Annotated in this window: 53 protein-coding genes (1 of these 53 running past the window's edge); 34 read left to right on the top strand and 19 right to left on the bottom strand. The window is 67.7% G+C overall.

Annotated features, from left to right (window positions below; all coding sequences use genetic code 11):
* Positions 1-813: the end of an acyl-CoA dehydrogenase family protein gene (locus tag EV652_RS41915; protein ID WP_132216466.1), read on the top strand. The gene continues 1,140 nt to the left of window position 1, outside the view; only the last 813 of its 1,953 coding nucleotides appear in the window; the start codon falls outside the window, past its left edge; the stop codon is at positions 811-813.
* 16 nt (positions 814-829) lie between these two features.
* Here the strand turns inward: EV652_RS41915 and EV652_RS41910 are convergent, their stop codons facing one another.
* On the bottom strand, positions 830-2,518 hold the full coding sequence (locus EV652_RS41910; RefSeq protein ID WP_199238702.1) for a sigma-54-dependent Fis family transcriptional regulator: 1,689 nt from the start codon (positions 2,516-2,518) through the stop codon (positions 830-832).
* A 186-nt stretch (positions 2,519-2,704) separates the two neighbouring features.
* Here EV652_RS41910 and EV652_RS41905 point away from each other — a divergent pair, with 186 nt between their 5' ends.
* The 12 genes from EV652_RS41905 (at position 2,705) to EV652_RS41850 (ending at position 15,305) form a co-directional block, all read left to right on the top strand.
* Entirely contained in the window at positions 2,705-4,351 is a 1,647-nt protein-coding gene (locus EV652_RS41905; protein WP_132216463.1) for a ferritin family protein, read from the top strand.
* 77 nt (positions 4,352-4,428) lie between these two features.
* The gene (locus tag EV652_RS41900) at positions 4,429-5,460 is read left to right on the top strand and encodes a 2Fe-2S iron-sulfur cluster-binding protein (protein ID WP_132216461.1); all 1,032 of its coding nucleotides are present in this window, start codon (positions 4,429-4,431) and stop codon (positions 5,458-5,460) included.
* Positions 5,461-5,487: 27 nt separating this feature from the next.
* Positions 5,488-6,585, top strand: a complete 1,098-nt coding sequence (locus EV652_RS41895; protein ID WP_132216457.1) for an aromatic/alkene monooxygenase hydroxylase subunit beta — start codon at positions 5,488-5,490, stop codon at positions 6,583-6,585.
* A 2-nt stretch (positions 6,586-6,587) separates the two neighbouring features.
* Positions 6,588-6,923, top strand: coding sequence for a propane 2-monooxygenase effector subunit MimD (gene mimD / locus EV652_RS41890; protein ID WP_132216516.1), 336 nt, complete (start codon positions 6,588-6,590; stop codon positions 6,921-6,923).
* A 97-nt stretch (positions 6,924-7,020) separates the two neighbouring features.
* Complete coding sequence (locus EV652_RS41885; RefSeq protein WP_132216455.1) at positions 7,021-8,052, top strand: amidohydrolase family protein; 1,032 nt, start codon at positions 7,021-7,023, stop codon at positions 8,050-8,052.
* Entirely contained in the window at positions 8,049-8,780 is a 732-nt protein-coding gene (locus tag EV652_RS41880) for a metal-sulfur cluster assembly factor (protein WP_132216452.1), read from the top strand. Before EV652_RS41885 ends, EV652_RS41880 begins: the two co-directional genes overlap by 4 nt.
* Complete coding sequence (locus EV652_RS41875; RefSeq protein ID WP_132216431.1) at positions 8,777-9,802, top strand: NAD(P)-dependent alcohol dehydrogenase; 1,026 nt, start codon at positions 8,777-8,779, stop codon at positions 9,800-9,802. The genes EV652_RS41880 and EV652_RS41875 overlap by 4 nt, the downstream gene beginning before the upstream one ends.
* A gap of 19 nt (positions 9,803-9,821) precedes the next feature.
* Positions 9,822-11,471 (top strand): chaperonin GroEL, encoded by a 1,650-nt coding sequence (gene groL, locus EV652_RS41870; protein WP_132216428.1) that lies wholly within the window; start codon positions 9,822-9,824, stop codon positions 11,469-11,471.
* 3 nt (positions 11,472-11,474) lie between these two features.
* Positions 11,475-11,705 carry a FeoA family protein gene (locus EV652_RS41865; RefSeq protein WP_132216425.1) on the top strand — a complete coding sequence of 77 codons (231 nt, stop codon included), beginning with the start codon at positions 11,475-11,477 and terminating at the stop codon, positions 11,703-11,705.
* Positions 11,702-13,633 carry a ferrous iron transporter B gene (gene feoB / locus EV652_RS41860; protein WP_132216422.1) on the top strand — a complete coding sequence of 644 codons (1,932 nt, stop codon included), beginning with the start codon at positions 11,702-11,704 and terminating at the stop codon, positions 13,631-13,633. Before EV652_RS41865 ends, feoB begins: the two co-directional genes overlap by 4 nt.
* On the top strand, positions 13,630-14,043 hold the full coding sequence (locus EV652_RS41855; protein ID WP_242002324.1) for an ArsR/SmtB family transcription factor: 414 nt from the start codon (positions 13,630-13,632) through the stop codon (positions 14,041-14,043). The genes feoB and EV652_RS41855 overlap by 4 nt, the downstream gene beginning before the upstream one ends.
* Positions 14,016-15,305: a hypothetical protein gene (locus tag EV652_RS41850; protein WP_132216416.1), complete on the top strand. Its 1,290-nt coding sequence runs from the start codon at positions 14,016-14,018 to the stop codon at positions 15,303-15,305. Before EV652_RS41855 ends, EV652_RS41850 begins: the two co-directional genes overlap by 28 nt.
* A gap of 231 nt (positions 15,306-15,536) precedes the next feature.
* Here EV652_RS41850 and EV652_RS41845 read toward each other — a convergent pair whose 3' ends face one another.
* The gene (locus tag EV652_RS41845) at positions 15,537-17,096 is read right to left on the bottom strand and encodes a PucR family transcriptional regulator (RefSeq protein WP_132216413.1); all 1,560 of its coding nucleotides are present in this window, start codon (positions 17,094-17,096) and stop codon (positions 15,537-15,539) included.
* Between the two features lie 118 nt (positions 17,097-17,214).
* Here EV652_RS41845 and EV652_RS41840 point away from each other — a divergent pair, with 118 nt between their 5' ends.
* On the top strand, positions 17,215-18,729 hold the full coding sequence (locus EV652_RS41840) for a CoA-acylating methylmalonate-semialdehyde dehydrogenase (RefSeq protein ID WP_132216410.1): 1,515 nt from the start codon (positions 17,215-17,217) through the stop codon (positions 18,727-18,729).
* Entirely contained in the window at positions 18,722-20,047 is a 1,326-nt protein-coding gene (locus EV652_RS41835) for an aspartate aminotransferase family protein (RefSeq protein WP_132216407.1), read from the top strand. Before EV652_RS41840 ends, EV652_RS41835 begins: the two co-directional genes overlap by 8 nt.
* Here EV652_RS41835 and EV652_RS41830 read toward each other — a convergent pair.
* Entirely contained in the window at positions 20,044-21,036 is a 993-nt protein-coding gene (locus tag EV652_RS41830; protein ID WP_199238700.1) for an extracellular catalytic domain type 1 short-chain-length polyhydroxyalkanoate depolymerase, read from the bottom strand. The genes EV652_RS41835 and EV652_RS41830 overlap by 4 nt on opposite strands.
* 224 nt (positions 21,037-21,260) lie before the next feature.
* Here EV652_RS41830 and EV652_RS41825 point away from each other — a divergent pair, with 224 nt between their 5' ends.
* Entirely contained in the window at positions 21,261-22,706 is a 1,446-nt protein-coding gene (locus EV652_RS41825) for a Gfo/Idh/MocA family protein (RefSeq protein ID WP_132216404.1), read from the top strand.
* A gap of 8 nt (positions 22,707-22,714) precedes the next feature.
* Here EV652_RS41825 and lhgD read toward each other — a convergent pair whose 3' ends face one another.
* Complete coding sequence (lhgD, locus tag EV652_RS41820; protein WP_199238699.1) at positions 22,715-23,902, bottom strand: L-2-hydroxyglutarate dehydrogenase; 1,188 nt, start codon at positions 23,900-23,902, stop codon at positions 22,715-22,717.
* Between the two features lie 117 nt (positions 23,903-24,019).
* On the bottom strand, positions 24,020-24,589 hold the full coding sequence (locus EV652_RS41815; protein WP_132216398.1) for a TetR/AcrR family transcriptional regulator: 570 nt from the start codon (positions 24,587-24,589) through the stop codon (positions 24,020-24,022).
* Positions 24,590-24,655: 66 nt separating this feature from the next.
* On the opposite strand from EV652_RS41815, the gene EV652_RS41810 reads away from it, so the two are divergent.
* Positions 24,656-24,982 carry a DMT family transporter gene (locus EV652_RS41810; RefSeq protein WP_132216395.1) on the top strand — a complete coding sequence of 109 codons (327 nt, stop codon included), beginning with the start codon at positions 24,656-24,658 and terminating at the stop codon, positions 24,980-24,982.
* A gap of 67 nt (positions 24,983-25,049) precedes the next feature.
* Complete coding sequence (locus tag EV652_RS41805) at positions 25,050-25,247, top strand: three-helix bundle dimerization domain-containing protein (RefSeq protein ID WP_132216392.1); 198 nt, start codon at positions 25,050-25,052, stop codon at positions 25,245-25,247.
* Here EV652_RS41805 and EV652_RS41800 read toward each other — a convergent pair.
* On the bottom strand, positions 25,244-26,356 hold the full coding sequence (locus EV652_RS41800; protein WP_132216389.1) for a flavin-containing monooxygenase: 1,113 nt from the start codon (positions 26,354-26,356) through the stop codon (positions 25,244-25,246). The genes EV652_RS41805 and EV652_RS41800 overlap by 4 nt on opposite strands.
* Positions 26,357-26,661: 305 nt before the next feature.
* Between EV652_RS41800 and EV652_RS41795 the strand changes: the two genes are divergently transcribed.
* Positions 26,662-27,636, top strand: a complete 975-nt coding sequence (locus EV652_RS41795) for a GNAT family N-acetyltransferase (protein WP_132216386.1) — start codon at positions 26,662-26,664, stop codon at positions 27,634-27,636.
* Between the two features lie 159 nt (positions 27,637-27,795).
* Here the strand turns inward: EV652_RS41795 and EV652_RS41790 are convergent, their stop codons facing one another.
* Positions 27,796-28,707 (bottom strand): pseudouridine-5'-phosphate glycosidase, encoded by a 912-nt coding sequence (locus tag EV652_RS41790; RefSeq protein ID WP_132216383.1) that lies wholly within the window; start codon positions 28,705-28,707, stop codon positions 27,796-27,798.
* Positions 28,700-29,590: a carbohydrate kinase family protein gene (locus EV652_RS41785; RefSeq protein ID WP_132216380.1), complete on the bottom strand. Its 891-nt coding sequence runs from the start codon at positions 29,588-29,590 to the stop codon at positions 28,700-28,702. The genes EV652_RS41790 and EV652_RS41785 overlap by 8 nt, the downstream gene beginning before the upstream one ends.
* A gap of 56 nt (positions 29,591-29,646) precedes the next feature.
* Here EV652_RS41785 and EV652_RS41780 point away from each other — a divergent pair, with 56 nt between their 5' ends.
* From EV652_RS41780 to EV652_RS41745, 8 genes are all read left to right on the top strand, one after another.
* Positions 29,647-30,933, top strand: a complete 1,287-nt coding sequence (locus EV652_RS41780) for an RNA polymerase factor sigma-54 (RefSeq protein ID WP_132216377.1) — start codon at positions 29,647-29,649, stop codon at positions 30,931-30,933.
* A gap of 132 nt (positions 30,934-31,065) precedes the next feature.
* Positions 31,066-31,692, top strand: a complete 627-nt coding sequence (locus tag EV652_RS41775; protein ID WP_132216374.1) for a hypothetical protein — start codon at positions 31,066-31,068, stop codon at positions 31,690-31,692.
* A 27-nt stretch (positions 31,693-31,719) separates the two neighbouring features.
* Entirely contained in the window at positions 31,720-32,562 is an 843-nt protein-coding gene (locus EV652_RS41770) for a hypothetical protein (RefSeq protein ID WP_132216371.1), read from the top strand.
* 9 nt (positions 32,563-32,571) lie between these two features.
* Positions 32,572-33,876 (top strand): hypothetical protein, encoded by a 1,305-nt coding sequence (locus EV652_RS41765; RefSeq protein WP_132216368.1) that lies wholly within the window; start codon positions 32,572-32,574, stop codon positions 33,874-33,876.
* 22 nt (positions 33,877-33,898) lie between these two features.
* Positions 33,899-35,527: a hypothetical protein gene (locus tag EV652_RS41760; RefSeq protein WP_132216365.1), complete on the top strand. Its 1,629-nt coding sequence runs from the start codon at positions 33,899-33,901 to the stop codon at positions 35,525-35,527.
* Positions 35,524-36,594, top strand: coding sequence for an aminotransferase class I/II-fold pyridoxal phosphate-dependent enzyme (locus EV652_RS41755; RefSeq protein ID WP_132216362.1), 1,071 nt, complete (start codon positions 35,524-35,526; stop codon positions 36,592-36,594). The genes EV652_RS41760 and EV652_RS41755 overlap by 4 nt, the downstream gene beginning before the upstream one ends.
* The gene (locus EV652_RS41750) at positions 36,591-37,388 is read left to right on the top strand and encodes an amidohydrolase family protein (RefSeq protein WP_132216359.1); all 798 of its coding nucleotides are present in this window, start codon (positions 36,591-36,593) and stop codon (positions 37,386-37,388) included. The genes EV652_RS41755 and EV652_RS41750 overlap by 4 nt, the downstream gene beginning before the upstream one ends.
* Positions 37,385-38,014, top strand: a complete 630-nt coding sequence (locus tag EV652_RS41745; protein WP_132216356.1) for a hypothetical protein — start codon at positions 37,385-37,387, stop codon at positions 38,012-38,014. The genes EV652_RS41750 and EV652_RS41745 overlap by 4 nt, the downstream gene beginning before the upstream one ends.
* Here the strand turns inward: EV652_RS41745 and EV652_RS41740 are convergent.
* Complete coding sequence (locus tag EV652_RS41740) at positions 38,011-39,342, bottom strand: sigma-54-dependent transcriptional regulator (RefSeq protein WP_158441536.1); 1,332 nt, start codon at positions 39,340-39,342, stop codon at positions 38,011-38,013. The two genes, EV652_RS41745 and EV652_RS41740, sit on opposite strands and share 4 nt — an antisense overlap.
* Before the next feature lie 436 nt (positions 39,343-39,778).
* On the opposite strand from EV652_RS41740, the gene EV652_RS41735 reads away from it, so the two are divergent.
* Complete coding sequence (locus EV652_RS41735; RefSeq protein WP_132216350.1) at positions 39,779-42,304, top strand: X2-like carbohydrate binding domain-containing protein; 2,526 nt, start codon at positions 39,779-39,781, stop codon at positions 42,302-42,304.
* 78 nt (positions 42,305-42,382) lie between these two features.
* Here the strand turns inward: EV652_RS41735 and EV652_RS45020 are convergent, their stop codons facing one another.
* Positions 42,383-42,550, bottom strand: coding sequence for a hypothetical protein (locus EV652_RS45020; RefSeq protein WP_206752115.1), 168 nt, complete (start codon positions 42,548-42,550; stop codon positions 42,383-42,385).
* A 153-nt stretch (positions 42,551-42,703) separates the two neighbouring features.
* Between EV652_RS45020 and EV652_RS41730 the strand changes: the two genes are divergently transcribed.
* A complete protein-coding gene (locus tag EV652_RS41730) occupies positions 42,704-43,024 on the top strand; it encodes a hypothetical protein (RefSeq protein WP_132216348.1) in 321 nt (106 codons plus the stop codon).
* Between the two features lie 39 nt (positions 43,025-43,063).
* On the opposite strand, the gene EV652_RS41725 is transcribed toward EV652_RS41730, so the two are convergent.
* A complete protein-coding gene (locus EV652_RS41725; protein ID WP_132216345.1) occupies positions 43,064-44,527 on the bottom strand; it encodes an SDR family oxidoreductase in 1,464 nt (487 codons plus the stop codon).
* A gap of 71 nt (positions 44,528-44,598) precedes the next feature.
* On the opposite strand from EV652_RS41725, the gene EV652_RS41720 reads away from it, so the two are divergent.
* The 5 genes from EV652_RS41720 to EV652_RS41700 all read left to right on the top strand — a co-directional run bounded on the left by EV652_RS41720 (position 44,599) and on the right by EV652_RS41700 (position 49,157).
* Positions 44,599-44,928: a cupin domain-containing protein gene (locus EV652_RS41720; protein ID WP_132216342.1), complete on the top strand. Its 330-nt coding sequence runs from the start codon at positions 44,599-44,601 to the stop codon at positions 44,926-44,928.
* Between the two features lie 151 nt (positions 44,929-45,079).
* On the top strand, positions 45,080-46,096 hold the full coding sequence (locus EV652_RS41715) for a tetratricopeptide repeat protein (RefSeq protein WP_132216339.1): 1,017 nt from the start codon (positions 45,080-45,082) through the stop codon (positions 46,094-46,096).
* A 38-nt stretch (positions 46,097-46,134) separates the two neighbouring features.
* Entirely contained in the window at positions 46,135-46,947 is an 813-nt protein-coding gene (locus EV652_RS41710) for a pentapeptide repeat-containing protein (RefSeq protein WP_132216336.1), read from the top strand.
* 384 nt (positions 46,948-47,331) lie between these two features.
* On the top strand, positions 47,332-47,904 hold the full coding sequence (locus EV652_RS41705; RefSeq protein WP_132216333.1) for a winged helix-turn-helix domain-containing protein: 573 nt from the start codon (positions 47,332-47,334) through the stop codon (positions 47,902-47,904).
* Positions 47,901-49,157: an MFS transporter gene (locus EV652_RS41700; protein ID WP_132216330.1), complete on the top strand. Its 1,257-nt coding sequence runs from the start codon at positions 47,901-47,903 to the stop codon at positions 49,155-49,157. The genes EV652_RS41705 and EV652_RS41700 overlap by 4 nt, the downstream gene beginning before the upstream one ends.
* 16 nt (positions 49,158-49,173) lie before the next feature.
* On the opposite strand, the gene groL (EV652_RS41695) is transcribed toward EV652_RS41700, so the two are convergent.
* The 8 genes from groL (EV652_RS41695) to EV652_RS41660 all read right to left on the bottom strand — a co-directional run.
* Entirely contained in the window at positions 49,174-50,865 is a 1,692-nt protein-coding gene (gene groL / locus EV652_RS41695) for a chaperonin GroEL (protein WP_132216327.1), read from the bottom strand.
* 54 nt (positions 50,866-50,919) lie between these two features.
* Entirely contained in the window at positions 50,920-51,945 is a 1,026-nt protein-coding gene (locus tag EV652_RS41690; RefSeq protein WP_132216324.1) for an NAD(P)-dependent alcohol dehydrogenase, read from the bottom strand.
* Positions 51,942-52,658: an iron-sulfur cluster assembly protein gene (locus tag EV652_RS41685; protein ID WP_132216321.1), complete on the bottom strand. Its 717-nt coding sequence runs from the start codon at positions 52,656-52,658 to the stop codon at positions 51,942-51,944. Before EV652_RS41685 ends, EV652_RS41690 begins: the two co-directional genes overlap by 4 nt.
* On the bottom strand, positions 52,658-53,701 hold the full coding sequence (locus EV652_RS41680; protein WP_132216318.1) for an amidohydrolase family protein: 1,044 nt from the start codon (positions 53,699-53,701) through the stop codon (positions 52,658-52,660). Before EV652_RS41680 ends, EV652_RS41685 begins: the two co-directional genes overlap by 1 nt.
* A gap of 15 nt (positions 53,702-53,716) precedes the next feature.
* Complete coding sequence (mimD, locus tag EV652_RS41675) at positions 53,717-54,088, bottom strand: propane 2-monooxygenase effector subunit MimD (RefSeq protein ID WP_132216315.1); 372 nt, start codon at positions 54,086-54,088, stop codon at positions 53,717-53,719.
* On the bottom strand, positions 54,085-55,266 hold the full coding sequence (locus EV652_RS41670; RefSeq protein ID WP_132216312.1) for a ferritin family protein: 1,182 nt from the start codon (positions 55,264-55,266) through the stop codon (positions 54,085-54,087). The genes mimD (EV652_RS41675) and EV652_RS41670 overlap by 4 nt, the downstream gene beginning before the upstream one ends.
* Positions 55,263-56,336, bottom strand: a complete 1,074-nt coding sequence (locus tag EV652_RS41665; RefSeq protein WP_132216309.1) for an NADH:ubiquinone reductase (Na(+)-transporting) subunit F — start codon at positions 56,334-56,336, stop codon at positions 55,263-55,265. Before EV652_RS41665 ends, EV652_RS41670 begins: the two co-directional genes overlap by 4 nt.
* 79 nt (positions 56,337-56,415) lie before the next feature.
* On the bottom strand, positions 56,416-57,671 hold a 1,256-nt coding region (locus tag EV652_RS41660; protein WP_500784516.1), incomplete at its 5' end, for a ferritin family protein.

The following is a 57,671-nucleotide window of genomic DNA, read 5'->3' as shown; positions in this document are numbered from 1 at the left end:
TGGGCCAGTGAGATGGCCTGGCAGATCGCCGACGAGTTGGTGCAGATCCGCGGCGGACGCGGGTACGAGACCGCCGACTCGGCGGCCGCCCGGGGTGAACGTGCGGTACCGGCGGAGCAGATTCTGCGCGATCTGCGGATCAACCGGATCTTCGAGGGCTCGACGGAGATCATGCATCTGCTGATCGCCCGGGAGGCGGTCGACGCGCACCTGTCCGCGGCCGGTGACCTTGCCTCGGCGGACGCGGGACTGCAGGCCAAGGCGAGAGCTGCCGTGAATGCGAGCGGCTTCTACGCGAAATGGTTGCCCCAACTGGCCGTCGGCAAAGGAACGGTACCCAGGTCGTACGGCGAGTTCGGACCGCTCGCCAAGCACCTGCGGTACGTCGAGCGATCGTCGCGCAAGCTCGCGCGGCAGACGTTCTACGGCATGGGCCGGTGGCAGGCGAAGCTGGAGTACCGGCAGGGCTTCCTGGCCAGGATCGTGGACATCGGCGCGGAGCTGTTCGCGATGGCGGCCTCCTGCTCCCGGGCCGCGATGCTGCGCGCGGACGATCCGGTTCGCGGCGAGTCGGCGTACGAGTTGGCGGAGGTGTTCTGCGAGCAGGCCCGGCTGCGAGTGGATCACCTGTTCGAGCAGCTGTGGAGCAATACCGACGACAGCGACCGTCAGCTGGCGCAGCAAGTCCTCGACGGCAGCCACACCTGGCTCGAGGCCGGCATCGTCGACCCCTCCGAGGGAACCGGCCCCTGGATCGCCCAGTGGCAGCCCGGCGAATCGGCAGCCGACGACGTCTCCCGCCGCTACCGCTGAAAGCGGCCAGACCGGGCTAGCTGTGGATGGCGTAGTCGCGGATCTTGCGGTAGATCGTGGCGCGGGACATGCCGAGGGCCTCGGCCGCGGCCGTCTTATCGCCGTTGTGCGCGGCCAAGGCGTCGACGATGGCGTCGCGTTCGAGGGCTTCCATCCGGGTCAGGTGCCGGCGGGTGGTCGCGTGGCATTCGGCAGGGAGGTCCTCGAGTTCCACGACGCCGGACCGGCGCCGCCGAGCGACGTCGGTCAGGATCGTGCGCAGATGGGTGACGTTGCCTGACCAGGGGAGTCGCATCAGCTGATTGAGCGCCGCGGTGGACAGCGTCACTCCGGTGACACCGGCCCGGCCCAGCAGATGCCGGACGAGGGCCGGCACGTCCTCGAGGTGATGCCGCAGTGGCGGTACGGCGACCGTCCGCGGGAAGAAGCTGAGCAGTTGGGTCCCGAGCGCGTCGTCGTCGGGCTGTCCCGGAACCATCGTGAGCGCGACCCACGCATCCTGGCCGATCGAGCCGTCCCGGGCTGCCTGCAGAAGGTCCGCCAAGCCGTGGATGACGTCGCCGGACAGCAGGTGCGCATGGCGGATGATCAGGTCCGCATCGGATTCCAGTTCACTGGCGGCGGTGGTCAGGAGATCGTGGTCGTCAGCATCGATGATCGCCAGCCGACGCGTCGGCGAGCTGTAGTCGTGGACGGCGCGGAGCATGGTCAGCTTGCCGACACCCGGCTCACCTTCGGCGACGAGCCACTCCGCCCGGCCGCAGGCATCCAGGACCTCGTGCGTCGTGTGCCGCCACAGCGCACTGGTCCCGGCCATTCCCGGCACGGCGGGCACGCGCGTCCCACTCCGCGGCGCTGATCGCTGCTCCCTGATCTGGACGATGCCGCCGGCCAGGGTGTCGCCGAGGAACGTCGGCTGGTAGGCCAGCCGGGCGCTGATCCCGCTGGGCAGATCGGCGAGGAACGTGAGCGGTTTGGTACCGCCGCGGGCGTCCCGGGTCCGGTCGATGAGCGCGGCCTGGTCGGCGGAGTCGAAATGCTGCTGGGCGTACGCGTTGATCATGAACACCTCGTCGCCGAGGGCGATCACCGAGCCGCCGGTGTGCCGGCAGACCGCGTAGTACTCACTCAGCAAGGCCTGGTCCAGCGCGTTCGCCTCCTCGATGACGCGCTCCTGGATCCGCCGCGCCGCGAGTTTGGCGACGGAGAGCAGTACGGCGTTCGAGTTCCGGGCCTGGGTGGTGATGTCCAGGACGCCGAGCAGACCGCCGGTGACCGGATGGGTGATCGGCGCGCCGGCGCACGCGAAGCTGCGCAGGACACCGGTGTAGTGCTCGTTGCCGAGCACAAGGATGGGTCCGCCGACCTCGAGCGCCGTACCGATGCCGTTGGTTCCGACCTCGGACTCGGCGTACCGGAAACCCGGCGCGAGATCGACCCGGTCGAGGCGCCGGATCAGGGACCGGTCGCCGCCTCGGCGGTCCAGCACGATGCCTTTGGCGTCGGTCAGGATGATGCACACCGGCTCGTCGGTGAGCTCCGACGACAACGCGTCGATGACCGGCCGGGCAGCCCTGGTCAGGGTGGTGTCGAAATCGATCCCGGGAAAGTACGCCGGGGCCGGCTGGTCGGTGTCGACAGACGACTCCTGAGAGCGTTGCCACGACATCCGGATCGAGTTCCGGACCGGCAGGTCGGTGGCCATGGTCGGCTCCCTCCGCTCGGCATTGTGGTCGACAGCGGAACACGATCAAAGGTACTTCGCAAGGTTGTGACCGCCGTCTCACATTGAGACAGCAGCCTCCCACCGGTACGGCTTTCATCTCTCCAACGCAGCCCCGCCGTACCGCTGGAGCCGGCAGTCACCGGCTCCCGACCCTGGAGGCAGACATTGAGCAGGCAGAGTCTCACCAAGGCGCATGCCAAGATCACCGAGCTCTCGTGGGAGCCCACGTTCGCGACACCGGCGACCCGGTTCGGCACCGATTACACCTTTGAGAAGGCGCCGAAGAAGGACCCGCTGAAGCAGATCATGCGGTCGTACTTCCCGATGGAGGAGGAGAAGGACAACCGGGTGTACGGCGCCATGGACGGCGCCATCCGGGGGAACATGTTCCGCCAGGTCCAGCAGCGCTGGCTGGAGTGGCAGAAGCTGTTCCTGTCGATCATCCCGTTCCCGGAGATCTCGGCCGCCCGGGCGATGCCGATGGCGATCGACGCCGTACCGAACCCGGAGATCCACAACGGGCTCGCGGTGCAGATGATCGACGAGGTCCGGCACTCGACGATCCAGATGAACCTCAAGCGGCTGTACATGAACAACTACATCGACCCGGCCGGTTTCGACATGACCGAGAAGGCGTTCGCGAACAACTACGCGGGCACCATCGGCCGGCAGTTCGGCGAGGGGTTCATCACCGGTGACGCGATCACCGCGGCGAACATCTACCTGACCGTAGTGGCCGAGACAGCCTTCACCAACACGCTGTTCGTGGCGATGCCGGACGAGGCCGCGGCCAACGGCGACTACCTGCTGCCGACGGTCTTCCACTCGGTGCAGTCCGACGAGTCGCGGCACATCAGCAACGGCTACTCGATCCTGCTGATGGCGCTGGCCGACGAACGCAACCGGCCGCTGCTCGAGCGCGACCTGCGCTACGCGTGGTGGAACAACCACTGTGTCGTGGACGCGGCGATCGGCACGTTCATCGAGTACGGCACCAAGGACCGTCGCAAGGACCGTGAGAGCTATGCGGAGATGTGGCGCCGCTGGATCTACGACGACTACTACCGCAGCTACCTGCTGCCGCTGGAGAAGTACGGCCTCACCATCCCGCACGACCTGGTCGAGGAAGCCTGGAAGCGGATCGTGGACAAGGGCTACGTGCACGAGGTCGCGCGGTTCTTCGCCACCGGATGGCCGGTCAACTACTGGCGGATCGACGCCATGACCGACAAGGACTTCGAGTGGTTCGAGGACAAGTACCCCGGCTGGTACTCGAAGTATGGCAAGTGGTGGGAGAACTACAACCGGCTGGCCTACCCCGGCCGGAACAAGCCGATCGCCTTCGAGGACGTCGGCTACCAGTACCCGCACCGCTGCTGGACCTGCATGGTGCCGGCCCTGATCCGCGAGGACATGGTGGTCGAGAAGGTCGATGACCAGTGGCGGACGTACTGCTCCGAGACCTGCTACTGGACCGACGCCGTCGCGTTCCGTGGTGAGTACGACGGACGCCCGACCCCGAACATGGGCCGGCTGACCGGGTTCCGCGAGTGGGAGACCCTGCACCACGGCAAGGACCTGGCCGACATCGTCCAGGACCTCGGGTACGTCCGGGACGACGGCAAGACCCTGATCGGTCAGCCGCACCTCGACCTCGACGACCCGAAGAAGATGTGGACCCTCGACGACGTCCGCGGCAACACCTTCAACAGCCCGAACGTGCTGCTGAACGAGATGTCCGACGCCGAGCGCGAGGACCACGTCGCGGCGTACCGGGCGAACGGTACTGCGGCCGGTCATTCGGCCGCCTGACCAGACCGGCTGGTGGCGCCGCGGGGATGAGCGTCGCCACCAGCCGCCACCACCGATCGCAGCCTGAGGAGGGCCTGGTGGCCGACATTCACCGCATTCAGTTCGAGCCGGTCGGCATCGAGATGGAGGTCGGCGAGGACGAGAAGATCCTCGACGCGGCCTTCCGGCAGGGCATCCACCTGATGCACGGCTGCCGGGAAGGGCAGTGCTCGGCGTGCAAGTCGTACGTACTCGACGGCGAGATCCAGATGGAGCGCTACTCGACGTTCGCCTGCAACGACGCCGAGGTCGCCGAGGGGTACGTCCTGCTCTGTAAGTCGCACGCATACAGCGACTGCACCATCGAGTTGCTGAACTTCGACGAGGACGAACTGCTCGGCGGCGTGCCGATCCGCACCGTCACCACCCGGGTGGCGGCGGTCGACCCGGTCACCCGGGACATCGTGTCGCTGCGGCTGACGCCTGCCGAGCCGTTCGAGTTCAAGCCGGGACAGTACGCCGATCTCACCATCCCCGGGACCGACGAGCACCGGTCGTTCTCGATGGCAACGACCCCGGCGACGCCGGACGAGATCGAGTTCCTGATCAAGAAGTACCCGGGCGGCCGGTTCTCCGGTCTGCTCGACGACGGTCTGTCCGTCGGCGACGAGTTGGCGCTCACCGGTCCGTACGGGTCCTTCACGATCAAGGACGGACACGTGCTCCCGGTGGTGTGCATCGGCGGGGGAGCGGGGATGGCGCCCATCCTCTCGCTCCTGCGGCAGCTCAGCGAGACCGGCAGCACCCGGCCGGTCCGGTTCTACTACGGCGCCCGGACGGCGGCCGACCTCTTCTACCTCGACACCATCCGGGAACTCGGCGCGGCCCTCACCGACTTCGAGTTCATCGCCTGCCTGTCGGAGTCGCTGGAAGGTGCCGACGGCATCGAGGTGGAGGCGGGCAACGTCACCGAGGTGGTCGACCGCCGGGAGGCGCAGCTCGGCAGATGCGAGGCGTACCTGTGCGGACCACCCCCGATGGTCGACGCCGCACTGGCCTTGCTCGAGGCGCACGCCGTACCGAAGGACCAGGTCTTCTACGACAAGTTCACCAGCCCCGCGGCCGGGTGACATCACAATGAACGGGAGTTGACCGACATGGCGGAGACGAAGCAACGCAGTTTCCCGAGGATCGAGTTCACCGACTCGGAGGCCGGGGCGCTGGAGTTCCCCAGCTCGAAGAGCCGGACCTACAACTACTACCGGCCGGCCAGGCTGCGGGCGACGATGTACGAGGACGTCACCGTCGACGTACAGCCGGATCCGGAGCGGCATCTGAGCCAGGGCTGGATCTACGGCTTCGGCGACGGACCCGGCGGCTATCCGAAGGAGTGGACGGCGGCGAAGTCGTCCAACTGGCACGCGTTCCTCGACCCGAACGAGGAATGGGACCAGACCATCTACCGGAACAACTCTGCGGTCGTCCGCCAGGTGGATCTGTGCCTGCAGAACGCCAAGCGAGCCCGGGCGTACGACGGCTGGAACGCCGCCTGGCTGAAGTTCATCGAGCGCAACCTCGGTGCCTGGATGCACGCCGAGAACGGCCTCGGCCTGCACGTGTTCACCGCGGTCCAGCGGTCCGGCCCGACGAACATGATCAACACCGCGGTCGCGGTGAACGCGGCGCACAAGATGCGGTTCGCCCAGGACCTCGCGCTGTTCAACCTCGATCTGTCCGAGGCCGACGTACAGTTCGACGGCTCGGCGCACAAGGAGGTCTGGAAGGACGCGCCCGAGTGGCAGCCGACCCGCGAGGTGGTCGAGCGGCTGACCGCGGTCGGTGACTGGTGCGAGCTGCTGTTCGCCACCAACGTCGTCTTCGAGCAGCTCGTCGGTTCGCTGTTCCGCAGCGAGCTGGTGATGCAGATCGCCGCCCGCAACGGCGACTACATCACGCCGACCATCGTCGGCACCGGCGAGCACGACTACGACCGCGATCTCGCCTACACCCGCAACCTGTTCCGGCTGCTGACCCGGGACGAGCAGTACGGCGAGATCAACAAGGTGCTGTTCGGCGAGTGGCTCACGACCTGGGTACCGCGCTGCCTCGCCGCCGCGCAGGCGCTGCAGCCGATCTGGTCGCAGCCGGCCGACAAGGCCGTCACGTTCGCGGACAGCTTCGACGCGGCCAAGCAGAAGTTCCGTTCGCTGCTCGAGGAGCTCGGGCTCGACACCCCGAAGGAGCTGGACCAGTGACGATGCAGTTCGGATCCGAGACCGCGTTCTCGAACAAGTGCGGCGTGACCCTGATGAACACGCCGATCGGCCGGGTGGTCGCGGACGTGATGGGCGCCAAGGACGGCGTCGAGCTGACCGAGTACCCGTCGATGATCCGGGTCGACGGCGTCGGCCTGCTCGACTTCGACTACGCCGAACTGACCGACGCGCTCGGCTCGGAGTTCGACGGGTCGGTGTTCGAGGAGATCAGCTCCACCCACTACGGCCGGATGGTCCACCTCGACGACAAGACGATCCTGTTCGCCAGCCCTGAAGATGCCGCCGAGTACATCGGCTTCGACCTGACCGCGCATTGATCACGCACTAGTTCCACCCACGCCGCTCCGGTCCGGGGGCACGGCGGCACCCGGACCGGAGCTCATCCCGATCAGCCCGAACCCAAGCGAGGACGTCATGTACGAGAAGAACGGTGAGAAGTACTACGTGGTCGACGCACACGTGCACATCTGGGACGGCCGTGCGTCGAACCTGAAGAACGTGCACGGCAAGCAGTTCATCGACTGCTTCTACGACTACCACAAGAACCTCAGCCCGGAAGAGGTCGTCTGGGACTACGACACCTACACGTACTACGGCGGCCAGCGGCTGATGAAGGACCTCTTCGAGGAGGGGTACGTCGACCACGCGATCTTCCAGGCGACGCTGCTGAGCGACTTCTACAAGAACGGGTTCGGCCAGACCGAGGAGGCGTTCGGGCTGGCGTCCGAGCATCCGGACAAGCTGACTTACAACCACGCCTACGACCCGCGCCACGGCGAGGCCGGCCTGGAACAGCTGCGCCGGGACGCCGAGCGGATGCACCTCAAGGGCGTGAAGCTCTACACCGCCGAGTGGCACGGCGACTCGCGCGGCTACAAGCTCGACGACCCGTGGTCGCGTCGCTATCTGGAAGAGTGCCTGGAGCTCGGTATCAAGAACATCCATGTGCACAAGGGCCCCACGATCCGGCCGCTCGACCGCGACGCCTTCGACGTCGCCGACATCGACAAGGTCGCCACCGACTACCTCGACCTGAACTTCATCGTCGAACACGTCGGACTGCCCAGGCTCGAGGACTTCTGCTGGATCGCGACCCAGGAGTCCAACGTGTACGGCGGTCTCGCGGTGGCGATGCCGTTCATCCACACCCGGCCGAAGTACTTCGCCCAGATCATCGGCGAGCTGCTGTACTGGCTCGGCGAGGACAAGATCTTCTTCGCCAGCGACTACGCGCTCTGGACGCCGAAGTGGCTGATCGAACAGTTCGTCGACTTCCAGATCCCGGCGGATCTGACCGAGTACGCGCCGATCACGACCGAGCAGAAGAAGAAGATCCTCGGTCTCAACGCGGCCGCCATGTACGACCTCGACGTACCGAGCGAACTGCGGCTGCCAACCGAAGCCGGCGACACCTCCGTCGAGGTCGCGGCCGGCGCCCGCTCATGACCACCACAGTCACGTCATTAGTGGACGAGGTGCTGGCCGCCCTGGCGACGGTCATGGACCCCGAACTGGACGAATCGATCACCGAGCTCGGCTTCGTCCGGTCGGTGCGGATCGACGACATCGGGGTGACCGTGCATCTCAGGTTGCCGACGTCGTTCTGCTCGCCCAACTTCGCGTATCTGATGGCGTCCGACGCCCAGGACGCGTTGCGACGGGTGGAAGGCCTCGGGCAGATCGTGGTTCAGCTCGACGACCACCACGACTCGGCGAAGATCAACGCCGGTCTGGCCGCGGACGCCGGTTACGTGGGCACGTTCGGCTCCGAGGCTGAGGACAGCTTGGAGGAGCTCCGCCGTACTTTCCTGCGGAAGGCACACACCGCCGCGATGGAACGTTGTGCTGCGGCACTTGTCAGGCAAACCGACATGCCTGTCGAGGATCTCTGTCTGATCACGCTCGCTGACATACCGGAAGGACCGCAGAAGGAGGCGTTGCTGCGCCGACGGGTCGCCATCGGTCTGGGGGTCCGGCCGGGTGACCCGGTGATGGTCGACGAGGACGGCGGGCCGCTCGCCGCCGAGGCGGTCCCGCTCCGGTTGCGCTTCGCGAAATCCGTGCGGATCTCGATCGAGGGGAACTCGCACTTCTGCCGCGGCCTGCTCGCGACCCGGTACGCCGACGCCGATGGCATGTCCACCCACGTCACGAATCTGAGGAGTACGCGATGAGAGCGGTCCAAGTCGTCGGGTATCACACCAAGTTGCAGCTGACCGACGTACCAGAGCCCGCTGTTCAGGGCCCGCTCGACGTGATCGTCAGGATCGGTGGAGCCGGAGTCTGCCGGACCGACCTGCACATCCTCGAAGGACAGTGGGCGGAGAAGACCGGCGTCGCGCTGCCGTACACGATCGGCCACGAGAACGCCGGCTGGGTCCACGCGATCGGCGACGCGGTCACCAACGTGAAGGTGGGCGACAAGGTCATCCTGCATCCGCTGATCACCTGTGGCCTGTGCCGGGCCTGTCGCTTCGGCGATGACGTGCACTGCGAGAACAGCCAGTTCCCGGGCATCGACACCGATGGCGGGTACGCCGAGTACCTGCGGACCACCGCCCGCAGCGTGGTCCGGATCGACGACAACCTCGAACCCGCTGATGTCGCCGCCCTGGCCGATGCGGGACTCACGGCGTACCACGCGGCCGCCAAGGCAGCCCGCACCACCCGGCCGGGGGACATCTGCGTGATGATCGGGGCCGGCGGCCTCGGTCACATCGGGATCCAGGTGCTGAAGGCGATCTCGGCCGCGACCGTCGTCGTGGTCGACCGCAACCCGGCCGCCGTCCGGCTCGCTGTCGAGATCGGCGCCGACCACGGCATCGTTGCTGATGGCACCCAAGTCGAGGACGTCCTGGAGCTGACCGACGGCAAGGGCGCCGAGGCCGTGATCGACTTCGTCGGCGAGGGCGGTGCCACCGCCGAGGGCGTCGCGATGCTGCGCCGGGCCGGCAACTACTACGTGGTCGGGTACGGCGAGAACATCGACGTCCCGACCATCGACATCATCTCGACCGAGATCAACTTCATCGGCAATCTCGTCGGCTCCTACAACGATCTGCAGGAGCTGATGGTGCTCGCCGCGCAGGGCAAGGTCTCCCTGCACACCTCCAAGTACCCGCTCGCTGACTTCCAGCAGGCGATCGATGACCTCGACGCGGGCAGGGTCCGCGGCCGGGCGATTCTCATCCCGTGACCCGAAAGGCAGTCTGATCATGGCCAAGGAACTGAGGTTCAACGAAGAAGCACGACGGTTGCTCGAGTCCGGGGTGAACGCCCTGGCGGACGCGATCAAGGTGACACTAGGGCCGAAGGGGCGTAACGCCGTCCTGGAGAAGCTGACCGGCCCGCCGACCATCACCAACGACGGGGTCACGATCGCCCGGGAGATCCAGCTGCGCGAGCCGTTCGCCAACATGGGCGCCCAGCTGGTCAAGGAAGTCGCGATGAAGACCAACGGCGTCGTCGGCGACGGGACCACGACGGCTACGGTGCTCGCCCAGGCGATGGTGCGCGAAGGATTGCGCGCGGTCGACGCCGGCGCCAATCCGATGCGGGTCCGGCGCGGGATCGAGCAGACCGTCCCGGTAGTGGTCGAAACCCTGCGCTCGTGGACGGCCGAAGTCGGCGGGCGGCAGGACCTGCGGCATATCGCGACCCTGGCGGCGAGTGACGACGAGACGATCGGCGACGTGATCGCCGAGGCGGTCGAACGCGTTGGCCGCAACGGTATCGTCACTACCGAGGAGTGCGATGCGATCGGATTGTCGGTCGAGGTGGTCGACGGGATCGAGTTCGACCACGGCTACATCTCGATGTACATGGTCACCGACAAGGAGCGGATGGAGGCCGTCTACGAGAACCCGGTCATCCTGCTCACCAACAAGAAGATCTCGCAGGTGCAGGACATCATGCCGACCGTCGAGGTGGCCAAGCGTGCGGACCGGCCGCTGGTCGTGCTGGCCGAGGACGTGGACGGGCCCGCTCTGCAGTTGCTTGTCGGCGGCAACATGCACAACACGATGCAGTCGGTCGTCGTACGCGCGCCTGGCTTCGGTCACCGCCGGGTGGCCGAGCTCGAGGATCTCGCGGTGGCTCTGGGCGGCCACGTGATCGCCAAGGACACCGGGCTCGAGCTGAACGAGGTTGCGCTGGAACACCTGGGCTCGTGTGACCGGATCACCATCAGCGAGAACGCCACGACGATCGTCGGCGGTCATGGTGATCCTCGGTTGGTCGAGACCCGGCTGGCCCAGCTGGAGACGCAGTTCGAGCGGGCCAAGATCGACGCCGACCAGGACAACCTGCAGCTTCGGATGGCACGACTGTCCGGTCGGGTAGCCGTGATCCGGGTCGGCGGCGCGACGAGTGTCGAGCTCAAGGAGCGCATGCTGCGGGTCGAGGACTCATTGGCCGCGACCCGAGCTGCTGTCGAGGAAGGCGTTGTGGCAGGCGGAGGTACGGCGCTCGTCCAGGCGCAGGAGGCGGTGTCGCGGGTCGAGCTGACCGGTGACGACGCGGTCGGCCGCGAGGTGGTCCGCAGGGCTCTGCCCGAGCCGCTGCGGTGGATCGCGATCAACGCCGGGTACGACGGCGACGAGGTGGTCGCCAACGTTGCGAGCCTGCCGCTCGGACACGGCTTCAACGCGCTGACCGGGCACTACGCGGACATGTTCGACGAAGGTGTCATGGACCCACTCAAGGTCACCCGCGCGGCACTCGAGAGCGCGGCGTCCATCGCGGCCCTGGTGATCACCACCGAGACCGCCGTGGTGGAGGAAGTGATCGGCCACCCCGGCGCGATCATGGCCCCCGGCTTCGGCGACCTGGCCGAAGGCATGGTTCGTCCCTCCAACATCTACTGAGCCATGACACTCGACCAGCTCCCTCGCGGGTCCGGCGCGGTCATCACCGCGCTGGACAGTCGCGGCGCCGAACGCGGTCGGCTGATGGACCTAGGGTTGCTGCCTGGCAGCGAGGTCCAGGCCGACATGACCAGTCCGCTGGGCGATCCCACGGCGTACCTGGTCTGCGGCAGTCTGATCGTGCTGCGGCGCTCCCAGGCCCGCGGCGTGCATGTCGAACTGGTGAAGACATGACTCACGACTGTGGGAGCTGTGCACTGAACACGCACCGGCTCGAGGTGGTTGCCGGCGGCCACGACTTCGTCGTCGCGATCGCCGGCAACCCGAACACCGGCAAGAGCACGGTGTTCAACGCCCTCACCGGGCTGCGCCAGCGGTCCGGCAACTGGCCCGGTACGACGGTCACGAGGGCGGAAGGTCTATACGCCTACCAGGACCACAGGTACAAGGTGGTCGACCTACCTGGTGTGTACTCACTTCGGTCAGTCGGCGGTGAGGAAGAGGTTGCCCGTGACTACCTCATCCACGGCACGCCGGATGTGACCGTCGTAGTGGTGGATGCCACGCGGCTGGAGCGCAATCTCACTTTGGTGCTCCAGATCCTCCAGGTGACCAATCGGGTGGTGGTCGCGGTCAACCTGATCGACGAGGCGGAGCGGCATGGGATCACGGTGGACACCCGCCACCTCGCGCGGGAGCTCGGCGTCCCGGTGACCGCGATGGCGGCGCGGCGGAGGCGTGGGGTTGCGGAGCTTCAGGAGTCCATCGACCTGGTGGCGCGGGGGAGAGTGGCGCTTCGGGGACGTCGTCTCCGGCTGGACGGCCTGGCCGACGACGACGCCATCGCGGCGTTGTACGCCGAGGCCGGCCGGATCGCCCGAGTCACCGTCGACGGACGGGCGCGGTTGACCTTCGACCGGCTGCTCGACCGGGCGCTGACACACCGGGTCTGGGGATTCGCGGTGATGGGCCTGTTGTTCTTCGGGGTCTTCTGGTTCACCATCACCGGTGCCGCCGTACCCTCTGATCTGCTCTATCGGCTGCTGGTGCAGGACGGGACCGCACTGGTGCGTGAACTGCTCGGCGGTGCGCCGTGGTGGGTCACCGGACTTGTTGCGGACGGCATCTACCTTGGTACGGCGTGGGTGATCGCGGTGATGCTGCCACCGATGGCGATCTTCTTCCCGCTGTTCACGCTGCTGGAGGACTTCGGCTACCTGCCGCGGGTGGCGTTCAACCTGGACCGGTTGTTCGCCGCGGCCGGTGCCCATGGCAAGCAGTCGTTGTCGATGATGATGGGCTACGGCTGCAACGCGGCCGGCGTGACCGCGACCAGAATCATCGACAGCCCGCGGGAACGCATGATCGCGATCGTCACGAACAACTTCAGCATCTGCAACGGACGCTGGCCGACACTGATCCTGATGGGCACGGTCTTCATCGGCACGCTCGTACCACCGGCAGCCGCGGGCCTCGTCGCGGCCGGCAGCGTCGTACTGGTCGCCGTCCTGGGCATCGTCACCACCTTGGTCGTCTCGTGGGGTCTGTCGAAGACCGTCCTGCGCGGTGCGACGTCGGTGTACTCGCTCGAGCTTCCGCCGTACCGGCCGCCGCAGGTACTGCGGACGATCTACACCAGCGTCATTGACCGGACCCTCAAGGTCCTCTGGCGCGCGATCGTGATGGCGGCACCGGCCGGCGCGGTGATCTGGCTGATCGGCAACGTCACCATCGGCGATGCGTCCATCGCCGGGCACCTCGCCCACGGCCTCGACCCGTTGGGCCTCGCCCTCGGCCTGAACGGCATCATCCTGCTCGCGTACGTCGTCGCGATCCCCGCCAACGAGATCATCATCCCCACCATCCTGATGCTGACGATGACGCTAGGCCCGCTCGAGTACGGCGTCTCGAACGGCGTGATGCTGGAACTCACCGACGCCGAGGCCGGATCCGTCCTGGTTCAGGCCGGCGGATGGACCGTGCTGACGGCCGTCAACCTGATGCTGTTCAGCATGCTGCACAACCCTTGCAGTACGACGATCCTGACGATCTGGAGGGAGACCAGAAGCTTCAGGTGGACCACGACCGCGACGCTGCTGCCGTTGGCGTTGGCCTTCCTGGTCACGTTCTCGACCACTCGCTTGGCCGGTTGGTTGCCGTGATCGAGCCGACCAGGCTGCAGCTCGACGGCGCGGCCCGGACCTTTGCACTGCTGGTTGCCCCTGTGCGGCTGCACTTGCTCTGGCTGGCATCGAACGGCGAGTACGACGTCGGCACGCTGGCGGACCGGGTGGGCGTCAGCATCACCACCGCAAGCCAGCACCTGGCCAAGTTGCGCCTCGCCGGCCTGATCACGGCCCACCGCGACGGCCGCCGCCAGATCTACACGGTCGACGACCCGCACGTCCTGACCCTGATCGACCAGATCCTCGACCACATCGCCCCCGACGGCTCCCTGGCTCCCGACCCGCCACCGAGCCCGACAGACCCCCGCGCGCGGATATTGTCCGTCGTGGAGACGGCCGCGAGGCAGGGAGATGGATCGTGGACGGAGTGGCGATCGTCGTCGTGATCGTCCTGCTGCTGGGCGCGGCCGGGATCGTCTGGGGAATCGTCGCGCTGGTACGGCGGCAGCAGTACATCAAGTCACTGCGGGAGCGCGGCTGGACGTTCGTGAACAGCCCGACGTTCGATGCCGTGGCCCGGCTCGGCAATCCGCCGTTCGGGATCGGGTTCCGCCGCCGGCCCGACGATCAGATCATCGGCCGGACCAGCCTCGGCAGGCCGTTCCAGGTGATCGAGTACAAGTCCGAACACTGGTCAGGCTGGGTCGGGATGGTCACTGTCTCCCGCCGGCTTCCTGAGCTGTGGATCACCGGCGGCGAGACGCAGCCGCGGTTCGGTGTCGCGGCGACTGTGGTGCCGTCCCCGCCGCAACTCGGCCCGGGCTGGCAGATCGGTGCGCTGGACCCGGCGTTCGCCGCGGCAGCGTTGACTCCGCAGGTGTGTGAGCGGCTGAACGCGATGGCCGCGGGGCAGCCTGGTGTGAACGTGAGCACCGACGCAGACCAGCTGGTGATGCTCGACCCGCCACGCAAGGATGCCGAGCTCCTCGGCCCGTGGCTGGAGCAGTTCGCCACCGTCGCCGCGGCGATCGACGCCGCGCCGCTGGATCCGTGGATCCAGCCCGAGCAGCCGCCGCGGCTGAGCTTCTACCACCACCCGGACTGGTACTGGATCGGTGTCGACGACAGCCTGCTGCACGTCACCCCGGTGACTCGGTCCGGACACGCTCACAGCACCAGTGAGGTGATCCGTGGCCGTGACGGCGACGGCCCGCCGTTCGTCGCCTTCACGCACCACTGGAAGACGACCCGGACCGAGACCTACACCGACAGCGAAGGCCGGACGCAGACCCGGACGGTGACCGAGAACCACAGCGAGGCGATCCTCGGGTTCCAGTTGCCGGCCCGGATGCCGTGGCTCCAGGTCGGCCGGCGGGGATTCGGTCGCGGGATCAGTTTCGAGAGCGAGGCGTTCAACGACCAGTTCGCCGTCAGTGCGCGGGACACCAAGTTCGCGTACGACGTGATCCATCCACGGCAGATGGAGTACCTGATGGCGAACCCACCGGCGTCGTTCCAGTTCGTCGACGACTGGGCCTGGTTCTCGGCAGGCGTGCACAACCAGCCGACGATCGCGCACTGCTCGCTGTTCCTGCGCGGCTTCCTGGCCCGCATCCCTCGCTTCGTCTGGCGCAACCTCGGTCTGGCGGACACGCCGTACCCAGCGCTCGATCCAGCTCAGCTGGGACGGGCGGCGCTCCAGAGGTAGGTGTCATAGCCCGAGGTGAAGGCCACATGACGGCCGTCGGCGGAGATCTCCGGATGGTGCGCGCCGTTGTCCGCCAGACCGTTGCGGCTGACCGAGACCAGCGTCGTACGCCTGGTGCTGAGATCGCGGACGAAGACGTCGGGGCTGTTGTTCGTGTCGCCGGGGAACAGATTCGAGGCGTTCGAGTTGAAGGCGAGGTTCCGGCCCCTACAGCTGCCGAGCCACGTTAGGTCAGCGGATCTGGGTGTGGAGTTCGTCGGCGAGGAGGGCGACGTGGAGGGAGACGCGGATGTCGGGGTCGTCGAGGTTGACGCCGAGGAGGCGCCCGGCTTTGGCGAGGCGGTCGTAGAAGACGGGGCGGGAGATGTGGAGGCTCGCAGCGGCTTCGGACTTGCTTGCCGGGTGCTGGAGGAGTGCGCGGACCGCGTCGAGAAGTCCGCCGCCGTGTTCCTTCAAAGGATCCAGTTCGCGGGCGACGAACAGGCGGAGGCGGTCGTCGTCGCCGAGCAGGGTGAGCAGGCCGCGCAGGTGAACATCCTCCAGGCGGTGTACGACGCGGTCCGCGGCGTCGGCACGGACCGACTCCACCACCTGCTGCGCTTCTTTGAGGGTGCGGTCGGTGTCGGCCGATGTGGTAGCTGGACGGCCGGCGCCGATCGCGACCGGGTGCCGCCGGGCGACGCGTTCAGCCAGGTTGTCGACAATCCGGTCCGTGCTGGCAGCGCGTGCACAGGAGAGCAGTACGCGGACATCGCGGTCGATCTCGCAGACGATCGCCGGAACCTTCAGGTCGTACGCCGCATGCACCACGGACGCAAGCACTTCCTCCACCTGTGCAACCTGCGCGCGGGGCCGCACCGTCATCCCGACGAGTTGACGCTTGACGAGCGGAACACCGGCGAGGTCGCATCGGCGCAGTACGTCGGGATCCGTGGGGTCGGCGAGTAGGCCCAGGAGTAGTTCGTGGTGGACGCGCCGGACCAGACTGTCGCGGTGCCTGTCGTGCAGCCGGTGCATGGCCAGCGCTGCGGCTGCGCGTTCGGTCAGCGCGATCAGGCGCTGCGACGGCCGCGTGGGTGCTTGGACCACGAGGCGTCCCCAGCCTCGGTCGCGCTTGCCCAGTCGGGTCACCAGCCACCCGGCTCGTTCGTTCCACCCGGTCCGGCCGTCGACCTGGACGCTGCGCGAGCGGGCGCTCCAATCGGCGAGGAACTCGGCGATGTCCGCCGGGCCGGACCGATAGTCGAGGACCTGATGCTGCTCACTCTCCAGTACGACGGCGGCCCCGGCCAACCGTTGGACGGCTTCGAGGATCTCGCGTGGGCCGGCCTCGGCGATGCTCAGCTCGGTGAAGGTGTCATGCACCCGGTGGGTCTCGCGGAGTTCTTCCAGTTGCTCGTCGACGATGCGTTCGCCGACCGCCTGGATGATCGCGGCGAACCGCACCTCGTGGTGCAGTGCGACGAGTGGGAGGGCTACGGCTTCACACGCGTCGACGAGGGCGTCCGGTACGCGATGCCATCGGCGCCCGAGCTCGATCACCAGGCCGGCGACCTCGCTGCTGCCGAGACTGGTGGCGAAGTCGCGGAGTTCGTCCGCGGTCTCGGGTAACGCGACGCCGGTGGTCAGGAGCAGGTCGCCACCGCGCAGCAGCGGTGCGATATCGGCGAGCTCGGCGGCGTGAACCCATCGGACCTCGCGGCCGAGGCCTGCCGCGCCGGCGAGCACCTCGGGGCCTGCCTCGCGCAGAGGCGGCATCTCGAGGACCCGCGCGACGGTCAGGAACGCCATCAATCTCCCCCGGAGTGCCCGACACAGTGTCGGACTTCGAGTCACAATCCTACATTCTGCAGGTCCGAGCCGGAGTCGGTCACAGGGACGATGGAGCCTGATCCCGAAGGAGCGCTCTATGACCACCACGATCACGCACTGGGCCGACGGCGCCGGGTACGACGGCACGTCGCAGCTGTGGGCCGATGTCACCAACCCGGCCACCGGAACCGTCTCCGGTCGCGTCGCCCTCGCGAGCGAGCGCGATGCCCGCCATGTCATCGGCGCCGCCAAGCAGGCTTCCGCGACCTGGGCCGGCACCTCGCTGGCTCGTCGTACCCAGATCCTGTTCGCGTTCCGTGAGTTGCTCAACGCCCGCAAGGACGAGCTCGCGCAACTCATCACCGCCGAGCACGGCAAGGTGCACTCCGATGCGGTCGGCGAGATCTCTCGCGGACAGGAGGTCGTGGAGTTCGCGTGCGGGATCGCGCATCTGCTCAAGGGCGGGCAGTCCGGCAACGCCTCGACCGGCGTCGACGTGCACTCCAGGCGGGATCCGCTCGGTGTGGTGGGCATCATCAGCCCGTTCAACTTCCCGGCGATGGTGCCGATGTGGTTCTTCCCGATCGCGATCGCGGCCGGCAACACCGTCGTACTGAAGCCGAGTGAGAAGGACCCGTCGGCCGCCCTGTGGATCGCGAAGCTGTGGAAGGAGGCCGGTCTGCCGGACGGTGTGTTCAACGTGCTGCAGGGCGACAAGGTCGCCGTCGACGCGTTGCTGCAGAGCCCGGATGTCGCCGCGATCAGCTTCGTCGGCTCGACGCCGATCGCGCAGTACGTGTACGAGGAGGCGAGCCGGTACGGCAAGCGGGTGCAGGCCCTCGGCGGCGCGAAGAACCACATGGTCGTGCTGCCGGATGCCGACCTGGAGCTGGCCGCGGATGCAGCGGTGAACGCCGGATACGGGAGCGCGGGGGAGCGGTGTATGGCGATCAGCGTGCTGGTCGCGGTCGAGCCGATCGCCGACGACCTGGTCGCCCGGATCGCCGAGCGCACCCGAACCTTGCGCACCGGCGACGGCCGCCGCGGCGCCGAGGTCGAGGCGGACATGGGTCCGCTGGTGACCAAGGCCCACCGCGACAAGGTGGCCGGCTTCGTCGACTCGGGTGAGGCGGCCGGCGCGAAACTCGTCATCGACGGGCGCGACGTCGAAGCTGTTGGCGACCAGGACGGCTTCTGGCTCGGGCCGACGCTGTTCGACCACGTGACACCGGAGATGGAGATCTACCGCGAGGAGATCTTCGGGCCGGTGCTGTCGGTCGTCCGGGTCCCGTCGTACGACGAAGCCGTTGCCCTCATCAACGACAATCCCTACGGCAACGGGACGGCGATCTTCACCAACGACGGGGGAGCGGCCCGCCGGTTCGAGAACGACGTCCAGGTCGGGATGATCGGCGTCAACATCCCGATCCCGGTGCCGGTCGCGTACTACTCCTTCGGCGGTTGGAAGCGCTCGCTGTTCGGCGACACCCACGCGCACGGCACCGAGGGCGTCCACTTCTTCACCCGCGCGAAGGTGGTCACCACGCGCTGGATCAACCCGGCCGCCCGCCCCGAGGGTGGCCTCGAGTTGGGGTTCCCGCAGAATGTCTGACCTCAGCGCCGACCGCGCCTACGAGCTGGACCGCAAGCACGTCTTCCACTCCTGGTCCGCCCAGGCGCAGCTGGATCCGATGGTCATCACCAAGGCCGAGGGCTCCTACGTCTGGGATCGGTACGGGAACCGCCTGCTGGACTTCACCTCCCAGCTCGTCTTCACCAACCTCGGCCACCAACATCCCCGGATCGTCAAGGCGATCCAGGAACAGGCTGCCACCTTGTGTACGGTGGCGCCGTCGTACGTCAATGCGGCCCGCTCCGAGGCGGCGCGGCTGATCGCGTCGCACACCCCGGGCGACCTGAACCGGATCTTCTTCACCAACGGCGGCGCGGACGCCAACGAGCATGCGATCCGGATGGCCCGGCTGCACACCGGTCGGCAGAAGGTGCTGTCGACGTACCGCTCCTATCACGGCGGCACCCAACTCGCCGTCAACGTCACCGGCGACCCGCGACGCTGGCCGAACGACAACGGCTCAACCGGCACGGTCCACTTCTTCGGGCCGTTCCTCTACCGCAGCGCGTTCTCGGCCACCACCGAGGCGGAGGAGTGTGACCGCGCGCTCGCGCATCTCGAACAGGTCATCGCACTCGAGGGACCGCCGACGATCGCGGCGATCATCATGGAATCCATCCCCGGTACGGCGGGCATCATGCTGCCGCCACCTGGTTATCTCCAAGGCGTCCGGGAACTGTGCGATCGCCATGGGATCGTCCTGATCGCCGACGAGGTAATGGCCGGGTTCGGCCGGGCCGGCAGGTGGTTCGCCATCGAGCACGCCGACATCGTCCCGGACCTGCTGACCTTCGCGAAGGGCGTGAACTCCGGCTACGCGCCCTTGGGTGGCGTCGCGATCAGCGAGCCGATCTATCGGACCTTCGCCGACCGGCCCTATCCCGGCGGCCTGACCTACTCCGGGCATCCGCTCGCGTGCGCGGCCGCCGTCGCCACCATCGAGACCATGCAGGACGAGCGGATCGTCGAGCACGCAGCAGAACTAGGCGCCGAAGTCTTCGGGCCGGCATTGCGCAAGCTGGCCGCCAAGCACGAATGGATCGGTGAGGTCCGGGGGACGGGCGTGTTCTGGGCACTCGAACTGGTCAGCGACCGCGCGACGCGCGAGCCTCTCGCGCCGTACGGCGGTTCCAGTCCGCAGCTGGCGGCCATCGTCGCGGCGAGCAACCGACGCGGCCTCCTACCCTTCACGAACTTCAACCGCATCCACCTCGTCCCCCCGCTGACCATCACCGCAGACGAGGCGCACGAAGGTCTCGACATCCTCGACCAAGCCCTCACAGAGGCCGCAAGCTAGTCCTCACCGGTGATGGCATTGTCGAGTCCCCAGAAGTGGGCGATGTGGTCGGCGGCGCAGATGTTCACGTCGAGGATGTACGGCGCGGGGGTGCCGCAGTTCTGGGGACCGGTACCGGGGTCGATCGGCTGGCCGTGGTTCATCCCGGTGATCGAGTAGGTCGCCACGACGAGTCGGCCTGCGCTGTCCCGATAGCCCTGGTGTGGATAGCCGTTGACGGTGTCCGACACCTCGGCGGTCTGGTCGGTGCCATGGACGTCTGTCCATTGTTCCATCAGCTCGGTGAGGTTGCTGTAGGCAACAGTCGAGTCGGCGGTGCCGTGCCAGAGTGAGATTGTCGGCCACGGACCCGGGTGGCTCGAGGCGGCGCGGACCTTGTCGCCCCATTGCCGCGGGGTGAGGTTCGTACCGGGCGACATACACGAGAGCGCCTGAATCAGGGTGTCGGCGCATCGGTACGGCAAACCCGCGACGACGGCTCCGGCGGCGAACACCTCCGGGTACGTCGCCAGCATCACCGCCGACATCGCGCCCCCGGCGGACAGGCCGGTCACGAAGATCCTCGCGGCGTCCGATGCGTAGTCGGATCGCATCCGGTCGACCATCTGCTTGATGGACAACGCCTCACCCGAGCCGCGGGCCGTGTCGGTCGGCTGGAACCAGTTGAAGCAGGAGTTCAGATTGTTCGCGCTCTGCTGCTGAGGCAGGAGCAGCGCGAACCCCATCCGCTCGGCCACGTCGATCCAGCCCGGCTCGGCGTCGTACGCGGCTGCCGATTGTGTGCACCCGTGCAGCGCCACCACGAGCGGTCGACCGGCGGCCAGACCCGACGGGACGTAGCGGAACTTTCTCAGGTTGCCAGGATTCGTGCCGAATCCGGTGACCTCCTCCAGCCCGGCGGCGGCCTGGGCGACGGGCGCGGGGACGGCGACCAGGCCGGCGACCACCGCGGCGATCGCGGCCCACCGGCGGATCATGTGCAGACGCATAAGGCACCTCACCTCGTGTTGTCGGACTGTCACTGATAGTTGAGGTCAGCGCCTGCCCGCGCCATGTCCTGGCCGCACACATCCGGGTCCGCCGAGATGCGGGGTCGGCCCAGGTTGGTCGCCGTTCGGTCTTGTCTCCACCGAGCGGGTGATCAATACTGCTCGCTAAAACAAGCAACGAGACAAGTTCAGTCACACCTAACCGCCCAAGGGAAGTGATCACTGTGTCGTCTCCGAGCCGCTACAACCCCTCGCGCCGGGGCCTGCTCAAGACCGGGGCCGTGCTCGGCGCCTCCGCCGGCGTCGGTGCCGTTACCGCCGCACCGGCCGAAGCCGCGACCTCGTCGGAGCCGTCCCGCGACCCGTCCGAGAAGGCGATGGTCGACGTACCGTTCGAAGGATTCGAGAACGTCCGGGTCGGCCTGATCGGCCTGGGCAACCGCGGTGGTGGTCAGGACGTGCGCTTCGGCGCCGTCTCCACGGTCACCGCCGTGTGCGACATCCGGCCGGGTCAGGTGACCCGCACGATCAGCCGGATCATGGCGCAGGGTTTCCAGGACACTCCACCGGTCGGGTACTCGAACGGCGAGGAGGACTACCTCAACCTGGTCAAGCGCGACGACATCGACCTGGTGTACATCGCGACACCATGGGAGTGGCACTACCCGCAGGCCAAGGCCGCGATGGAGCACGGCAAGCACGTCGCGATCGAGCTGCCGATCTCGCCGCATCTGGACGAGATCTGGGATCTGGTGCGTACGTCGGAACGCACCCGCAAGCACTGCATGCTGCTGGAGAACGTCAATTACTTCCGGCCTGAACTGCAAATGTTCAACATGGTGACAGCCGGCCTGTTCGGCGATGTGCAGCACGCATCCGGTGGTTACGTCCACGACTTGCGCTGGCCGTACCTGTTCGGCGGTGCGTACTACCCGGAGTACTGGCGCCGCCGCTGGCAGACCCGGATGAACGCGTTGCACTACCCGATGCACGGCCTCGGTCCGGTCTCGGCCGCTATGGGGATCAATCGGGGGGACCGCTTCGACGAATTGGTCGCGGTGTCCAGTCCGCCGAAAGCCCTTGCGTTGTTCAGGTCCGAGGACTCGCGGGTCGGTCCTGACCACTCCTCGTGGGACGACGCGCCGTACATCTCCGGCGACCGGCACACCGCATTCGTGACCACGGCGTCAGGACGGTTCATCCGGGTCGAGCACGACGTGAACTCGCCGCATCCCTACACCCGCGAGACGACGCTGACCGGGACCAGGGGTTCCATCGAGCTCGACAACGCCCGCCTCTACCTGGAGTCGCTCGGACACGACAACCACACCTGGCGAACCGGGAGCAGCTACAACAGCGTCCTGGCCCAGCACGACCACTGGTTGTGGCCGGCCCTGGAACGCCTGGCCGAGCAGTACGGCGGCCATGGTGGCGGCGACTTCATTGCGATCTTCCGGCTGATCCAGCTGATGCGGCTCGGGATGACTCCGGACATCGACGTGTACGACTCGGCGGCCTGGTGCTCGGTGATCCCGCTCAGCCACGAGTCGATGAAGACGCCACACCTGCGCCCCGTCAAGATCCCGGACTTCACCCGCGGCCACTGGCAGTCAGCCCGCCCCACCTTCGATCGCCCCCGCCCCGACGACCCCTGGCTCGAAGAACGCTGACGTTGCGGTCAGGGAGCGGCGACCAGCGTGGACACCAGGTGTGCCGCGATGGGCAGTGCTGACGTCGCTGCGGGAGACGGCGCGTTGATGACGTGCAGGGTGCGGTCGGTACGGCGGAGGAGGAAGTCATGCACGAAGCTTCCGTCCCGCATCACCGCCTGCGCGCGGATGCCTGCCTCTCGCGGCGTCAGGTCGGACAGCGTCAGCTCCGGGCAGTACTTGCGGCATTCACGCAGGTAGCCGCGTTTCCACCATGAGTTCTTGAGTTCCCGGGATCCGACGCGGACGTTGGCGCGCGCGACCCGCCACATACCGGAGTAGGTGGCGAGGTCGCGCACGTCGCGCCAGTTGACCGAGCCCTTGCGGTAGCCCTCGCGCGCCAGACCGAGCACCGCGTTGGGACCGACGTTGAGGCCGCCGGTCACCGTCGGCGTGAGGTGCACACCGAGGAAGGGCAGCGAAGGATCGGGGATCGGGTAGATCAGCGTCTTGACGAGATCAACCTTGTCCGGAACGACGTCGTAGTACTCGCCACGGAAGGGCACGATGCGTACGTCGGGGGCAAGGCCTGCCAGCCTGGCCAGTCGGTCGGCCTGGAGACCGGCGCAGAACACGACTCGGCGGGCCTGGATGAGGCCTTGGTTGGTCTGCAGTGTCACAGCGTCCGTTGTCTCGCGGACGTCGGTCACGGTGACACCGGTCCGGAGCTCGCCGCCGGCCTCGGTCACCAGGTCCAGCAGTTTCGCGGCGATGGCGGGGAAATCGGTGATCGCGGTCTCGCGAACGAACAGCGCGCCGAGGCCGACGATATGCGGCTCGCGTCGGCGGAGCTCGGCGGCGTCGACGGTCTCGGCGTCGATGGAGTTGACCTCGGCGCGTTTCTGGAGTGCCGCGAGGCGTTCCAACTCGAGAGGGTTCGTTGCGACGAGCAACTTCCCGCAGGTCCGGACCGGGATGCCGTACTGGGCCGCGAAGGCCTTCGTGGCGGCGGCGCCCTCTCGGCACAGTACTGCCTTCAGGCTGCCCGGTTCGTAGTAGATGCCGGCGTGGATGACGCCGCTGTTGTGACCGGTCTGATGGCCGGCGACGGTCTGTTCCTTCTCGATCACCACGACCGGGCCGTAGCCCTTGGACGTCAGCTCCCAGGCTGTCGCGGCGCCGACGATGCCGCTACCGACCACCGCTACCTCGTACATCACGTCACATCCTCGTCGAGAAAGCCGGCCACGACCCGGTCGAACTCCGCGGCATGTTCGATCTCACCTAGTCTCCACATCGGTCCACCAGAAGCAAGCCGGATCGCCTGAGCGGGATCAGCTACCGGCGGCGAGGGCCGCGACAGCTTCGGCCAGGTCGGCCACCGAGCGTTTCCGGGCGGCGCGGCTGACGTCCAGGGGAGCGTCCAACTGGAAACCGACGAACGCCGCGTCGATGACTGTCGCGGCCCGCTTGGCCAGCGGCCGGGTGACTCCTGATCGGACCAGGTGGTTGACGAGGGCATGCATCCAGCGCGCGTTGGCCTCGCGTACGACGGAGGCGTAGGGCTCGCGGCCGAGGAGTCCGAGGGCAGCTGCTTCGACGTACAACCGGGCGCAGGGCTCGATGTCGGGTGAGTTCACCGCCGACCACAGGTCGTGGACGGCCGCTCTCAGGTCGCGCGAGGCGGCTAGTGCCTGGAGGCCGGCGACGCCGCGGTCGTTGGACTCGCGCAACAGGGCCGCGATCAGGTGGTCCTTGGTCTCGAAGTGGTACAGCAGCATCCGGTCGCTGGTGCCGAGTGCGGCTGCCAGGGGACGGAGGCTGAGTCCGATCAACCCGTGCTCGTGCACGTAGTCGGTTGCCGTCCGGGTCCACTCGTCCCGGCGCTGGAGATCCTTGGCCACCGGTCAAATGTAGCACGTGCTACGCTAGTCGTGTAGCGACTGCTACAGCACGAAGGGATGTTGTTCATGTACACCGCGTTCGGCCTGCTCCTGGCCGCGATCGCCGCCGAAGTGGCGGCCACCTCGGCGCTCTCCCGCGCCGATGGGTTCCGCAATCCGTTGTGGAGCGGGCTGGTGGTCTTCGGCTACGCGATCTCGATCTGGCTGCTGGCCATCGTGGTCAAGTGGCTGCCGGTCTCCACGGCGTACGCCGTCTGGTCCGGCCTCGGCACCGCAGCCGTCGCCGTCATCGGCGCCCTGTGGCTCGGCGAGTCCTGGGACCCGATCAAGATCGGCGCCCTCGGGCTGATCGTGGCCGGCGTCGTCCTGCTGAACCTCCAGGGCGCCCACTGAGGGCGCAAAGTTGATCAAATGTTGGAGGAGCCTTGTCTGAGTGGTGAAAGCGGATCATCGTGGGGGTATGGACAGGTCAGATGAGGACCGGGCGATCCATGAGGTCGTCGAGCGATTGACCAAGCAGTTTCCGCAGGTGCCCACCGGTGAGGTGGAGCAGGTCGTGAGTCAGTCCCGCCCAGAGTTCGACGATGTTCCGATCCGGGACTTCGTGCCGTTGTTCGTCGAGCGCGGCGCCAAGCAACGATTGCGAGAGCGCGTCTAGTCACGTGCACGGGTGGACGTCGCACCGGCTTCGGTGCGACGGGCGGTGAGGTGGCGAGCGACGCGTTGTGCGTCTCTGCCGACGCCACCGATGAGTGATGAGGTCCCGGCGGATTGGAAGAACAGGCCGATGAAGTAGAGGCCTGGTTCGGACCGGACGAGGCCGCGGTCGTGTCTTGGCCGGCCGTCCGGGTCGAAGGCGGGGACTTGGATCCAGCTGTAGTCAGGCACGAATCCGGTGCACCAGATCACGGTGGCGACGTCGAGGGATTGGCCGTCTGCCTGCAGCGGCAGACCATCGCGTACGCCGGTGATGCGCGGGACCCGCTCGACTCCCGCACGGGCGAGATCCTTCCGTCGGACTCGAGCGAGCGGGAGCCCCTGGTTGGACAGTTGATGCTCAACCTTTCGGCCTAGTGGCGTCCGCATGGTGAGGACGTGCGAGAGCATGAACCAGAACGGCGGCGTGAGCAGTCGATCCAGGGCTGCACCGGCGCGGATCGGCTCTTGCCCTGTGTCCCGACCGGACAGCCAGGTCTGGTGATCCGATGCGGTTTCGAGGGCGATCTCGGCACCCGAGTTGCCGGCGCCCACCACCAGCACCGCGCCGTCCTTGAGCTGCGATGGGTTGCGGTACTGGCTCGAGTGGAGTTGCACGATGGTCGGATCGAGTTCGGAGGCGAACTCTGGGATCCGAGGTGCCTGGTAGCCGCCCGTCGCCACCACCACGTTGTCCGCGAAGTACTGGCTGAGCCCGGACGTGACGACGTACCCGCCGTTCTCCCGGGACAGACCGTCGACGCGAACGCCGGTGCGGACCGGGAGCCGGAACCGGGCGGCGTACGACTCGAGGTAGTCGGCGACGTCGTCCTTGGTGGGGTACGACCAGCCGGGTGCAGGGAAGGACCAACCGGGCAGCCCGTCATAGCGCGCGGGTGTGAAGACCCGGAGCGAGTCCCAACGGTTGCGCCACGAGTCGCCGACGCGCTCAGCGGCGTCCAGGATCACAAACGATCGCTGTTGGGTCGAAAGGTGGTATCCGACGGCAAGACCGGCCTGACCGGCGCCGATGATCATGGTCTCGAAGTGCTTGGAGGCGGTGCTCGTCATGGCTATCCCTCCACCCCCGGCCCGGGCCGCGGACTGGTTTGTCGCCGAGTGGACTCCTTTCGCATCAGGCTCTTGCACGCCGCGGCCAGCCCGCATCGGAAGAATCACCCATTCACCCCTCCGACAGCTCTGTGTGGTTTTACCCACGACAGAACTGCCCCTGCTGCTGAGCTGGAACCAGAACTTTGACCGACCCTGGTGCATCTAATAGCTGTCCTAAGGGGGACCGTGAACTTCTTTCCCACCGTTCGTGCTGTCCATCTCCGGCTACCGATTCGAAGTGTTCGCAGTTCTGTGAAGGTCTGGTGCCGGTCTTGACGGCCGGCGTCGTACTGCCGGACCACTACACCGTCCGGCCACCTGAGCCAACGGATGCCAAGGCACTGTTCGAGTTGCTGTCGGACTACAACACCTCGGTGATCGGGTTCGCCGACTGCAGGCTGGACGAGGTCGCCGACTGCCTCGTCGAGCCCGGCTTCGATCGCGCGGCCGACGGCTGGCTCGTGCTCGACGCCGGGAACGGCGGACCGGCCGGGTATGGGACAGCGTTCGCCAAGGGCGACTGGCAGGTGATCGAGCTCGAGGTGACAGCGCAGGACCCGGCGGTGGCGGACTGGCTGATCAAGAGGACGCTGCGCCGCGCCGGTGAGATGGGGCGCGAGCGCGGCCATGCCGAGGTCACCGTCGACTGCTGCATCTTCGGCGCCGACGAGCCGATGCGTGCCTTGTTGTCAGACCATGATTTCACTGTTGGTACGACGTACCACCGGATGCGCATCGACCACGCCGGAGACGTCGCCGCTCCGGACGTACCCGAGGGCGTCGTGGTCCGCCGCGGCACCTTCGATGACGCCAGTCGCTGGGCTGCGCATGAGGCCATCATCGACAGTTTCCAGGGCCAGTTCGGTTTCGTCGCCCGTCCGCATGACGAGTGGGTCGAGGCGCTCGATGCCAGGGTGGGCTTCGACTGGTCCGACATCACCGTGCTCGAGGTGGACGGTCGAGCGGTCGCGGTTCGCGTGTGCAGCGACATGTTCGTCGAGGGCGAGGACTGCGGCTACATCGGCACGCTCGGTGTGGTCGAGGAGTTCCGGGGCCGGGGACTGGCGAGGTTCCTGCTGCGCGATGCCTTCGCCCGTGATGCGGCCGCGGGACTGGCCGGCACGATCCTGAACGTGGACACGAACAACCCGACCCCGGCCCTCGGCCTCTACCTGTCGGTCGGGATGAAGCCCACGCTCGTCTTCGAGGGGTGGCGCCGCATCCTCCCGATCGCTTAGGACAGGTTCTGCTGGGGGAAGTGCGGACGGCGCTTGGCGAGGAAGGCTGCGATGCCTACTGGGCGTCAGGCACAGCAGCACGGTCGCGCCGGAGTCTTTGAGCAGGTACGACAACTCGCTCTGCTTGCTCATCGGATTGACCGGTACGACGATTCCGCCTCAGGCCGGGGCGGACGCCAGCGCGACAGCTACCTTGGCCGCGAGGGCGGCGTTGTTGCGCGCCAGGGCGAGGTTGGCCGAGATGCTCTGGCCGTCTGTTTCCTTCTCGATCCGCTCAAGGACGTACGGCGTGACGGCGGGGCCGGTCACTCCTGCGCGAGTACTCGATTCCAAGGCGGCGGTGAGTACGGCGTCGATGCGCGACGCCGGGATCTCGTCGTCGACAGGGATCGGGACGGTCAGTAGAACACCGGTAGTCGGCCGAGTCCGGAAGCGGAGAACGTCACAGACCACTCGCTCGTCCTCGACGCGGTGCGGAACCGGCAGACCACTCGACCGCGTGTAGAACGCCGGGAACCAGTCGTGCTGCCAACCCAGCACCGGGACGCCGACGGTTTCGAGGTACTCGAGGGTGCGCGGCAGGTCGAGGAACGCCTTGGCGCCGGCGCAGACGGTGATGACCGGGTGATTGGCGATGGCGTCGAGGTCGGCCGAGATGTCCCCGCTGAGTTCGGATCCGCGGTGGACCCCACCGATGCCGCCGGTGGCGAAGACCGAGATACCCGCCGCATGAGCCAGAGCGACCGTCGCCGAGACCGTGGTGACGCCGACATCCCATCCCTGTGCCTGCGCCACGGACAGATCCCGCTCGGCGACCTTCCGCGTGCCCTGCAGCACTCGCTTCTCCTCGTCCGCCGACAGACCGACATGTGGCCGGCCATCGAGGATCGCGGTCACCGCCGGAGTGGCACCCTGGTCGAGGACTGCTTGTTTGCAGAGTTCGAGTGCCTCGGCGTTCGCAGGGGCAGGCAGCCCGAGATTCGAGAAGATCGTCGACTCCAGCGCGACGACCGCATGGCCTTCGGCCAGGGCTTGCGCCACATCGTCGGACAAGATGGCTCGGTCAGTCACGAACAGCTCCCGTTTCGTCTGCGGTCATGGTCAGAGCGGCGCCAGGTTCGGTGAGAACCCTCCTGGCCAGGTCGTGGCCGGCCTCGACCGCTGCGACGACCTCGGCGTTGTCGAGGACGGCGGACAGAAAGCCCGCAGCGAACGCATCGCCGGCGCCAGTCGTATCACGCACTTCGTCGACGGCAGGCACCCGGACGGTTGCTGACCGGTTGCCGGCGAAATGCACCTCAGTGGGCTCCATACCGTTCTTGACCACGACCGTCGTACAAGGACCGGCGAGCTCTCGCAGGGAACCGCGGTCGGCCTCGGTTCCGTTCGCGAAGAGGTACGTCGGTTGCAGTGCTCTGATCAGATCAGCGAAGGTCGCGGGTCCGATCGCATCGATGAGAGCGATCGAGGACGCGTCGATGGTGAGGATGGTGCCCTCGGCATGAGCGATGGCCGAAGCCTGGTGGAGGACCGGCCGTGATGGGCCGTCGAGTGAGTACGCCGAGAGATGGACCGCTGCTGCACCGGAGATCCAGGAGTCCGGTACATCAGCCAGTTCGGCCGCGGCCGCTCGATCGGGGTACATCGTTCGTTCGCCAGAGCCGTCCACCAGGAGAACGATGGTGCCGGTCCGTCCTTGTCTCTGGACTCTGGCGTCAACGCCCGCCATGGTCAGCTCCCGCACGAGTGCCTCGCCGATGGGGTCGTCCCCGACCCGGCCGATGAACCGAACCGGCGTACCTAGGCTGCTCGCGAAAGCCGCAACGTTGGACGCCGAGCCGCCGCGTGTACGGCGGATCCGCGCCGGGTTGTCCGTCCCGGCCCGCGGCACACCATCCATCCAGACGACAACGTCTTCAACGAGATCGCCGATACACACAAGAGCACCACTCACAGGGGCCACGCTATGGGACCTGGTTCAACGAGAGTCCCGCGGACTACCGTTGACAGGTGGGGACCGGGTCGGGTGGGCCGGTAGTGGGGCTGGAGTTGCAGGCTCGGGCCGAGCTCCGGGCTGTTCCCGGCCTGTTGCAGTCGCTCCGGTTGTTGCCGCTCGGGTACGACGCCCTGATCGGCACCGTGGAGCAGGCACTCACCGACAACCCGATGCTGGAGAGATCGGCGGGCTCGGTCTGCCCGGGATGCGGCCGTCACTGCACGTCGAGCAAGTGCCCCCGGTGCTCAAGTGTGCTCCGGTACGCCGGACGTGATCCAGCCGTCATGCCCTTCGACACCTTGGAAGCGGCGGCCGCCTGTGAGATCAGGTCCGACTGCCGAGCGGCGCTGCCGGTCGTGATCGCCCACCTCAGCGGGCGCGGGTTGCTCGATGCCGAGCCGGGCGAGATCGCGGCGGCACACGGTCTCGCGCCGGACGTGATCGCCGAAACGGTACGAGCGATCAAGGCGGCCGGGCCGGTCGGCGTCGCGGAGACCTCCGTCGTCGACCTGTTGCTCGCCCAGGCACGTGGGCTCGTCACGGCTGGGGACGCCGCACCGTGGATCGTCGATCTGGTCCGCGATCACCTGGAGGCTGTCGCAGCAGGGGACACGGCGACCGTCGCCCGAGCGTTCGGGATCTCGCCGCAGGCGGTCGAAGCAGCCTTCCGGCTCGTCCGTGCGCGACTGCGGCCCGTCGCCGTCGTCGAGGTGCCGGAGCGGCCGGAATCGGCAGGGATTCCGGATGTGTTCGTCTATCGCACCCGGTCGGGAGTCTTCGAGGTCGAGGTGCCCGACAGTGACTGGTTCGGTCTGGGCCTGGCCGACGTACAGCCGGCCGTGCGGGCGAACGCGGACGCGTCGGCCTGGCTTGCTGGACACGAACGGGCTGCGCGGGAGTTGCTCCGCCAGCTGGATACGCGGGCCAGCGTGCTGCGCCGGGTGGCGGCGTACATGGTCGATCGTCAGGCGGGCTACTTCGAGCGTGGCGCGGCGGCGCATGTGCCGCTCACCCGGACCGACGTCGCGGTCGAGCTCGGGCTGCACGCGTCCACGGTCAGTCGCTGCGTCGCCGGCAAGACGCTGCGCCACCCGGACGGGGAGATCGTCCCGCTCGCTGACCTTCTGGGTGGGGCAGTGGCGATCAAGGCGCGGATCGCGGAGCTGGCGGCGACGGGCCGGGTCAGCGATGCCCGGCTGTGCCGCGCGCTTGCGGACAGCGGACACATCGTGGCCCGCCGGACGGTGGCGAAGTACCGCGCCGAACTGGGGATCGCGGCGGGTGGACTGCGCCGAACCTGACTTCGGCCCGCGGTCCGGTCCGGGTCCTCCGGGCGAAGGACGCTTCGTGCGCTCGCCCGCTGTCTGCGCTCCACCGAGTTGGCACGAATTGTGCAGTAGGTGGGGTGAGACCACGCGGAGAGGGAGATTTCTATGCACGACATCGACCGGGCGCTGTTCGAGTCCGAAGCCTTCGGCGAGGGCGAGCAGAACGAGTACCAGGAGTACGGCGAGACGTCGGAAAGCGAACTGGCGCTGGCGTCGGAGCTGCTGGAGATCACGACAGAGGCCGCACTCGACCGGTTCCTCGGGAAGCTGGTCAGCGGTGCCATCTCCGCTGTCCGCAGCTTCGCCGGATCCGATGCCGGCCGGGCGGTCGGCGGCGTCCTCAAGTCGGCGGCGAAACAGGCGTTGCCGCAACTGGGGCGGGTCGTCGGGGACGCCGTTGCCCCCGGCCGCGGTGGCGCGCTCGGTCAGCGCGCCGGCCAATGGGCCGGCAGCCGGCTGGAGCTCGGCTTACAGACCGAGGGGCTGTCGGCGGAGGACGAGGAGTACGAGGTCGCACGCGCCTTCGTCCGGTTCGCGAACGAGACCGCCCGCCGAGCGGCGCAAGCGCCTCCGACCGTGCCGCCCCAAGTGGCGGCCCAGCGGGCTGCCGTCGCCGCGGCGCAACGGCATCTTCCCGGACTGGTGGGAGCCCAAGGGGCAGCAGGCGGTGGCCGCGGTATGGAAGGCCGCTGGATCCGCCGTGGCAACCGAATCATCGTGCTCGACGCATGACACAGCCAACTGAGAAGGGACACCGGCATGTACGAGGCATTTGAGATCCCGCGGGACAGCTACGAGTTTCCTGGTGAGGCCGAGTCCGAGTGGGAGTCGGGGGAGGCGTACGAGAGCGAAGCGGAGGCGATGGAGGCCGAGCTCGTCCAGGAACTGCTGGAGATCACCACCGAGGCCGAGCTGGACCAGTTCCTCGGCAAGCTCGCCAGCAGTGTGATGAAGGGCGCGTCCAAGTTCGTCAAGTCGCCGATCGGCAAGGCGCTGGGCGGCGTACTCAAGAACGTCGCCAAGACGGCGCTGCCGGCTGTCGGCGGAGCGCTCGGCTCGCTGGTGTTGCCGGGTGCGGGGACCGCGATCGGCGCCAAGCTGGGATCGATGGCAGGTGGCCTGCTCGAGGCGCAGGAAGCCGAGTCGATGGGTGAGGTCGAGGCCGAGTGGGAGGCAGCGAGCCGCTATGTCCGGTTCGCTCGCGGGGCCTACTCCAACGCCGCGCGAGCGCCGCGCAATGTACCGACGCGGGCAGCCGTCCGTGCGGCCGGCATCAGCGCTGCCCGGCGTTATGCGCCCAGCTTGCTCACATCGGACCAGCGGCAGTCGCCGTGGCGTTCGCGCCGCAGGTCGTACGGCGGTGGCCGGTCGCGCCGGTCCTGGCAGTACGCCGAGCCGGTGCCGTGGTTCGGCGGTGGCGACGACTACGCCGGTGGCGGCGACGAGCCCGACCAGTGGTGGCAGGGCGACGACTACTACGAGACCGGCGAGGGCGAAGGCGAGGGCGCGGCCCAGGGCCGTCCGTCCGGCGGCAGCGGGTCGCGGGCGCAGTCCGGACGCTGGATCCGCCGGGGCGGTCGCATCGTCCTGCTGGGTGCCTGAGGGGTAACGATGGTCGATCCCGGAGGCTTGGCGACCCGCCTGCTCGAGCACGAGGCGCGCGGGCTGCTGGCCCGGCTGGACCAGGTGCGGCCCTTCGCGCTGCACGAGACGATGGTGCTCGCCGCGGCCGTGCCGTACGACGCGCAGCTGATCATCGAGCGCTTCCTGCACGCGAGCCGCGGCCGCCTTCGGGAGAAGGTCCATGGCTATCTCGACTGGCTGCACGGTCAGGGCCGCGGGGTCGGTGCTGCCGAGCAGCAGCGACGCTTCGTCCTGATCCGACTGGGGTTCAACGACGTGCTGTCGCAGTTCGATCTGTTCACCGAGGTGATCACCCAGCGCAGCGAGCACGAGACCGGTGTCTGGCTGTCCGGCCTCGACGTACTGGCCCGGGACGCGCTCCGGCTCGGGCTCGACGGCTACGAGCAGGTCCCCGCTGTCTGCTACCTCTCGAGAGGTCCAGGCGCCGCGATTCGCCGGGCCCGGACGCGACTGCCCGGCGGCGTGCCGAACCCGGTCGCGATCATCCGGGTCCCCAGGGAGCGCATGGTCGGCAGTGGTATCGCCAGCTCACTGGTCCACGAGGTGGGGCATCAGGGCGCCGCACAGCTGCGGCTGGTGGAGTCGTTGCGGCTCGACCTCGCCCGGGCGGCGAAGGATGACCCACAGGGATGCTGGCCGACCTGGGACACCTGGATCAGCGAGATCGTCGCGGACTGCTGGTCGGTCGGGAAGCTCGGGATCGCGTCCACCGTCGGTCTGCTCGCGGTCGTCAGCCTGCCGTCCTTCTTCGTCTTCCGGCCGTCCGGCAGCGACCCGCATCCGGTTCCGTACCTGCGCGTCCTGGTCAGCGCGACCATCGGCGAGGCCCTCTATCCCCATCCACAGTGGGCCGCGATGCGGCACACCTGGAAGCAGCTCTATCCGACCCACGATCTGCCCGCCGTCCGTCGTACCGACCTCGAGCGGCTCGAGGCCTCGATCCCGGCGTTCGTCCGGCTGCTGCTCGCGCATCGCTCACCCGCCCTGCACGGTCAGCGGCTCGGCGACATCTGGCCGGGACGGGAACGCCATCCGACCCGGCTGATCCGCCTGCATCGGGAATGGGCCGGCGACATCGCGGTGATGGCACGCCAGCCGTCGTCGCTGGTGTTCGCAGTCATCGGCCAGGCCAAGGCGGCCGGCCTGATCAGCCCGGAGGCGGAGAGCCGCCTGCTGTCGGCACTGCTCCGAGCCTGGGCGGTCCGCAGCAGCCTCGACGTTGTCCAACGGCCACCCAGCAACCACGTGCCGTCCGCGAGCCGGGCGTCATAAGACCTATCGAAAGGACACGACAGTGGAGATTTCGTGGATCCCGGACCCGATCCGGGCAGGCCAACTGGCCGTTCTGAAGATCCTGCTCAACGCCGGTGAGCCGACCGGCAGGTACCGGTTCACCTTCTCCAACCTCGCGACCGGCGAGCACCCGTTCGGTGGTGTCAGCGCCGAGATCATGCACACGATGGAGCTGGGCGACGACTTCGAACCCGAGGTCCTCTTCACGACGGAAGGACTCAAGAAGCTCAAGGCCGTCAAGACGGCCACACCCAAAGTGCATGAGAACGACACCGAGGTCGCGGACATCGACATCCAGGTGCTCCCCGCGATCGTGCCGCAGGTGCCGACGCAGACGGTGGCGCTCGTGTCGGGCGATCCACCGCAGAGCGAGGACGAGGTGCTCTGGAGCTTCATCCGCCAACTCACCGACCAACTGCGGTTCGAGGAGTTCCACGAGTTCGTCCGGCCCAGGCTGACCGGGCTGTCGGGTCCTGAGTGGTTCGGCACCGACGCCTACCGCCGGCTCTTCCGGGCCGCCGAGACATTCGTCGAGGCCGCCGCCGACCCGCTACGTGCGGTCGAGCGGAAGCGGCTGCTCAAACACGAGATCTCCCGAGACACGGTGATCGACAGCCTTCAGCGGTCGTACGTGAGCAGCGAGCGCGACGATCTCGCCCAGCCGTTCCTGCGCTTCGATCCCGCCGTCGGCGGAACCACCGGCCCGGGCCCGTCGATCCGGGGTGCGGCCGTCGACCCGGCCGACTTCCCGTTGCCGAATGTGCCGTTCGTCGAGCTGATCTGGAACTACTGGCACGAGGAGGGCGGTCTGGTCCAGACGATGAACCATATCCTCGCCCGGTTCCAGAACCGCCGGATCGGGCCGAAGTACGACGCCTTGGCCCGGTTCGACCTCAATCCGCTGCTACCACTGCGCAATCTGCTGTGGGGGTTCACCGAGGACGAGCAGAGTCGTCTGACCGTGCGCCGGCGTGCGGCGGAGTACATGGTCCAGTACGGCCTGCCGTTGGTCGGCCGGGCCGTGCCACCGCCGTACACGATGGTGGATCGGCGGACGCAGTTCCTCGAGGGCTTCCACGCGCTGCTGCACGCGGCGCACGAGTTCTACAAGGAACGGGACGACAAGACCGTCGACGCGGACGCGTTCCCGTTGCTCAGCAGCCTGCGCGAGGTCCATCTCGTGCTCGCGCACGGGGCGCACAACCAGTTCGCCGACCTGCCACTGGTCGCACGCGCGGAGATGCTGACCATGCAGTGGATCCTCGCCCAGCCGGAGATGCGGGAGTTCCTCGGCGGGCCGACCATGGTCCCGTACGAGGAGGACTGGATGGACCGGGTCGACACGATGAAGAGCATCCAGGGATGGCCCGAGGCCAGCATCACGCACTTCTTCGAGTTGGCTGTCCACGGTGAGCAGATCCTGCTCTCGATCCGGCACGGACGCTGGAACGAGTCGAGCCGGACCCGCGAGGACGCGGCGAACTGGGCGCTGACGTGGCGCAACGAGATCCAGCGCTACATGCACGCCTACCGGACCGTCACCGGAGTCGATCTGGCCACCACGGTCGACGCCACCATGCCCTCGGTCCTGCTGGCTCGCCGCGGCGGTCGGCAGATCCGCCGAGCGTGACCGGTCATGTCGCACCGGACCCGGGGCTCGACTTCACGTCGTCGTTGTTCCTCGGCCTGCACCACGGCAGCGCGTCGCTGCCGCCGTGGGCTTCGCTCACGACCGGCGTACCCGCGGTGCTTCATGAGGCGCCCGCTGCGCACCGGGTCGCTGCCGCCGTGGCCGCAGCGCACGGTGCGCAGGCGGGCGTCGTCGGCCGCTCGACACTGCATGCGCTGATGGATGTGATGGGGATGCTCCCGCAACGTGGCGACATCGTCGCGATCGACGCGGCCGCCTACTCGCTCGCCGGGTGGGCGGCGTTGCGGGCGGCGGCCAACGGCGCTCTGGTACGCCGATATGCGCACCACCGCCCGGAGTCGATCGTCCTCGAGCCCGGTCGGCGGCTGTTCGTGCTGACCGACGGGTGGTGCCCGGGTTGCAACCGGCCGACGCCACTGCCGGAGTTGCAGAGTCTCGTGCGCGATGCGGGCGGCGCCCTCATCGTCGACGACTCACTCGCCTTCGGTGTCCTCGGCAGCAGACGGCAAGGGGATGTGTTCGGTGACGGCAGCGGTACGCCGAACTGGTGCGGGCTGGATCACGAGGCCGTCGTCTGGGTCGCCTCGTTGGCCAAGGCCTGCGGGGCGCCGCTGGCAGTGACGACCGGCGACCGCTCGACGATCCGGCGACTGGCGGGGGAGGGCGGCAACCGGGTGCACAGCAGCCCGCCCTCGGCTGCCGACCTGGCTGCCGCGAGCAGGGCTCTGCGCGACTCGAACGAGAACCGCACTCGCCGTACCCGGTTGCAAGGGCATGTGCTGCGCCTTCGCAACCGCCTGCGTGACATCGGCCTGACGGTCAACGGCAGGCCGTTCCCTGTCGTGAGCATCTGGTTGCCGGCTTCAGATGCCCACCGGTGGTGGTCCGAGCTTCAGTCAGCCGGCATCCGCGCCGTACTGCAGCAGTCACGGTGCCGGCGCGGCGTCATGCTCACCTTTCTGGTGCGGGCTGATCACACGCCCGCCGATCTCGACCGGCTCACGGTTGCTTTGCGGTCGCTCGCTGTACGACGGGGTGCGGCATGAGACGTCCTCCGGTCATCGACTCGCACTGCCACGCCGGCCTCGGCGACGGGTTCACGGGTCCGTGGGACACCGATGCATCGCTGGACAACTATCGTGTGCGCGCTCGCGAGGCGGGCATCGACGTGACGGTGCTGCTGGCTCCGCTGACCTCGGACTACCGCTGCGCCAACCGGGCGGTCGGCGCGATGGTGACAGCCGAGCCGCGGTGCTACCTCGGCTTCGCCTTCGTCAATCCGGTGACCGATCGCGGGCGGATCGCCGTCCTGGTGGACGAGGCACGAGCCTGGGGTGCGTGCGGCATCAAGGTCCACTGGCGGGACGGCCGGATCACCCGTGAGATCGCCGAGGTGGCCCGGCGCCGCAACCTGCCGATCCTCTACGACCCGGCCGGCGACACCGCGACGGTGGAGATGGCGGCGACGGCGTACCCGGATGTCGCGTGGATCATCCCGCACCTGTCGTCGTTCTCCGACGACTGGAAAGCCCAGATCGCCTTCGTCGACCAACTCGTGCGACTGCCGAACCTCTTCACCGACACCGCCGGCGTGCGCTACTTCGACGTACTGGTGGATGCGGTACGACGGGCCGGGCCGGGCAAGGTGCTGTTCGGCTCCGACGGCCCGTTCCTCCATCCCGCGGTGGAGATCAGCAAGATCCACGCCCTGCACCTCGAACCCGCGGACGCCGCCCAGGTACTCGGCGGCAACCTGCTGCGACTGACCCGGACCGCCCGCCGCTCGGCCCGCACGTCGACTGACCGAGCGGCCACCCAGAACCGGAGGTACAGCCCATGACCATCACACCGCAGGAGTCCGAGGTCCGGAACTGGGCGACCAGCTTCCTTCCGCCCGCATCCTCGCCGGGGCAGAGCCTGACTCTGCGCACGCCGGGGTACGTGGAGATCAAGCCACACACGCTCTCCGGGATCCGCTCCGGCCTGGCACAGCTCGGCGCCCGCCTGGAGAAGGCGAACCTTCAGAGCGGGGTGCTCGCGACCTACGTGGGGACCGACTCCCGCGGCAATCCGCTCAGCAAGGGCGTGGCGAAGTACCTGCGGGTCTACGCGGTGGTGGTGAACGCCAAGCCGAAACCCACATTGGCGGCGTACAACCAGCCCGGGAGGTGGCACTACCTGGGATTCACCAAACTGGAACCGACGATGAGTCACCCGCCGGTGGACCATGCGCCCGCATTCGGCTGGGCGGTCGAGCCCGTAGTCCAGCAGCGGGTGAAACTGGCGGTCGCGCTGGCGACTCCGCAGCGGAAGTGGACGACCGCGGGCGGCCCCGCACCGGGCCCGGACATGACCTACTCCGAGCTCGCCGACTTCTACCGCGAGCTGGCGCGCGAACTGCGTGACCCGTTGTACGCCGAGTTGGCGTCGGAGCTGGAGGCGATGGCCGACCGAGAGGTTGCCTAGGTACGGCGTTTCGCGCGTCGGAGCTGCAATGCCCGGTCGGTGACACCCAGCCGGGCCGCCGCCGCGCGGATGCTGCCACCGGATTCTTCGATCGCCGCCGTGACCGCGAGGTCGGCGACGTAGTCACGCAGTTCGCGAAGGGTCATGCCTTGCCGCAGTTGCTGGCGGATCGAGTCCATCAGGGTCGGCGCGTGGTTGTCCGTCGTACTGTCATGGCCCAACGGCCGATCCGAGGGCGGCAGATCTCCTGGTGTGACCGGTCCCGGACCGACATGTCGTGAGGCGACCCGATGAGCGAGCTGGCGGAGATCGCGGAGATTGCCGGGATATTCGCGTCGCCGCAACGCGACCTCCACCTCGGGAGTCACCTCGGCCGGCTCGGCCTGTCCCTGGGCCTCGGACACGAAGCTGCGGAACAGTGGGATCAGATCGCCGGGCCGGTCCCGCAGCGGCGGGAGCTGCACCGAGTACGCCGCGATGCGGTAGTAGAAGTCGGCCCGGAACCGGCCGGCCGTGACGTCGTCCTCCAGGACGCGGTTGGTGGCACAGATCAGCCGGAAGCTCGTGTGCTGCCAGGTGTCGGCGCCGACCCGCTTGTACATCCCCTCCTGGACCACGCGCAGCAGCTCCGGCTGCAACTCGAGCGGGAGTTCGCCCACTTCGTCGAGCATCAGCGTGCCGCCGTTCGCCGCGGCGCACGCGCCGGTCCGCACACTCACCGCACCCGTGAACGCACCCCGTTCGTGGCCGAAGAGCTCGGAGCCCGACAGGTTGGGGACGATAGTGGTGCAGTCCACCACGACGAGATGCCCGGACCGGCCGGCGGCGCTGACCGCATGCGCGACCTTCGCGGCCAGTTCCTTCCCGGTCCCGGTCTCACCCGTGATCAGGATCGGTCCACCGCCGAACTTGGCGGCCGTGACCAGGTCTCGCAGAGCCTGTCTCAGGGCCGGGCTGGTACCCCGGATCACGTCGGCGACGGGCGGGGACTCGACGACGTTCTCCACCTCGATCAGTCGCTCCAGGCGAGCCTGGATCGGTCTGGGATCGTCCTGCCAGATCATCAGATCCGTCGCGCCACAGGCCAGCAGCGACCAGGGTTCGAGGCGATGCCCGGCTTCCGACACGACGATCACATGGGCGTTGGACGACGCCGCCATCGCCAGCGTCTGCTCGAGATCGCGGGAGAAGGTCGAGCACACGACGACGCCGGTGAGCTCACCTGGTTCGGGGGAGGTGACCAACCGCAGGTCCGGGTGCGCGCCGCTGATCGCGCGCGCGATGGCCTTGGTACGTGAACCAACGCCAAGGTTGAGCACCCACGTCATCGAATCCCCCGGGAGAACCCCGTTAGAGCATGGGTCCACGCCCTCCACCGCCGACTGCCGCCGACCACCCAGCCCTGTCATCAAGCCTAATTGGCAACCCCCCGCTTCGACCAGACCTCAGTCATCCAACTGAATCATCAACCCGCTTCAAGCACCCGCTTCCCACACAGTTGCCACTGGCAACCGTCAGCGAGACCTGCCGGCCCGCTGTGCGGCTCCGCGCGAGCGGGTTGCCCCGCGTCTCGGCCACGAACCTGTCCCGGACGGCTCGCGGATCGCGAACACGATCGCGACCCGGCGGAGCCGCTGGGCTCTAAATCTTGACAGAGTTAAGTAAAGGCTCCAATATCCTATCGGATCCGTGTTCCTGGGAAACGTGTGTCGAAGACCGCGAGTCCCAGGGGTCTCGGCTGTCAGATCAGAGAGGTCACCGCTCATGACCAGATCCCTTCGAACCAGGGCGACGCGCGGCGTACTCGCAACGCTCGCCGTCGTCGCCGTCGGGCCGGTCGGCTTGTCCGCCGCCGTACCTGGCCCGGGTGGGCCGCCGCAGGGGCCACGCGGAGTCACCACGACGGCGAGCGCGGACAGCGCGGCGAGCATCAGCACTCCGGCGGGCGTCACCGCCGGGGCGAGCCCTACGCTCGGGCCGGCCGGGGAGGCGGCGCGGAAGCCCTACATGGGCTGGAGCAGTTACAGCATGCAGGTGTACTCGAACGACGGCGGCAACTGGATCTCAGCGGACCAGATCATCGCCCAGTCGGATGCGATGCACAAGAAACTCCAGCCGTACGGATTTGAGTACATCAACATCGACGCGGCGTGGAACGGCGGCACCGACGAGTACGGCCGGCCCGTGCCGAGTAAGAAGCTGTACCCGAACGGACTGCAGGCGGTGATCGACCACATCCACGCGAACGGCCAGAAGGTCGGGCTCTACAGCATCCCGGGCATCTCGAAGGCGATGCTGGACGCCAACCTCCCCGTGTACGGACACCCGGGGTGTACGACGGGAGATCTGGCCAAGCAACCGTTGCAGCAAGGGGACTACTGGGGCTTCGGCTACCGCATCGACATGACGAAGCCGTGTGCCCAGGCGTACATCGACTCGATCGCCGATCTCTTCGCCTCCTGGGGCGTCGACTTCCTGAAATTCGACAGCGTGACCCCGGGCTCCGGCAAGAACGATCTGTCTCTCGATGCCCGCGACGAGGTCAAGGGATGGTCACAGGCTCTCGCCCGTCACAACATCTGGCTCGAACTCTCCTGGGCTCTCGACATCAACTACGCGGACTACTGGAAGCAGTGGGCGAACGGATGGCGGCTCGACTGGGACGTCGAGTGCTACTGCCCGGGTGAGGCGCTCACGGCCTGGCCGAACATCTCGCGGCTCTTTCCCAGGGTGGCGGACTGGTGGCGCCATGGTGGACCGGGTGGGTGGAACGACCTCGACTCGCTGAATGTCGGCAACGGCACGATGGACGGGCTGACCAAGGACGAGCGTCGTACGGCGGCCACGCTGTGGGCGATCTCCGCCGCTCCGTTCTACGTCGGTAACGACCTGACCAAGCTCGATGCGTACGGGCTGGAACTGCTCACGAACCCCGAGGTGATCGCGGTCAACCAGGCCGGGCGCCCCGCGCAACCGGTGTCGACCAAGACCAACCGGCAGGTGTGGTACTCGCTCAACGCGGACAGCTCGTACACCGTTGCCCTGTTCAATCTCGGGACGACGGAGGCCAACATGACGGCGAACTGGGCGGACCTCGGTCTGGACGGTTCGGCGACGGTGCGCGATCTGTGGGCGAAGAAGAATCTGGGCGAGTTCGCGTCCGGCTACACCGCCGCGACGGTGCCGCCGCATGGTGTCCGCCTGTTCAAGGTCACGCCGCAGAGGAACTCGGCGATCCGGGTCAACGACGATGATCTGCGGGTCTCCTACGAGGGCGCCTGGCAGCGCAACGGCAACCGCGAGGTTCCGGCGGTGTCGGAGCCGCTGACCGTCACGGTGACGGACTCGGGGACCCCCGCGGCCGGGACGGCGGCCACCTCCAGCGTACGGACGGTGGAGCTGAACAACGACGACCCACAGATCGTCTACACGGGTTCGTGGAGCCGGAGCACGGGCCGTGGGTTCGGTGACTATCAGGACGACGTCCAGTACACGGAGACCAACGGCGACGCCTTCACGTACAGCTTCGTCGGCAACGGCGTCGACTACGTGACGGAGAAGGACTCCTCACAGGGTGAGGTCGACATCTATATCGACGGCGCCTTCAAGGAGACTGTCGACACCCATCGCGATCCCGCCGAAGGGCGCGCCGTCCAGCAGGTGGTGTACAGCATCTCGGACCTGCCGAACGGAAGTCACACGATCCGCGGGGTGAAGAAGTCGGGATCGTTCATGCTGGTGGACAAGCTGGTGGTGCGGCAGGAGAGCCTGCTGAACCCGGGTACGGCGGGCTTCGACAAGGAGCCGTCCGCCCAGGCCGATGTCAGCGTCGAGATCGGGCGCGATCCCGGCGAGCTGGTCGCGATCGCGAACGGCGGCGCGGACCTCGTCAAGGGCACTGACTACACCGTCGAGGGCAGGGTCGTGACGATCAAGAAGGCGTACCTCGCGGCTCAGCCGACCGGTACCACGAAGCTGGACTTCAGCTTCCGTGGTGACTACCGCAACGACGTTCACGCCGCGACAGCGGATGGTGCGGCGATCGAGTTCGCCTTCAAGGGAACGGGCGTCGACTGGATCACGGCGCTGGGTCCGGATCAGGGCGAAGCTGACGTCTACCTCGACAACAAGCTCGTCGGTCGGGTGAACCTCTTCAACGAGGCGCGTGTCACGATGCGGCAGGTTTTCACCCGCGCCGGCCTGAAGGATGGGCAGCACACCCTGCGCATCGTGAAGGTCTCGGGCGAGGTACTACGAAGCGACATGTTCCGGTACACGATCGCTCGGTAGCCCTGACACCGGTCGTGGAGAGGTAACCGAAGGCGGGAGGGCCGCGGGAGATGGAGTTTCCCGCGGCCCTCGCGTTGGTCAGAGGCGTTCGCGCGGCGTGAAACCTCTCAGCTTCTGCCGGCGGCAACCACTGTTGCCGCTGTCATCGAATCCGGTGCTGCCGGCGTTCTCTTCGTCGTACCCGTTGCCCTCCACAACCAACGCCCGCCGGCACCAGTGCGACAGAACGTTTCGGCTGGCCTGCACAGGGTGATCGGTAGCGGATCGCATGCGTTTGGTTGCGGTGGGCACCGTTTGCCGTGCGCTGGCGTTCGGCGGTCGCGAGTGTCGGGTGTCGCGTCGTACATTCGGATTCACACCTGCTGCCGGGGGGACTTGCGACAGGTGCTGAGGGGAGGTATGACGTTGCCAGATCATGAATGGGCGGGGGAGCGGCCGGCGTTGCCGGACGGATCGATGCCGGCCTATGGCAGTTATCCGCTGCCGGGGATGCCCGGTGGCGATCCACCGCCGGCGGCGTTCGGTTGGGGACCCGAGCTCGGCGGTGATGAGCAGTACCCGCTCGGCCACCGCAAGCCGGCGCCCAGAGGTCTGGTCGTCGCCCTGATCGTCATCTGCGGGTTGGTGCTCGCGGGCCTGATAACCGTGGTGGCAATCCGCGCGAGCGATTCGTCGAGTTCCGCGCCCGGCCCCACTAGGAGCCACGCGGCCCGCAGGTAGCTCCCGATCAGGCCCAGGTCTGAGTTTCGGCTGCGTGGGTCAGGTGTTGGCGGCGGTGGTGATGTTGCGTTGCATGCCACCGAAGACGAGGCCGTGGAAGGGCTTGATGGCCCACCAGTACAGGTGGCCGGGCAGGCCGTGCGGATGGAACAGCGCACGTTGACGGAAGACGGTGTGGCCGGCGTCGTCGTGGTCGACGATGAGTTCGAGCCAGGCCAGGCCGGGGAGCCGCATCTCGGCGCGAAGACGGAGGAGCTTGAGGTCTTCGATCTCTTCGACGCGCCACCAATCGAGCGGATCGCCCACGGACAGGTCGCGTGGATTGCGCCGGCCGCGGCGCAGACCTGGTCCGCCGAACAACCGGTCCAGCAGCCCGCGCGCCCACCAACCGAGGCGCCAGGAGTACCAGCCGTTGCCGCCGCCGATGCCCTCGATCACCCGCCACAGCTGTTCAGGGCTCGCAGGTACGACGCTCTCGCGCTCGTCGACGTACAAGGATCCGCCGGACCAGTCCGGGTCGCCCGGCAGCGGATCGCTCGGGGCGCCGCGCGTTGCCGCGGACGCCCAGCTGGTCGTCACGTCCAGGTCGCCGACCCGCTTGAGCGCGAGCTCCACCGCACGATCGAAGCCGATCAGGCCCGCCTCTGGATCGGGGACGTACTTGGCGATGTCGTGTTCCTTGCAGACGACCTCGTGCACCAGGCTGTCGACCAGTGGTCTGGCGATGCTGCTCGGCACGGGGGTGACGAGACCGACCCAATGACTTGACAGCGACGGCGTCAGCAGCGGCAGCAGGAGGATGCGCCGTTGGTTGAGGTGGGCAACCTTCGCGTAGCGCTGCATCATGTCGCGGTAGGTGAGGACGTCGGGTCCGCCGATGTCGAAACCGCGGCTGACGTCGGCCGGCATGGACGCGCTGCCGACCAGATAGTGCAGGACGTCGCGCACTGCGATCGGCTGGATCCGGGTGCTGAGCCAGCGTGGGGTGACCATCACCGGGAGGCGGTCGGTCAGGTGCCTCAGCATCTCGAACGACGCCGAGCCGGAGCCGAGAATCACGGCCGCGCGCAGCGCCGTGACCGGTACGCCGGACGCCAGCAGGATCTCGCCGACCTCGCGCCGGGAATCCAGGTGCGGCGAGAGCTCCTCGCCTTCGGGGTAGAGGCCGCCGAGATACACGATCCGCCGTACGCCGGCTTCCCTCGCAGCCGTCCCGAACGTCAACGCGTTGTGCCGGTCGCGTGCCTCGAACCGCCGGCCAGTTCCGAGGGAGTGGATCAGGTAGTAGGCGACGTCAACGCCGTCGATCGCGGCCCGCAGTTGCCGCGCGTTCCCGGCATCTGCCTCGACGACCTCGACGTCGTCGTACCAGGTCCGATCGCGGAGCCGGCGTGGGTTCCGTGCCATCGCGCGGACCCGGAAGCCCGCCTCGAGCAGTTCTGGCACGAGGCGGCCACCGATGTAGCCCGTGACTCCGGTGACGAGGGCAAGGTGCTGATTCATGGCTCCCAGTGCCCGGATAACGCTGAGCGATGCTTCGCGACGCGGCGGGCCGGGCGTGCGATGATCGATTGATGGACGTTGCCTCGATCGACGAGCTTGCTGCTGACCTGCTGGCCAAGGCGGTATCTGCCGAGAGTGGGCGCAGTTCGGTCACGGTCTACAGCAGAGCCGGTGCCCGGCTCCGGCAGACGCTCACGGCGCTCGCCGCGGGGCGGGTGATGGGTGAGCACAAGAGTCCGGGGGATGCCTCGGTGCATTGCCTGCGGGGTCGTGTCTTGGTCCGTGCCGGTGACACGCAGGTCGAGCTCGGTCCAGGTGACCTGGTCGCGGTGCCGCCCCAGCGTCACGACGTCGAAGCCCTGGAAGCATCTGTCCTCCTTCTGACCGTCGCCCTGCACTGAGCCCGGGCAGTTGCCGACGGCAACTGCATCGCTCCGGTCGGCCCCGCGAGAGACGGCGGTCAGAAGTTGGCAAAGCGGGCGTTTGAGGCGATGTTCTGTACCGTGTGAGGTGTGGCGCACAGCGCGTCACGTCGTTGGGTGGGGGGCTGCCGTGACGAAGTCGGGCGAGCACGTGCGGGACGATGTCGGTGGGGTGGAGCGGGCCCTTCAGTTGGTGATCGACTCCCGGCACGCCGACCAGGCCCCGAAGGCGGCGTTCAACCTCGGGGTGCTGTGCGAGGATCGGGAGGACTTCGCCGGGGCGGAGCGGGCCTATCAGCTGGCGATCGACTCCGGGCATGCTGACCAGGGCCCCAAGGCGGCGGTCAACCTCGGGGTACTCCGTGAGGGCCGGGGCGACTTCGCCGGGGCGGAGCAGGCCCTTCAGTTGGCGATCGACTCCGGGCACGCCGATATGGCCCCGATGGCGGCGGTCAATCTCGGGGTACTTCGTGACGATCAGGATGGGGCGGATCGGGCCTACCAGTCGGCGATCGACTCCGGGCACATCGACCAGGCCCCGAAGGCGGCGGTCAACCTCGGCGTTCTCCGCGAGAGCCGGGGCGACTTCGCGGGGGCGGAGCGGGCCTATCAGCTGGCGATCGACTCGGGGCACGCCGATATGGCCCCGATGGCGGCGATCAACCTCGCGGTGCTCCGCGAGGTGCGGGGCGATTTCGCCGGGGCGGAGCGGGCCTACCAGTTGGCGATCGACTCCGGGCACGCCGACCTGGCCCCGAAGGCGGCGGTCAACCTCGGAGTGCTCCGTGAGGATCAGGGCGATTTCGCTGGGGCAGAGCGCGCGTACCAGGTGGTGCTCGACTCCGGGCACGCTGACCAGGCCCCGCAGGCAGCGGTCAACCTCGGCGTCCTCTGTCACGGTCGGGAGGACTTCGTCGGAGCGGAGTCGGCCTTCCAGTTGGCAATCGACTCCGGGCACGCCGATATGGCCCCGAAGGCCGCATTCAACCTCGGGGTCCTGTGTGAGGATCAGGGCGACCTCGCCGGGGCGGAGCGGGCCTATCAACTCGCCATCGATTCCGGGCATCCAACGGCTGCTTCATCTGCCCGAGAGGTCATGACGGAGCTCCGCAGCCGAAAATCGCTCGACCCCGCACGGCGCAACTGATGCGGCGTGCGGCCGCACGCCCTAGCCTCGACAGGGACATGTCCCACCAGCCCGTACGACACTCGGACCTGCGCGCCGACTGCACGCAGTGTGCCGGGCTGTGCTGCGTGGCGCTGGCACTGACCGCGTCCACCGACTTCGCCATCGACAAGCCGGCCGGTGCACCGTGCCCGAACCTGAAGCACGACTTCCGCTGCGGCATCCACGCGCGGCTGCGGGACGGCGGCTTCCCAGGCTGCACCGTGTACGACTGCTTCGGCGCCGGCCAGAAGGTCACGCAGGTGACCTTCGGCGGCCGAAACTGGCGGCAGGAAGCGGACTCGGGCGCGCAGATGTTCGAGGTGTTCTCGGTGGTGCGGCTGCTCCACGAGCTGCTCTGGTACCTGATCGAGGCGCTGGAGCTGGCACCTCCCCTCCGCGACGACCTCACGCGTGCGCGTGTCGATACCGAACGCCTGGCCCTCGGTAGCCCGGATTCGCTCGCGGAGCTCGACGTGATCGCCCACCGATCCCGGATCAACGAACTGCTGCTACGGACCAGCGAGCTCGTCCGGGCCGGCGTACCGGGCACACCAATGAACCACCGCGGTGCGGACCTCACGGGTGCGACGCTGCGCGGCGCCGACCTCCGCGGGGCGGACCTGCGCAGCGCTTACCTGATCGCCGCCGACCTCCGCGAGGCCGATCTCACGGCCGCCGACCTCATCGGTGCCGATCTCCGGGACACCGACCTGCGGGGCGCCGACCTCGCGCGGAGCATCTTCCTGACCCAGATGCAGATCAACGCGGCCCGCGGCGACGCCGGTACGACGCTCCCGACCCGGCTGACCCGCCCGCCGCACTGGTCCTAACGCCGCATCCAGAAACGTTGGGGTTGTCATCGGTCCGGTCAGATTGGTGCAGTTCGACAGGAGGTGTCCGGCGATCGAGCCGCTTACCGGGTGGGCTCAGGCGGGGAATGGCTGGCAGCAGGCGCGTACGTCCTGTCGAACTGCACGAGGCGGACCCGTCAGAGGTGACAACCGAACCACACCGCCGCACTGAACGGCATCGTGGTCGACCCACCACAGTGGGTGCTCCAGGCCGGTCGGTGGGAGGTGGGTGACGGCCCCAACGTTCGTTGACGCCGCACTAGCCTCGAGTCCGCGGCTCGATCGAACACCATGACGCCACTGACCAGTGGTCCATGCAGAATTTTCTTTGCATAGATTGTTCTGTAAGCGTATGGTCGGCTCATGAGTCAGGACGACAAGCTGGTGCGTCAGGGTGAGGAGCTCAAGGGCCTCACCCATCCGCTGCGAGTGCGGATGCTGGGCGCGTTGCGGGAGCACGGGCCGGCGACGGCGACAGAACTGGCTCGGCGGTTCGAGACCGACACCGGTGCGACGAGCTACCACCTGCGGAAGCTCGCGCAGTACGGATTCGTCGAAGAGGTCGCCTCGGGCGGTCATCCGCGGTCGCGGCGCTGGCGTGCCATGCACAAGACGACGAGCTGGAACAACTCCGAGATGGCTGCGTCGAGTGCAGGTCGTAGTGCGGCCGGGTGGATGCGCAGGCAGCAGGCGGAGATCCTGGTGTCCAACGTCGAGTCGTTCGAGCAGGACCAGACCACGTTGCCCGCGGACTGGGTGGATGCGTCCGGGATCGGTGACCTGCTGGTGAAGCTGACGCCGGCCTCCGTCGACGAGCTGTGGGAGCGGTTCTACGCACACGTCGACGAGTTGAAGGCCCGAGACGCCGGGAATCCCGACGCGTCCAAGGTCTCCATCGTGGTCAGCGCCTTCCCGCGGTCCGGCGAGCGATCGTGACCGCGTCGGGGGCAGCTCGACGCTTTGCGCTGATCAGCTTCCTGAGTTGGCTCCCGACCGGCCTCTTCATTCCAGTGCTGGTTCTCCTGCTGCTGGACAAAGGGGTGAGCCTGACCGCCGTTGCGGCGCTGGGCGTCGCGTACTCCGTCGCCATCATGGTGCTCGAGTTGCCGACCGGCGGGCTCGCCGATGTCGTCGGCCGTCGTCCGATGATCGTCGCGTCAGCGGCGGCAAGTCTGATCGCTCTGCTGTTGCTCGGCCTGGCCGAGTCCATCCTGCTACTCGTTGCCTCGAGCATCCTCCGCGGTATCGGGCGAGCGCTGGGAAGCGGACCCGTCGAGGCCTGGTACGTCGACACCGTGCAAGCGCGATCCGAGGTGTCCGATGCCGAGCTGAGCCGTGGATTGTCGTTCGGGCTGATGGCTTCGTCCGTGGCGCTGGCGGTGGGAACGGTAGCTGGTGCGCTGATCCCGTTCGCCTTGCATACCAGCCTTGCCGTGCCGGTTCTGATCGCCGCCGCGTGTGATGCGGTGCGGCTGGTCGTGACGATCTTCGCGATGCCCGAGCCGAAGTACGCGCCGGCAACTTTGCGCAGCGTGCTGAGAGGGGTTCCTGCTGCAATCGCGACCGGACTGAGCCTCGGCGTACGCAATGCGTTACTGATCCGGATCTTGTCGACCGGAGCCGGCATGGTGGCCGCGCTGGCCGTCATCGAACTGCTGACCCCGGCTTGGATGGGTGAGCTGGCGGGGTCACCTGATCGGGGAGTTCTTGCCTACGGCATCGTCGCGGCCGTCGGGTTCGCGGCCGACGCGGTGGGTAGCGGATTGAGTATGAGGCTGACGCGCAGACTCGACTCGGCCAGGGCGGTCTGCCTCGTGGGGTTCGCGGTGAGCGTGTTCTCACTGGCTTGTCTGGCCGGGGCGACTGCGGTGGATGGTCTCGGCGGAATCCTCGCCGCGGGCGGGGCCTACCTGCTGATGTTCGTCGGTCTCGGAATCGTCGGAGGCCCGATGGGGCAACTCCTGCACAGCCAGGTGGCCTCGGCCGAGCGGGCGACTGTCCTCTCCGTTCAGTCGCTGATCGGCTATCTCGGGGGAGCGGTGGGCGCGGTGGCGCTGGGGCAACTCGCGGTCGCGACCAGCATGGCGGCGGCGTTCGGAGTCGCCGCCGTCCTGCTGGCAATACCCGGCTGGCTGCTGGTCACCGCGGCTACACCTGCCCGGGCCGAGTCCCGCCAAGTCGAGGTCTGATCACCAGGTCGTTGTCTCAGCCAACCGAAGGGCCCAGGCCAAGGGACTGCGGCGTGCTGGAGTCCGGCGACGGCTGGTGGAGGCCTTCGTCGAGGGCGCCGAACTCGGTCATCAGCGCGGCGCTTCCGCCCCACGGGGTCTGCTCCTCGGCGACCAGCGTGTTGGTGGTGAGCAGCAGGCCGGCCACCGACGCGCCGTTCTGCAGGGCCGATCTGGCCACCCTGAGGGGATCGACGATGCCCATCTCGAGCATGTTTCCGTAGCGGCCTTCGAGTGCGTCGAACCCGTCGTCCGGGCCGAGGTGTCCGATCCGCTCCAGCACCTCCTCGCCGGAGTAGCCCGCATTCGTCGCGATCAGGTACGCCGGCTCGCGGAGGGCGCGCCGGACGATGTCCACGCCGGTCGCATAGTCGTCCTTGACCTCGAGATCGTCGAGTGCCGACGCGGCGTGCAGGATCGCCACCCCGCCACCGGCCACGATGCCCTCGGCCATCGCCGCCCGGGTGGCCGACAGCGCGTCCTCGACGCGGTGCTGGAGCTCCTTCAACTCGGCGGGGGTCGGTGCTCCGACCTGGATGACCGCGACCCGGCCGGACAGCGCACCGATCCGCTCGGTCAGCACGTCCTCGTCGATCCCGAACGTGGCCCGCTCGAGCTCGGCGCGGAGTTGGGTGATCCGGAAGGCGACATCCTGCTCGTGGCCGGCGGAGGCGATGATCGCGGTGCGGTCGGCAGTGACCCGGACCTGGTCGGCCCGGCCGAGCTGGGAGAGCTCCATCGTCTCCAGCGTGAAGCCCGAATGCCGGCTGAGCACCGCGCCACCGGTGATCGCGGCGATGTCCTCCAGCTTGTGCAGCCGCCGGTCGCCGAACCCCGGTGCCTTGACGCCGACGCACTGGATGTGGCCGTTGACGTGGTTGTGCACCAGCATGCTGAGCGCGGTGCCTTCAAGGTTCTCGGCGATGATCACCAGCGGCTTCGGATCCCGCATCATCTTGTCCAGCAGCGGCATCAGTTCCTGCACCTTGGTGATCTTCTCGCTGCACAGCAGGATGTAGGGGTTGTCGAGCACCGCCTGCAAACTGCCTGGATCGGTCACCATGTACGGCGACAGGTAGCCGTTGTCGAACTCGAAACCCTCGACGAAGTCCACCCTCATCCCGTGTGCGGTCGACTCCTCGATGGTGACGATGCCGCCGTCGCCGATCGAGTGCAGGGCCTTGGCGATCACCGTGCCGACCATGTCGTCGTCGTTGGCCGAGATCGCCGCCACCCGGGCGAGGTCGCGCTCGGTGACAACGGGGTGGGCGACCTCGCGCAGCCGGTCGACAAGACGCGCAACGGCGACGTCGATACCCCGCTTCACCAGCACCGGGTTGCCGCCGGAGCCGATCGCCCGCATCCCCTCGCGGACGATGGCGTGCGCCAGCACCGTCGCGGTGGTGGTGCCGTCGCCGACGATGTCGTTGGTCTTGATCGCCGCTTCCTTGACCAGTTGAGCGCCCATGTTCTCGAACTGGTTCTTCAGGTGGATCTCCCGGGCGATGGTGACGCCGTCGTTGGTGACCACCGGTGAGCCGGTGATCTTCTCCAGGATCACGTTGCGGCCCTTCGGCCCGAGCGTCGACTTCACCGCTTCCGCCAGTTGGTCCACTCCGGACAGCATCAGCTCGCGCGCCTGCTCACCGAATCGCAGTTCCTTGGCCATCGGTCTCCTCCTTTGACTGCCCGGTCAGGGCGAACGGTGTGATGGGACGGTGCGCTAGGGAACGAGGATCGCGCGGCCCCGCACCCGGCCGGCGTCGAGATCCGCGACCGCCTCGGCGGCGGCCTCCAGCGGGTAGGTCCGGGTGTGCAACGTGACCTTCCCGGCCTGCGCGAGCGCCATCAGCTCGTCCAGTTCGTTGTACGTGCCGACGATGTTGCCGACGATGTTGCGCTCGGTGGAGATGATGTCCAGGGTCGGCACCTGCAGTTGGCCGCCGTACCCGATCACGAAGTAGGAACCGGCCGGCGCGGTCATCGCGAAGCCGTCCGCTTCGGCGCCCTGCTCGGCGACGAAGTCGAGTACGACGTGCGCACCCGTGCCACCGGTCAGGTCCTGGACCGCCGTCACCTGGTTGCCGTCAGCAACGACCGTGTGGTCGGCGCCGAGCTGCTCGGCGAGCTTCAGCGCGTCCGGGTTGCGATCGACCACGATGATCGTGGTGGCGGTCAGCGCGGCCAGGCACTGGATGCCGATGTGGCCGAGCCCGCCGGCGCCGATCAGCACGCAGGTCGTGCCGGGGTACAGCAGGGGGATCGCCTTGCGGACCGCGTGGTAGGCGGTGATGCCGGCGTCGGCCAGGGCCGCGACGTCCTTCGGCTGCGTCGACGGGTCGAGCTTCACGCACGCCCGCGCGGAGGTGAGCAGGTACTCGGCCATCCCGCCGTCGCTGTCCAGGCCGGGGAAGGTGCTGATCGCGCAGTGCATGTCGGCGCCGGCCCGGCAGGCGTGGCACAGCCCGCAGGTGGGAGTCGGGTGCAGGATCACCGTGTCGCCGACCTGCACGTTGGTGACGGCAGAGCCGACCTCGTGCACCCAGCCGGCGTTCTCGTGGCCGATCGTGTAGGGCAGTGTCGGGTGCATCGCCTCTGCCCACTGACCCTCGATGATGTGCAGGTCGGTGCGGCACACTCCGGCGCCGCCGATCTTGACGACGACGTCCAGCGGGCCCTTGACGCTCGGCTCCGGGACCTCCTCGACCATTGGTTGCTGGTGGTATCCGTGCAGTCGAACGGCCTTCATCCCTCGTCCTCCTCCTCACCCGCACCGGTCGTTCCGTATCGGTGGCGGAGCATGCCCCGGCAGATGCCCGTGTTGGCCTCGATACCGACCCTGGAGAGCCGCGCCCTGCCCAGGTGCAGCGACACCGCGGCACCGGTGATCGGGTCACCGGTGCCAGGGTCGACGAGCAGGGGAGCGGCCGGGTCGGTCCGCAGGCCGAGCTCAGCCCGCCGTCGGCACAGCCTCTCCAGCTGTGCCGACGGTGGCATGTCGCCGAGCGTCATCGTCGCCAGCGTCGCCGGGTCGAGCCCGGCAGCCATCAGTGGGCGACAGACCTGGTCGGTGCCGGCCAACACCGCCTTGGTCAGGAACGTCCGCCGAAGCTCGTCCAACTCGCCGATCGCCTCGCCGGCGAACGACACGGCGAAACCCGCCCGCGCCGCCACGCCGGCGTTGATCTCCGCCGACGCGAAGTGGTCCTCCAGCGCGACATCGGCGCTGCGCACCTCCGGCAGCGCCGAGACCGCGTCGTACGCGTCGGCGACCATCAGGAAGGCGAAGTTGGGCGCGCAGAAGTACGTCGGCAGCCGGAGCCGGACCCGAACGTCACTGGCCGCCGACACGATGCACTCCGACACGAAGCCGAGCTTGGTGATCGGCTCGTCGAGTTCCGGGTCGCGCACCGCGTCGAGCGCGGCCAGAACCCGGGACCGTTCCGCGACCGCCGTCGTCATTACTGCGTGACCAGCTTCGCGTCGTCCTGCGCAGCCGGCTTGCCGTAGTCCAGTCGCAGTTCCTCCGGTACCTCGATGTCGTAGAGCTTCGCCGCGTTCAGCCCGAGGATCTTCTTCTTGCCCGCGACGCCGAGCCGCGGGTAGTCCGAGTACGCCTCGTCGTCCGGGAAGTCCCAGTCCACGAAGCCCTCGACCTGCCACTTGGGTTCCCAGATGGCGTAGTCGCTGCCGAACGTCATCTTGTCCTCGCCGACCCAGAACAACAGCTCGCCCATGCAGCGGGCGAAGAACCGCGGCCGGGCGTGCATCAGTGCGCCGACGACCACGGACAGGCCGGCGTACACGTTCGGCTCCTGCGTCGCCATGTAGCAGAAGTCGTCGATGCGCGGGATCCCGGAGTGCTCGACGATGAAGTTCAGAGCCGGGAAGTCGGTCGCCGCGTGGTCGACGTCACTCATGTCGAACGCGTCCTTGTCCAGCGGCCAGATCGTCGGTCCCTTGTGCGCGTGGATGTTCGTGATGCCGAGCTCCTGGCAGGCCTCCAGGTACTTGTACGCCTCCGGGTCGGTGAGCTTCCAGCCCCGCGAGCCCTGCCGCCACTCCGCGGTGTAGAGCTTGACACCCTTGCAACCCCAGCGTTCGACGTTGTGGCGCAGGGTCTTGAGGCCGTCCTCACCCTCGCGGGGATCCCACCGGGTGTTGAGGACGAACTTGCCCGGGTGCTTCTCGTGCAGGATCGAGTCGCGCTCGGTGGTGTTGAAGCCCTCCTTGTACCACTCGGCCAGATCCGTCGGCTGGAAGATCGCCACGTCCACGTGGCCCTCGTCGAAGACGTCCTTCATGAGGTCTTCCTCGGTGTACTTCTGGTACTTCTCCAGCGGCCACCGGGTGTCCTCCGGTCCCAGGCCGTGGTAGCCGTAGAAGCACTCGATCCAGCCCTTGGCGTACTGCTCGGCTCCTTCGACCCAGTTGTCCGGCGCAGCGTTCCAGTAGTGCATGTGCGTGTCGACCACGAAGTACTTCTCGCCATCATTCTCGTACACGGTCGCCTCCTGGTGTCAGACCGCAGTGAGGTCGAAGCCGAGGTATTCGGCGGCGTCCTCGGGATTGGCGACCAGGATCGTCCGGTCGTCGGTGTGGATCATCCGGCCGTAGTGCGTCGACATGTTCTCCTCGAACTCGGCCTGGTCGAAGTACCCGGGCTCCTCGCCCAGTGCTTCGGAGATCTCGTCGTAGACGACCTCCATCTTGCCGACCGCGTCGACCCTGATCATCGACGGCAGCGGCGTCAGGGTGACGTTGTCCTTCTGACCCATCACCTCGGCGACGACCTCGCCGACCTGGTTGTTCATCAGGGTGAAGCCGCACCGGTTGGACGCGGTGTTGTCGGACTTGAACGGACTCTCTGCGGTCGTGAACGTGGTGGTCACAGTCCCAGCTCCTTGGGCTCCTCGAGGCCGAGTCCGGTGACGATGCCGCTGAAACGGCTCTTCGCCCGGTCCAGGCCGTCTTCGAATCGGGGCGGCTTGCTGTCCGGCTGCGACCAGAGCGGCTGCATCGTCCGGGCCGCCTCGATCGAGCGCGTCGTCCAGTCGGACAGCCAGTCCTGCAGGATCGCCTTGTTGTGGTCGGCGAACTCCTTGTCGGCGGTGAGCAGCTCGAACATCGCCTTGGTGTAGCGCAGGTCGCGCTCGGCGAAGTCGTACTCGGCGGCGCCGATCACGGTCGGCGTCACGAAGTCGCCGTTGCCGGGGGAGGCCTGCTGGACCAGGTGGCTGCGGAACAGCTCGCCGACGAGCGGCTCGAACACGACGTTGGCGGCGAAGATCGCCTCGCACCAGTCGTCGATCGCGGTCAGCTGCTCGGCTACGTTACGCACGCCCTGCCAGGCCGGGTCGGAGTTCCACGTCTCCAGGTGCGCACTGCCGTCGAACCCGTCGAGCTCCTCGCTCAGGGTCAGGTTGTACAGCGCGAGGTCCTGCGCCGCGCGGATCCGGTGCATGCTGTTCACCGAGATCGCGTTGTTGTGCATGTTGGTCGGAGCCCGCCGGTTCGCGTTCGCGAACAGGTAGAGACCCAGGCCGTGGTCGACATGCATCCAGGCACCGACATGTTGCTCGATGAACCGGATCCAGTTGCGGTTCCACTGCTCGAAGGCCTTCGACTGCTTGGCCGCCTCGATGTTCTGGGTGACCTGCCGGACGACGTTGGAGTTGTACCGGTAGAGCGTCAGCTCCCATTCCTCGTTCGGATCCCGGAACTCGTGCCATCCGGTCGCCGGCCAGTCATAGCCCTTGCCGCCCGTACCGGGACCGCGCTCCGGCTCCGGCCGGTCCGAGCCCCAGGCCTTCAGCGCCGTCCAGTCCAGTGGGTAGCCGCCGCGGCCGTCGGAGAACCCGTACAGCCAGCCCTGGCTGAGGTAGTGCCGTGGATCCGGCTGCACCTCGACGGTGACGTCCTCGTAGTGGCTCTGCTTGCGCTTCTGTGGCGTGTAGTAGTTGTACCGGCGAGCCGTCGAGTCCGGGAACACCTTGGCACCGGCCTCGGCATCGGTGAAGACCGGCTTCGGCACGCTCCGTTCCTGGGTGGAGTCCTGTGTGGTCGTCATCTGATCTCTGCCTCCAGCACCTTCGGGTCACCGGCGTCACCGGTGGTGGTGAACTTGTCGTAGAAGATTCGCTTCTGCGCGACTCCCAGCCGTTCCAGCAGGGGTAGCGCGGCCTCGACCATCGGCGGCGGGCCGCACACGTACGCGTCGGCACCGGCGAGGTCGTCTTCGTACCGGCCGACGACGTCGGTGATCAGACCGACCTCGCCGTCCCACTCGTCATCGTCGGCCGGCTCGGACAGGGCCGGCACGTAGCGGAAGTTCGGCAAGGTGGCGGCCAGCGCCCGGAGTTCCTCGTCGAAGCACAGGTCCCGCTTGGCCCGAGCCCCGTAGTAGTACGTCGTCGGCCGGTCGATGGCGCGCTCGGCCATCGACCGGAGCAGGGCCAGGATCGGCGCCATCCCGGCCCCGCCGCCGAGGAAGACCAGCCGCGCGTCGGGGTTGTCCCGCAACGTGAAGACACCGAACGGGCCGGTCAGGTTGAGCCGGTCACCGGCCGACAGTCGCTCGTCCAGGTACGACGAGAACAACCCGCCCGGGTAGATCTTGATCACGAACTCGAGCAGCCCGCCGTCGCGGCTGGACGTGTTCGCCATCGAGAACGACCGAGTGGCCTCGGACCCCGGTACGGCGATGTCGACGTACTGGCCCGGGAAGTACTTCAGTTCGCCCGGCTCGAGCAGCCGCAGGACCAGGTGCCGCATATCGTGCGTGACCGCGTCGTTCGCGACCACCTCGGCGACGGCCTCCTGGATCGGCAGCCCCGAACGGATCATGTCCTCGTCGTAGTTGAGCAGCTCGATCGTCAGATCCTCGTACGGATGCGCCCGGCAGAGCAGGGTGTAGCCCTCGTCCAGCTCGTAGTCCGGCAGCGCGAACGTCGAGTACCGATCGAGCTCGATGTCGTCACCGTCGAGCACGAACGACTTGCAGGACGAGCACTGGCCCTCCTTGCAGCCGTGCATCAGCATGACGCCCTGCTCGGCCGCGGCGCGCAGGATCGTCTGCTCCTCGTCGACCTCGATCTCGATACCGACGGGTTCGAACCGTACGACGTGCTTGTCGCCCATGGTTCCTCACAGCTGCGCGGACAGGAGACGGAGGCGGGAGGGCAAGGGGCGTGCGCCCTCCCGCGTGGCGTTGCGCCGGTCAGGCGTCGACCGGAGCTCGACCGGCAGGTCCGCCGCGGACGTAGCGGGCCGCGAAGGCCGTCCGCTCGTCGTCGGTCATCTCGTTCAGCAGCACGTTCGGGCTCTGCAGAGGCGGGCAGCGCCGCAGGTGGTCCAGGGTCCACATCTTGTCCGGGTTCAGATCGAGATGCGGCTGCGCGACCATCGTCTTGCCGTCGTCGCGAACGAATCCCATGTCGGACACCACGTCGGCCCAGTTCCAGCCGTGGTACAGCGTCTCCCACTCGCGGTGGCCGATCAGCTGGCCCATGTTCGGGGTCTGCCGGCCCTGGTACGTCGGGCGGAACGCCGTCTCGTCGGTCCACTTGCACATCTCATGGCAGTACGTACGCCACTGACCGTCGACCTTCGCCATCACCATGTCCTCGCGAACCAGGCACGGCACCATGCAGGTCCAGCAGCGGTGCGGGTACTCGTAGTCCACGTCCTCGAACACGATCGGGTTGTGGCCGTTCGGCCTCGACAGCCGGTTGTAGTTCTCCCACCACTTGCCGTACTTGTCGTACCAGCCGGGGTACTTGAACTCGAACCACTCGAAGTCCTTGTCGGTCATCGGGTCGATCCGCCAGTAGTTCGCCAGCCAGCCGGTGGCGAAGAACTGCGCCACCTCGTGCACGTACCCCTTGTTCCAGATCTGGTTCCAGGCCTCCTCGATCAGGTCGTGCGGGATCTCCAGGCCGTACTTCTCCAGCGGCACCAGATAACTGCGGTAGTAGTCGTCGTAGATCCACCGGCGCCACATCTCGGCGTAGCTCTCCCGGTCCTTGCGGCGGTCCTTCGTGCCGTACTCGATGAAGGTGCCGATGGCCGCATCCACGACCCTGTGGTTGTTCCACCAGGCGTACCGCAGATCGCGGGCGAGCAGCTGGTGGTTTCCCTCGTCGGACAGAGCCATCAGGAGGGTGGCGTACCCGTTGCTGATGTGCCGCGACTCGTCGGACTGCACCGAGTGGAACACGGTCGGTAGCAGGTAGTCGCCGTTCGCAGCCGCCTCGGCGGGCATCGCGACGAACAGCGTGTTGGTGAAGGCTGTCTCGGCCACGATGGTGAGGTAGATACTCGCCGCCGTGATCGCGTCACCGGTGATGAAGCCTTCGGCGAACTGCCGGCCGATGGTCCCGCAGTAGTCTCCGATCCTCCCTGTCGGGGCGGCCCGTTCCGGGCTGAAAATGGGGGTGGTTGCCCGCTGACGCCGTCTCTCTGTGGTTCGGGCGA

The organism is Kribbella steppae, assembly GCF_004342025.1.
In the GTDB taxonomy this organism is placed as follows: domain Bacteria; phylum Actinomycetota; class Actinomycetes; order Propionibacteriales; family Kribbellaceae; genus Kribbella; species Kribbella steppae.
Note: the sequence above shows the minus strand (reverse complement) of the source record. Positions and strands in the feature narration are given on the sequence as shown.

Bases quoted from the DNA above. Each gene is read 5' to 3' on its own strand.
- EV652_RS41750 (WP_132216359.1), top strand. From the start codon at position 36,591: ATGAGACGTCCTCCGGTCATCGACTCGCACTGCCACGCCGGCCTCGGC.
- EV652_RS41775 (WP_132216374.1), top strand. From the start codon at position 31,066: ATGCACGACATCGACCGGGCGCTGTTCGAGTCCGAAGCCTTCGGCGAG.
- EV652_RS41710 (WP_132216336.1), top strand. From the start codon at position 46,135: ATGTCCCACCAGCCCGTACGACACTCGGACCTGCGCGCCGACTGCACG.
- EV652_RS41835 (WP_132216407.1), top strand. From the start codon at position 18,722: ATGTCTGACCTCAGCGCCGACCGCGCCTACGAGCTGGACCGCAAGCAC.
- EV652_RS41800 (WP_132216389.1), bottom strand. From the start codon at position 26,356: ATGACGAGCACCGCCTCCAAGCACTTCGAGACCATGATCATCGGCGCC.
- EV652_RS41895 (WP_132216457.1), top strand. From the start codon at position 5,488: ATGGCGGAGACGAAGCAACGCAGTTTCCCGAGGATCGAGTTCACCGAC.
- EV652_RS41865 (WP_132216425.1), top strand. From the start codon at position 11,475: ATGACACTCGACCAGCTCCCTCGCGGGTCCGGCGCGGTCATCACCGCG.
- EV652_RS41805 (WP_132216392.1), top strand. From the start codon at position 25,050: ATGGACAGGTCAGATGAGGACCGGGCGATCCATGAGGTCGTCGAGCGA.
- EV652_RS41740 (WP_158441536.1), bottom strand. From the start codon at position 39,342: ATGACGTGGGTGCTCAACCTTGGCGTTGGTTCACGTACCAAGGCCATC.
- EV652_RS41685 (WP_132216321.1), bottom strand. From the start codon at position 52,658: ATGACGACGGCGGTCGCGGAACGGTCCCGGGTTCTGGCCGCGCTCGAC.
- EV652_RS41670 (WP_132216312.1), bottom strand. From the start codon at position 55,266: ATGACGACCACACAGGACTCCACCCAGGAACGGAGCGTGCCGAAGCCG.
- EV652_RS41875 (WP_132216431.1), top strand. From the start codon at position 8,777: ATGAGAGCGGTCCAAGTCGTCGGGTATCACACCAAGTTGCAGCTGACC.
- groL (WP_132216428.1), top strand. From the start codon at position 9,822: ATGGCCAAGGAACTGAGGTTCAACGAAGAAGCACGACGGTTGCTCGAG.
- EV652_RS41735 (WP_132216350.1), top strand. From the start codon at position 39,779: ATGACCAGATCCCTTCGAACCAGGGCGACGCGCGGCGTACTCGCAACG.
- mimD (WP_132216516.1), top strand. From the start codon at position 6,588: ATGCAGTTCGGATCCGAGACCGCGTTCTCGAACAAGTGCGGCGTGACC.
- EV652_RS41770 (WP_132216371.1), top strand. From the start codon at position 31,720: ATGTACGAGGCATTTGAGATCCCGCGGGACAGCTACGAGTTTCCTGGT.
- feoB (WP_132216422.1), top strand. From the start codon at position 11,702: ATGACTCACGACTGTGGGAGCTGTGCACTGAACACGCACCGGCTCGAG.
- EV652_RS41765 (WP_132216368.1), top strand. From the start codon at position 32,572: ATGGTCGATCCCGGAGGCTTGGCGACCCGCCTGCTCGAGCACGAGGCG.
- EV652_RS41690 (WP_132216324.1), bottom strand. From the start codon at position 51,945: ATGAAGGCCGTTCGACTGCACGGATACCACCAGCAACCAATGGTCGAG.
- EV652_RS41745 (WP_132216356.1), top strand. From the start codon at position 37,385: ATGACCATCACACCGCAGGAGTCCGAGGTCCGGAACTGGGCGACCAGC.
- EV652_RS41720 (WP_132216342.1), top strand. From the start codon at position 44,599: ATGGACGTTGCCTCGATCGACGAGCTTGCTGCTGACCTGCTGGCCAAG.
- EV652_RS41840 (WP_132216410.1), top strand. From the start codon at position 17,215: ATGACCACCACGATCACGCACTGGGCCGACGGCGCCGGGTACGACGGC.
- EV652_RS41705 (WP_132216333.1), top strand. From the start codon at position 47,332: ATGAGTCAGGACGACAAGCTGGTGCGTCAGGGTGAGGAGCTCAAGGGC.
- EV652_RS41845 (WP_132216413.1), bottom strand. From the start codon at position 17,096: ATGGCGTTCCTGACCGTCGCGCGGGTCCTCGAGATGCCGCCTCTGCGC.
- EV652_RS41910 (WP_199238702.1), bottom strand. From the start codon at position 2,518: ATGGCCACCGACCTGCCGGTCCGGAACTCGATCCGGATGTCGTGGCAA.
- lhgD (WP_199238699.1), bottom strand. From the start codon at position 23,902: ATGTACGAGGTAGCGGTGGTCGGTAGCGGCATCGTCGGCGCCGCGACA.
- EV652_RS41730 (WP_132216348.1), top strand. From the start codon at position 42,704: ATGACGTTGCCAGATCATGAATGGGCGGGGGAGCGGCCGGCGTTGCCG.
- groL (WP_132216327.1), bottom strand. From the start codon at position 50,865: ATGGCCAAGGAACTGCGATTCGGTGAGCAGGCGCGCGAGCTGATGCTG.
- EV652_RS41810 (WP_132216395.1), top strand. From the start codon at position 24,656: ATGTACACCGCGTTCGGCCTGCTCCTGGCCGCGATCGCCGCCGAAGTG.
- EV652_RS41885 (WP_132216455.1), top strand. From the start codon at position 7,021: ATGTACGAGAAGAACGGTGAGAAGTACTACGTGGTCGACGCACACGTG.
- EV652_RS41830 (WP_199238700.1), bottom strand. From the start codon at position 21,036: ATGCGTCTGCACATGATCCGCCGGTGGGCCGCGATCGCCGCGGTGGTC.
- EV652_RS41665 (WP_132216309.1), bottom strand. From the start codon at position 56,336: ATGGGCGACAAGCACGTCGTACGGTTCGAACCCGTCGGTATCGAGATC.
- EV652_RS41880 (WP_132216452.1), top strand. From the start codon at position 8,049: ATGACCACCACAGTCACGTCATTAGTGGACGAGGTGCTGGCCGCCCTG.
- EV652_RS41725 (WP_132216345.1), bottom strand. From the start codon at position 44,527: ATGAATCAGCACCTTGCCCTCGTCACCGGAGTCACGGGCTACATCGGT.